The organism is Pseudoduganella sp. GW821-FHT12E03 (assembly GCF_058807115.1).
Genome location: NZ_JBXAQJ010000010.1, coordinates 112,018 through 169,688, shown reverse-complemented (window position 1 = coordinate 169,688; position 57,671 = coordinate 112,018). Strand labels below are relative to the sequence as shown.

Below are 57,671 nucleotides of genomic sequence, written 5' to 3'. Positions count from 1 at the left end.
CGGCTTGCCAAACCGGCGCCTGCTGATGGACCGCATCGACAAGCTGCTGGCCAGTTCGGAGCGTGACAATACGTTCAGCGCCGTGATGTTCATCGACCTCGATAACTTCAAGACCATCAACGATGCGCGCGGCCACGCGATTGGCGACGCGCTGCTGAAAAACGCCGCCACGCGGCTGGCGCAACTGATCCGCAAGGCCGACACCGTGGCGCGCATCGGCGGCGATGAATTTGTCGTGCTGCTGGCGCACCTGGGCGGCGCGCATTCGGCGGCGGCCCACGCGGCGCTGGCCGTGGCGGAAAAAATCCGGCAAGCGATTGCGCACGACTTCACGATCGAAGGCCAGACTTACAGTTCGTCAGCCAGCATCGGCGTGACGCTGTTGCCGAAAGGTGGCGAGAACCCGCAAGACTTGCTGCGCGAAGCCGATATCGCGATGTACCGCGCCAAGGCGGACGGCCGCAATGGGATTGCCTTCTTTGAAGCGGGCATGCAGGCCGAAGTCGAACAGCGGCTGGACATGGAGCGGGAACTGGCGGCCGCCATTGATAACAGGCAGCTGGCGCTGTACGCGCAGCAGCAGGTCGATTGCGCCGGCCATCCGGTGGGCGCCGAACTGTTGATGCGCTGGCAGCGCGCCGATGGCAGCTGGGTGCCGCCATCGTTGTTCATCCCGCTGGCGGAAGGCACCGGCCAGATCCTGCAACTGGGCGCCTGGGCGCTGCGCCAGGCCTGCCTGTACGCGGTGGAGCTGACCAATGCGGGCCACAGCCTGCCCTTGTCGGTCAATGTCAGCCCCAGCCAGTTCCGCCATGCCGACTTTGTCGAACAGGTGCGCGCCGTGCTGGCGGAAACCGGGGCCCCCGCGTCGCAACTGATCTTCGAAGTGACGGAAGGACTGCTGGTCGAAAAATGGGAAGAAACCGTGCAGCGCATGCACGCGCTGGCGGCGCTGGGCATCCGCTTCTCGATCGATGATTTCGGTACCGGCTATTCCAGCCTGGCCTACCTGAAGCGCATGCCGCTGTACGAATTGAAAATCGACCGCAGCTTCATCATGGACACCCCGGCCGACGCCAGCGGCACCGCCATCGTGCAAACCATCCTGGCGATGGCGCACCACCTGGGCTTGCGCGTAGTGGCCGAAGGCGTGGAAACCACGGCGCAAGCGACCTTCCTGATCGACAGCAATTGCCACAGCATGCAGGGTTACCTGTATGCGCGGCCGGCACCGTTCGCGCAGCTGCTGGAAGCGCTGTCGCCGCAGGTGACGGCGGCTTGAGCCGCAGGCCACTCAGCGCATCGGCTGTTCCAGTTCGACCTGGCCAAAGTCCGCCAGCTGCGCATGCGACTTGCCGAAGTATCCGCTCCAGAAATCGCGCAGCAACTGCATGGCGCGCCGGTCGCTTTCCGGCTTGACCTTGCCGCCATCCGGCAGCACGCCGGCCGCCAGCACATAGACGCGGGCGCCGCCAAAGTCGCCAAACAGGTGGCGGCTGTCCGCCATGCGCAATTCCTGTACCGGATCGACGCGGCGCACGGTGCGGCGATGGTCCGCGTAAAAATCGCCGGCCTCGGAATGTTCCAGCATGTCCGACACCACCAGCACCACCTTGTTGCGGGCAGTGGAGGCTTGCACGGCCTGCGACAGCGCCCGCATGCTGCCCATCACTTCAGTCTGGCCGGTACTGCCGGTGGCCGTATCGAACAGCCGCTTCAACGCCTGCGCCGTGTATTGGCGCGCCATTTGCTTTTGCGTCAACAAGCACTGGTCGAAGCGGGCCAGCAGGGATTTGGACAGCGTGCCGCGCGCGGCGCTGTCGAGCGGCGTATCAAGCCGCCCGGACAGGACCAGGTCTGGCTGCGGGGTTTTCTCCGCCGATGGGAATACCGCCATGGCGATGGTGTTGCCGGCAACCAGGAACGGCTTGATGTAATCCATGACCTGGTGGCGTAAGTCCGCGTCGAGTGGCGTGGTGGCGTCGATGGCGACGAACAGCGCCGTGTCCGGCGGCCCCGCCTGGGGAATCGCGCCGCCCCGGCACTGGGGCAAGATATCGGCGCCCTGCGCCACCGCTGCCGCACAGGCCAGCACCATGGACAGAATCAGTCGCGAGTTCACGGCACACCCCTCTTATGTTGATCGACCTCATAAGTTGTCCATACAATTCTCTCACATTTCCATGTGGAAACAATTATTTTTAAAGAGAATTTTTTGTGCGGGATGGCACAGGCAAGTCAGGGCAAACCAGTACTGCTTCCGCAGCCGGTGGCGCAAGAGGCGGCACTGCCTGTGCCGCCCGCGTTTTCCATTTAGCGTGCGGTCACTGGCGTGGTTTCCGCCACCGTGCCTTCAACGAACGGGTTGCCTGCCGCGACAGGCGTGACAGGCTTGGCCGATGCCTGCTGGCGTGGCGCCACCGGCGCCATATTGGCCGCCTGCGGCGTGGCAGCCGCCGGTGCGGCTTGTGGTGCGGCTTGTGGTGCGGCTTGTGGTGCGGTTTGCGGTGCGGCGGCGGCGGCCGGCACGGCCTGTGGCGCGGGCTGCACCGATTGCGCGGAATCGATCTGGCGCAGCATGATGGTGACATTGGTCGGGTAATTGAACCCGGCGCCGGTCTGTCGGTCCACCACATAGCCAATCACGCCGCCCACCAGGATATTGCCCCACGCGCCGATATTGGCTTTCGATACCACCGTGGCATTGCCAGCCATGCTTTCTTTCCTGCAATCGATGGCCAGGTCGCCCGTGCTCTTGTGCACCGTGACGCTGCCAGGCGACGACAGGGACCAGCTGCCCGCGTCATTCGACAGCGTGCAGCCGATGCCGGCCACTTCCTTGTTGTCGAATACCGTGACGACGGACAATGGCTGGATTTTCTCGCCCGTGATCGAGGCGCATCCCGTCAGCGCCAGCATGGCGGCCAGTGCGGCGTATTTGGTCATTGAAGAACTCCCCTGTCTGGTTATTTTTTTGCAGGCCGCAGCATACAGCATCGTTGCCCTATTAAAACTAACCAATATTCACTGGAAGTAAAACGCCCGCGGGGCAGCGGGCGTTCGGGGAGTGGCGAAGGCTTATTTCTTCAAGTGCTGGTCCAGCCAGCCCAGCACCGTGCGGTGCCACAGGATCGAGTTGGCTGGTTTCAAGACCCAGTGGTTTTCATCCGGGAACACCAGCAGCTTGCTGTCGATGCCCTGGCGCTGCAGCGCCGTGAAGGTCGACAAGGCTTGCGCGGTCGGGATGCGGAAGTCCAGGTCGCCCTGCACCACCAGCATCGGCGTCTTCCACTTGGCCACATGGTGGACCGGGTTGAACTTTTCGTGGCCTTCCGGATTCTTGAAGTACGAACCGCCATATTCCCACTCGGTGAACCAGATTTCCTCGGTCGAGTACGCCATGCCCCGGGTATCGAACACGCCGTCGTGGTTGACGATGCACTTGAAGCCGTCGGACCAGTTGCCTTCGATCCAGTTCATCATGTAGCCGCCGTACGATGCGCCCAGCGCGCAACTCTTTTCGCGGTCCAGCCACGGGTACTTCGCCGCTGCCGCCGCCAGGCCCAGTTTCAAGTCTTCCAGCGGCTTGCCGCCCCAGTCGTTACTGATGGAATCGGTGAAGGCCTGGCCATAGCCGGTTGAACCGTGGAAGTCGATGAACACGGTCGCATAGCCTGCGCCCGCATACACTTGCGGATTCCAGCGATAACTCCACGAATTGCCAAAGCTGCCCTGCGGGCCACCGTGCACCAGGAACGCCACCGGATACTTCTTGCCCGCTTCGGCATTCCATGGCTTCATCACGTGGCCATACACGGTGTCGCCATTGGCGCCCTTGAACGAGAATTGCTCGTACTCGCCGTAACGCACGTCCGCCAGTTTAACTTCATTGTTGGTGGTCAGCTTGTCCGCCTTCGCATTGGCCTGGCCCAGCTTCATCTTGTACAGCTGCGCGCCGGACGCCAGGTTCGCTTGCGCCATCACCAGCGTGTCGCGCGCCATCGTGAAGGCCGACACATAGCCGGGGCCGGACAGCGGCGTGGCCTTGCCGCTGGCCGCATCAATCGCGAACAGGCGGTGCTGCCCCACGTCGTCCGCCGTTGCCAGCAGCGACTTGCCATCCGGGGCCCAGTGGAATTCCGACACGGAACGGTCCCACGCATCGGTTAGCGCGCGCTTCTGGCCCGTCGCCACATCCATCAGCACCAGGTGGAAACGGTCCGCTTCAAAGGTCGGACGCTTCATCGCGGCATAGGCCAAGGTGCGGCCATCCGGCGAGAACTGGGCCTTGGTGTCCCATGCCGGATTATCGGCCGTCAGGTTGCGCGGCGCGGCGCCACCGGCGGCCGGCACCGTGTAGATGTCAAAGTTGGTGGACCAGGCTTCCGTCTTGCCGGCGATACGGGCATTGAACACGACCGTTTTGCCGTCCGGGCTGAACTGGTATTCCTCGTGGTCGCCAAACGGCTTCGACGGCACATCGCCATCGAGCGAGCCGGACAGGCTGACCGGATTGGACGCTTTGCCGTCGGCGCCGATGGCGGCGCTGTACAGTACGGCATTGCGGCCATCGTTCCACGTATCCCAATGGCGCACGAACAGGCGGTCATAGACTTTGCCGGTGGCCTTGTTTTTAGCCTGCTCATCCACGCGCTTTTTCGTGCATGCCAGGTCGGCGCAATCGCGGAACACCGCCAGGCTGAACGCCAGGCGGTCACCTGTCGGCGACAGGCGGAAATTGTCGACATCCAGCGGGAAGTCGGTCACCCGTACGGCTTCGCCGCCGCCCAGCGGCAAACGCCAGACCTGGTTGCTGCCGGAGCGGGTCGACAGGAAATAAATCGCATCGCCGTTCGGCGACCATTCAGGATCCATGCTGCTGGCGTCGGCCTGGGTCAGGCGCTGCGGCGCTGGTTTTGCCGCGCGCAAATCTATCATCCACAGTTGGGTATTGCCGCGGTTTTTCTCCAGGTTGGTGCTGCGCACCGTGTACACGACTTTGGAAGCATCAGGCGACAAGACTGGGCTGCCCACGCGCTCCATGGTGGCCAAGTCTTCAATGGTCAGACCGCGTGGCGCGGCCTGGGCGTGCTGTGCACCGGACGCAATTAATGCGGCCGCGACAACCAGCAGACGTAATTTCATTCGGGTATCTCCGAGTGGTATTTATAAAAAATGCCAGCTTTTGGCCGGCAGCCGAATATCATACCATCGGAACAAGATGAGATGCCCGGCCTGAAGACCCGGCACCCAAGAGAGAAAATACCAGAAGGCAAAAGAGAGCCGCCGGACCTTACGGGCCGGCGGCAAAGGGAGACTACGCGGGTGACGGACTCACCCGCGCGCTGCTACAAGTTATCGTACGTCCGCGTTACCGCAGCGCGATGCGTACGTATTCCATCGGCTGGCCTGCTACCGAAGGCGACCTGGCAATCAACATTTCGCCACCGACTTCGCCATCTGCCTTCCGTTCCAGCGTGATCTTCAGCGACATATCCTTGGCCACAAACTTGCCATAACCAGTGGCGGCCAGCTCATGCCGGTTGCCATCGTCCAGCTGCGCATACATGGTGGCTCCGCTGTTCATCAGCGACAGCACCTGGCCGTTCGACAAGTCATACGCGCCGCGATAGCTGTCGAAACCGGCAGAGGTTTTGCCAACGGTTCTTTCTGGCGCTGAGATGCTGTAGGCAGGAACCTTCACCGTCGGGGATGATGCGGACTGTGCCAGGACGACCGGGGCGGCAAAGGCCAGCAAAACAATCAGGCTGATTTTTTTCATGATGGCTGCTCCATAATTTGAACGGGTTTAACTACGTGGCAGCAGGGTCTTTTGTTATATTCAGGCCCTGCTTAAAATTCATCATAGACAGCTTTGCGGGGCTTGTAAGGGCTTGCACCATAGTATTTTTCTCGTCAAATCTAACGTGACATAGGCGGCATGCATCTTGATACAGAATGCTGCGCTACAATCGAAAATATGAATATTTCCTTTGAAACTCCGAACCAGCCAGACGTGGTGGCGCTGATTGCAGAACTGGATGCTTGCCTGTATGCGCTGTACCCTGCCGACAGCGTGTATGCCCTCGATATTGCGACCCTGGACCAGCCCAACATTTTGTTCGCTGTCGCGCGCGACGGCGCCGGCGCGGCGCTCGGTTGCGGCGCCATCGTGCTGACGCCGGAATACGGCGAAATCAAACGCATGTATGTGCGGCCGGCCGGACGTGGCCTGGGCTTGTCGCACCAGTTGCTGGACTTGCTGGAAGGCGAAGCCGTTAAACGCGGCTGTGCACGGTTCACGCTGGAAACCGGTCCGGCCTCGACGGAAGCGCTGGCGCTGTACACAAAGCGCGACTATTCGGTCTGCGGGCCTTACGGCGACTATCCCGATGATCCCTACAGCGTGTTCATGGCAAAGGCCGCGCCGTGACTGAACAGGACAGCCTGGCACATTTGCGCGACCTGACGCGCGCCTTTGCGCGCGAACGCGACTGGGAACAATTCCATACGCCCAAGAACCTGGCGATGGCGCTGACGGTGGAAACGGCGGAACTGGCCGAGCACTTCCAGTGGCTGCCGACCGGCGCCGCGCATGAGCTCGATGAAGCCAAACGCGAAGGCATTCGCCATGAACTGGCCGATGTGCTGCTGTACCTGGTGCAACTGGCCGACAAGACCGGGGTGGACTTGCATGCGGCCGCGCTGGAAAAAATCGCCCTCAATGCCGCCAAGTATCCGGCGGAACGGGTGCAGGGCGATTCGCGCAAATACGACCAGTACGATTAATACGATTAATATAATTAATACAATTAACGCCGGTTAATCCATTCGCAGCGCCTTGCGGATCTGCGGATAAATCAGCCGCCACGCAGGCGACGTGGCTGCCACTTCGTCGTAGTGGCTGGCGTTCGGCAGCACGATCACCTCGGCCGCGTCGCCTTGCGCCTGCGCCCGGCGCGCATAATCCTGCGCCACCCGCACCGGCGAAATGTCATCGAGCGCCCCTGTGATCAGGGTCGTGCGCACGCCGGACGGCAGCATTTCCGCCGGCGAGGTGTCGGCAAAGATGTCCGGCCGCGCCGCGCTCGCGGCGCCCGCCAGTTGCCACATATCGCGTTCGCAACTGGACTTGATCAGGCTTTCCTCGTGGCGTAAATCAGCCAGCCCGCCCAGGCTGATCACATGGGGAATCGCCAGCGGATCGGCGCGCCATGCCGGACTGGCCGGCGGCAAACGATGGCGCGATGCGGCCCATTGCGCCAGGTGGCCGCCGGCTGAATGGCCCATGGCCGCGACGCGGGCCATGTCAAGGTTGTGCGCGGCCGCTTCGGTTTTCAGCCGGTCCACCGCCGTGGCCACGTCCTGGTACATGCCGGGATAGCCGCCACCTTCTTCATCGACGCGGCGGTATTCGACATTCCACACCGCGATCCCTTGCCGGGCCAGCTCACCGGCCATGTTGCGCATCTGATTGATGCCGCCGAAATGCACGGTCCAGCAACCGCCGTGGATCAGCACCAGCACCGGGAACGGTCCCTGGCCGGCGGGTTTGAACAGTTCGACGAATTGCGACGGCGCCGCGCCATACGCGATGTGCGCGTCGGGCTGCGGGCCGCTCAAGGCCAGGTAATCCTGCAAGGTCATCGGTGCGGCGGTGGCGCCACCGCCGGCGCTGCCCGCCACGGCAGCGGCCATCAAGAGTTTTTTGAACTGCATGCGCGCGTCCTTTCAATCGGGGTAAGCGCGCAGCATACCGTTATCAAAACTATCGCGCCAGCGCCGCCACCATTTTCTCAAACGCCACGCTGTGCACCGGCTCCGCATACTGGCGCTGTTGCTGCGCCCGCAGCAAGGACAACTCCATCGATGACAGGCGGCGGTGTCCGCTGCTGCCGTCGGCCAGGTGGCAGGCGTGGAAGTGCATCGGTGCGCGCGGATCGAGCAGGTAGACCATGTCCAGGCTGGCGGGATCGTATGCGACCTTCACCGGCCACTGGCCATGCTTGGCGGCGCGGTCGAACCATTGTTCATCGAGGGCGCGCACGCATTCATAATGACTGCCCTGTACGCGGATACCCTGCGCCGTCACCATGGCTTCCGTCACGGGCAGCAGGCAGCAGCGCACCAGGTCTTCCGGGAACTGGCGCAACGCGGCGCCGCGCTGGACCGCGCCCCAGGCCCACAATTGCTGCGGCGTCGCGCCGCCTTGCGGGTTGCTGTGGTTATAGTGCAGCACACTGTCGATGACCAGGCGCGTGAATTGTTCCAGGTCCAGTACGCCATCCATGCGCGCGCAGCGCAGGGTTTCGCCATCGTCGCCGCTATCGCTTTCTGCGCGGGCCGCGCCATCGAGCAGGGGAATGCGACGCGCCAGTTCCGCCTGCAGGCCGGGTACATGGCTTTCGTGCGGCGGCGCCACCAGGCAACGCGTATGGAACTGGTTCAGCAAGACATCATGTTCCAGGTCGACGCCCGCCGCCAGTTCCGAGCCGGCAAACACCAGGCCCGGCACGTGCTGCGCGGGCCACGACGCGGCGCCGATATCGCGGCCGAAGCGCAGGCAATAGCGCTGCTTGTCGGCGGCGGCATTGGCCAGCGCCAGCAGCGCGTGCCGCCAGTTCGGGCGCTCCATGCCGACATAAATGCCGGCCACCATGCCGCTGAAGACATCGGTGGCGGTGTAGATCACCGGGCGGCCCAGCACCTGGCCACGGTCCGCGCGCGACACCAGGCGCACATCGGCCAGGGTCGCTTCCAGGCGAAATGCGGCGCCCGGCCTGCCGGGACGGCCCGGGTCCGTCGCGACGGGCAAGGGCGGCAATGACTGCGGCCTTGCCAGCAAACGGTCCTGGTCCAGCCAGTAGCTGAACTGGCCATAGGTGGGCAGCGCGCTTTCCTGCGCGCCGGGCTGCACGCGCATGGTGTCGGTTTCAATGGTGCGCTGATGGAAAAAGTCCCGCAGCATCTGGTCAAACACGGCGCGGCGCGCGAATGGCGCGGCGCTGTCCGGCACCCGCGTGGCGGCCACCCGGAAGATGCGGCGCATGGCGGCATCGGCATTCACACCGGGCGGCGCACCGGCCTTGCGCGGACGGCCACGCTGCACGCCCTCGGACACCGCGCGGATCTTGCCGCGCGCACCGGAATTGGCATAGTCGGGCAATAGCGCATCGGCGCTCAGCCCGCGCTGCCAATAGCGCCGCAGGTAGCGGTAGACCGTGGGATGCGATACCGCGTGCTGCGCCATGCACGCCATCACCAGTTGGCCACGCCGGCGCGGTTCATAAATCGCCGGTTCCATCGCCACCAGGTCGCGCACCACTTGCCACGCGCGGTCGCGGATTTGCAGGTGCTTGGGGGGACGGCGCGACGGTTGCTCCGGCAGCGGCCACGGATCGTCCGCCAGGCGGCGGGCACGGCCGGCAGCCAGGTCCGCTTCCAGCATGGCCACACGCGCCAGCTGCGCTTCGGCCGTTTTCGGCAATACGTTGAAAATATATGCAGCCGCACCGGCGTCATCGACCCACAGCACGCGGAAGACTTTGCGCTGTGGACCGGCATATTCAATCAGGTCGTTACGGGTAATCACTGGCGCCTCGCAAGACAGGAAAAATAAACCTGTCTATGCAATTTTTGGGCCAGCCTTGTTTTTACACCAAATCCCGCGCTCAAGACCCGATTTCGGGACTTTTCTGGTGCGATGCAACATTTTATTGCACCAATATGGTGCGACATTGCTCCTGACTCGACATTACAGGGCCTGGCCCCTTTTTATTCTTGGAATCCAGGCGCCTGGCGTCTTTTGGAAAATCAGAATGTTGCTCAGGGTGCAGCGTGGGTTGCGCGGGTACGGTATTGGGCAGGGCTGCGGGCCACTTCACGTTTCAGCAGCGCCCCCATGTGCGATTGCTGTGCGAAGCCGCAGGCGGCGGCAATCTCGGCCAGCGGGACATTGGTGCTGCGCAACATGCGGCGTGCGTGCTGCAGGCGGCGTTCCGTGATCCAGGCGTGCGGCGTCATGCCGGTGGCATGGGTAAAGCTGCGCAGGAAACGCAGCAAGGGCATCCCGGCCAGCGCGGCCAGCGCCTCCAGCGGCCACGGCGACGCCAGGTCCTGCTCGATGGCGTCCAGCACGCGCGCATGCACTGGCCGGTCGGCGTCATACGCGGCGGTACGCCCGGATGCGCCCTCGGTTGTCCCCTCGGTTGTCCCCTCGGTTGCCCCCTCGGTTGCCCCATCGAGCAACATTGCGCCATGCGCCAACAGCGCGGCCGCCAGCTGTGCCGCGTGCTGCACATCGGGCTGCGGCGACAGCAGCACGCGCCGCAAGCGCCGCGCCAGCGCCACGGCATTCTTTTGCCCTCGGAACAGGCGGCGCGGCGCACCGGAAACAACCGGCGCCACGGCCGCATCGACGGCCACCAGCAAGTATTCGCCGCCCCGCGCGGATTCGGAAAACATGGGCACACCGGGCGCCGCCAGCGCAAACTCCCCCGGCCACGCATCGAAGTCGCGGCGCATCTCCCCCGCCACCGCATGCACGCCCCGCTGCCGCTCCAGCGCCACCCCCATCACGCACGCGGGCGACGCGCCATCGGCTGAATAAGGCGCGGACGGCAACAGCGCTATGCGCGCCCATCCGGCGTCCAGTTCCACCATGCCCATCGCTGCGCCCTCCCTGAAATTTTTTGATAGACCGGGTTTGCCGGCCCGGCCTATTCTAGCCTCACCTCAAGGAGCGCAACATGAAAACCATCGGCCTGATCGGCGGCATGAGCTGGGAATCCACCGTGCCGTACTACCGCCACATCAATGAAACCATCCGCGCCCGGCTGGGCGGCCTGCATTCCGCGCGCGCCGTGCTGGTCAGCGTGGATTTCCACGAGATCGAACAATTACAGCGCGCCGGCGACTGGGACGCGGCAGGCCGGGTACTGGCCGAGGCGGCGCTGCGGCTGCGGGCGGCGGGCGCCGACTGCATCGTCCTGTGCACCAACACCATGCACAAGGTGGCGCCGGCCATCGAGGCGGCCTGCGCGCTGCCCCTGCTGCACATTGCCGATCCCACCGCGCACGCCATCCGCGCGGCGGGCTTGCAGACCATCGGCTTGCTGGGCACGCGGTTTACCATGGAACAGGATTTTTACCGTGAACGGCTGGAACAGCGCCACGGATTGACGGTGCTGGTGCCCGATGAGGACGAGCGCGCCATCGTTCACCGCATCATTTACGACGAATTGTGCGTGGGGATCGTGTCGGAGTCGTCGCGTGCGGAATACCGGCGCATCATCGGCCGGCTGGGGCAACGGGGCGCCCGGGGGGTGATCCTCGGGTGTACCGAGATTGGCTTGCTGGTGGAGGTGCGGGATACGGCGTTGCCGCTGTTTGATACGACGGTGCTGCATGCTTGCAGCGCCGCTGAATGGGCGCTGGACTGACAGCCACGCTGCCGGGGGGCTTGCATGGTGGCTTCCGCTTCGCGGAAACCACCCTACCGGATTACGCCGCACGGCAAACAACGCCGCCACAGCGTATGCAGGCCGTGGCGGTGCCTGGCTACAGGCTTAGCGGGCCTTGAAGCTCTTGCCGGCTTTGGCGCCGCCCTTGGCCGGCTTGACCGGTTCCTTCGGCGGCGTGTGCTTGCCCGACATCGGCGGCATGTTGTTCGCATGGCTGATGCGCAGTTGCTGGCCGCCCACCCACACTTTGCCCAGGTGCTGGAAGATATCGTCCGGCATGCCGTCCGGCAGTTCGATCATCGTGTGGTCATCGAACATTTCAATGCGGCCGATGTACTTCGCTTCCAGCCCCGCTTCGTTGGCGATCGCGCCGACGATGTTCGACGGCGTCGCATTGTGCTTCACCCCTACTTCGAGGCGGAACGCGGTCATCGGCAAGTTGACCTTGTGCTTGTCCTTCTTTTTCTTCTTGGCGGCAGCGTCATCATCGAAGGCCGGTTCATCGTCATCGGCGCGCTGGCTCAGTTCCGGTTCGGGCCGGGCCGCCTTCTTCGGTGCGCGTTCTTCCATCGCCTTCTTCGGCGCACGTTCTTCCGCCGCCTTGCGCGGGGCCGGGGCCGCGGCAACTGGGGGCGCCGGCACCGGGTCGCCATCGCGGCTGATGCGCATCGCCTGGCCCGCCACGCGGATGCTGCCCAGGTGTTCGATCAGGTCGGGCGGCAAATCATCCGGCATGTCGAGGACCGAGAAATCGTCATAGATTTCAATCCGGCCGATGTACTTCGACTCGACGCCACCCTCGTTGGCAATCGCGCCCACGATATTGCCCGGCTTGACGCCATGCTGGTAACCGACTTCGATACGGTAGGTTTGCATGCCCGGCTCGGACGTGCGCGGCAAACGCTCCTTCTTCGGACCACGCTCTGGACGGTCGGGACGATCGCCACGGTCACCACGATCGGCGCGTGCCGGACGCTCAGGACGTTCAGGACGCGGCTGCCCGTCTTCGTGCCAGCCGGTCTCGCGCTTTTTATCGAGCAGCAGCGGCTTGCCGCCGCGCGCCATCAGCGCCAGTGCGGCGGCGATTTCCAGCGCCGGCACATTGTGTTCGTTTTCGTATTCCTCGATCAGGCCCTGGTAGTGTTCCAGTCCGCCCTGTGCCAGGATGTCCGTGATCTCATCCTTGAACTTCGCGATCCGCACGTCATTGACGGCGTCCAGGGTCGGCAAATCCATGCGGCCGATTTCCTGGCGCGTGGCGCGCTCGATGGTTTTCAGCAGGTTGCGTTCGCGCGGCGTGATGAACAGGATCGCTTCGCCGCTGCGGCCGGCGCGGCCGGTGCGGCCGATGCGGTGGGTATAGCTTTCCGCGTCATACGGCACGTCGTAATTGACCACGTGGCTGATGCGCTCCACGTCCAGGCCGCGCGCCGCCACGTCAGTGGCCACCAGGATGTCGATCTTGCCATCCTTCAATTGGGCAATCGTGCGTTCACGCGCCGCCTGCTGCATGTCGCCATTGATGGCGGCGGCTGAAAAACCGCGCGCCTGCAGGCGTTCGGCCAGTTCTTCCGTGCCCAGCTTGGTGCGCGAGAAAATGATCATGCCGTCAAACGGCTCCGCTTCCAGGATGCGGGTCAGCGCGTCCAGCTTGTGCATGCCGGACACCAGCCAGTAGCGCTGGCGGATGTTTTCCGAGGTGGTGGTCTTGGCGGCCACCAGCACTTCATGCGGATTGTTCAGGTAGGTGGTGGCGATGCGCTTGATCGGCGCCGGCATGGTGGCCGAGAACAGCGCGGTCTGGCGCGATTCCGGCGTTTCCCGCAGGATGCGCTCGACATCGTCGATAAAGCCCATGCGCAGCATTTCATCGGCCTCATCGAGCACCAGGGTTTTCAACGCGGACAGGTCCAGCGAACCTTTGTCGAGGTGGTCGATCACGCGGCCCGGAGTGCCCACCACCACGTGCACGCCACGGCGCAACGCGGCCAGTTGCGGGCCATAGCTCTGGCCGCCGTAAATCGGCAGCACGTGGAATTTCGGGATGTGCGCGGCATAGCGCTGGAAGGCTTCGGCCACCTGGATCGCCAGCTCGCGCGTCGGCGCCAGCACCAGCGCCTGCGGCGTCATCTGCTTGAGGTCGATGCGCGACAGGATCGGCAGCGCGAACGCGGCGGTCTTGCCGGTGCCGGTCTGCGCCTGGCCCAGGACGTCGCGGTTATCAAGCAGATAAGGAATGGTGGCAGCCTGGATCGGCGAGGGGCTTTCATAGCCCACTTCTTTCAGCGATTTCAGGATGGGGGCCGACAAATTCAGGTCGGCAAAGAGAATTTCAGGTGTTCCAGACATGGCGTCACTCACAGTTAATGATCGAATCGCCCAATGCGAAACAAAGGTGCCAGTTTACCCTTTTACCGCCCCTTCCGTGCAAAAAGGGGCGAATTGCACGCTTTTTGAGCATAGAAAACCGCATATACCGGGTATCGCATCCATGCTGCAGCCAACTTGCCGGATGCGGGGCATGATGGGGCTCCACCAAGGAGCCAGCCATGTCCCTGTCTATGAATACCATTTTCCGTCCCCAGTTCACCGAAGAGCAAGCCGCGGTGATGGACCCGGTCAAACAATACATTGAAGGCCACGCGCGCAACGACGCATCCTTCATGCGCAAAGCTTTCCTGCCAACCGCGCACATCGAATCGATGCGCGACGGCGAGTTCACGTCGTGGCCGCTGGATGTGTATTGCCAGCGCTTCAATGGCGTCCCGGCCGCCGACGAATCCGAGCGCCAGCGCATTGTCGACTGGATCGACGTGCACGGCACTGCGGCATCCGTGCGCCTGCGCCTGATCCACGGCGCCACCACCTTTACCGATTACTTCGTGCTGCTGAAAACCGCAGATGGCTGGAAGATCGCCAACAAGGCGTTCCACGGCGAACCGACCGCCGCGTAATTCCAGGACGTTACGAGTGCGGCCGGTGTTCTTCGCTGACCGCCTTTAACGCCATGTTCTCCACCATCCCCGGGGCGAGCAGTTTCATCCACCGCCCCAGCTTGCCCTTGGCCGACATCACCACTTCGCGCTTGCGGCGCTCCATGCCGTCGATGATCAAGAGCGCGCACTCGGCCACCGGCATCGCGCCATCTTCCTTCAGGCTGCTCGAACCCAGTTCGCCGCCGGCCGCGTTGTAGCCCCGGTAGCGGATGCGCGTATCGACCACGCCCGGATACGCGGTGGTGACGGACACGCCCGCCGCCTTGACTTCCGCCCGCAGCGCTTCAAAAAAGCCCGACATCGCGAATTTGCTGGCGCTGTACGCCGTGCGTCCCGGCACGCCGACCAGCCCGGCCAGCGACGCCACCGCCACCACGCTGCCGCGCGATTGCTTCAGGTAAGGCAGTGCAGCGTGGGTGCACCACACGCTGCCCCACAAATTAATCCGCATCATGTCTTCATACCAGCCCAGGTCTTGCACATCTTCGAACAGCGCGTGGCCGGAGCGGCCCGCATTGTTGACCAGCGCATCGATGCGGCCAAACGCTTCCACCGTGGCCTGCACCAGATGGCGGCACTGCGCCTGGTCGGACACGTCGGTCGGCACGGCCAGCGTGCGCACGCCGTAGGTCGCGCATTCGGCCGCCACCGCGTCGAGCATGGCGCCATTGCGCGCGGCCAGCACCAGCGCCAGTTGCCCTGCCGGACCGGAAGCCGCGCGCTGCGCCAGCTGGCGCGCCATTTCCGCGCCGATGCCATCGGACGCGCCCGTGATGATGATGACCCGCATAGTCTCTCCTGATTGTCGATCCGGCAAAGGCTAACATGTTCGCGGCGGCCAGAGTAAGATAGCCACTCCGCGCCGCCAGCTTCGAGCGGTGCGGCCATCGAACCTGTCACCTTTTCACTACGGAGCACCCATGCGCCTTCGCACCCTGGCAGCCGCAGCCGGCATTGCCACCATCGCCCTCGGCCCCCTCCCCGCCAACGCCCAGCAAGCCCCCACCGTGACGGAAGGACCGCTGCGCGCCCACCTGTCCTTCCTGGCCGACGACCTGCTCGAAGGACGGGGCACGGGACAGCGTGGCGGCGACCTGGCGGTGCGCTACCTGGAGACCCAGGCCGCGCTGATGGGTTTGAAACCGCTGCCCGATGGCGGCTACCGCCAGCCGGTGCGCTTCCGTGGCACCAAGCTGTTGCCGGGCAGTTCCATCACGTTCCAGGCCAAGGTTGGACCAACGTCGGCGCGGCTGTCGCCGGTTGTCGGCGAAGGGGTGCTGATCGGCACCGGCAGCGGCAAGGCCAGCCTGAGTTTCGATGCGCCGCTGGTGTTTGTCGGCTATGGCGCCAGCGCGCCGGAAGAAAAATGGGATGACTACAAGGATGCCGATGTCAAAGGCAAAATCCTGGTCATGATGGTCAACGACCCGCAGCCGACCGCGGACGAACCCAACCGCTTTGCCGGCAAGGCGTATACCTATTACGGGCGCTGGCTGTACAAATTCGAAGAAGCGGTGCGCCGTGGCGCGGCCGGTGCGCTGCTGATCCACACCACGCCCTCGGCCTCGTATCCATGGAGCGTGCCGGCCAACGGCTTTGGCCACGAACGGTTCCACCTGAACAAAGAAGGCAACCAGGTGGAAGGCTGGCTGCATGAAGACATGGCGCGCGACCTGTTCAAATCCGCCGGGTTCGACCTCGATGACTTGCGCGCCAAGGCCGAATCGCGCGATTTCCGCCCGGTCGACCTGAAAACCACGGCCCACGTGGAATTGCGCAGCGCCGTGCGCCAGGTCGAGCAATTCAACGTGGCCGGCATCGTGCCAGGCACTGATCCGAAACTGAAGGAACAGGCGGTGGTGTATTCCGCGCACTGGGACCACCTGGGCGTGGATGAAGGCGGGCGCCGCGACGGCAAGACCGACCACACCTATAACGGCGCGATCGACAATGCCTCCGGCGCGGCCGCCCTGCTGGCGATGGCGGCCGAAGCCGTCAAAAAACCGGCGAAACGCACGCAAATCTTCCTGTGGCCGGCGGCCGAGGAACAGGGGCTGCTGGGCAGCGCGGCGTATGTCGCCAACCCGGTCTGGCCACTGAATAAAACCAGCGCCGACCTGAACCTGGACAGCATGAATTTCGTCGGCCGCACCAGGGACATTGGCGTCGCCGGTGCCGAACGCAGCTCGCTGTATGAATCGGCCGGCCTGGTGGCAAAGAAAATGGGCCTGAAGCTGGCGCCCCTGATCCCGGACATTTCCGGCGCTTATTTCCGCGCCGACCACTTCAACTTCGCCAAGGCCGGCATCCCGGCGTTCAACGTGGGTTCCGCCGTGTTTTCCGGCGACGGCCACTTTGAGTTCGAGCACAACCAGCAGGCATCGAGCGCCAAGCTGGTGGCCTTCAAGAAGGATTACCACCAGGTGACCGACGAATACCGCGCGGACTGGGATTTGTCGGGCATGGTGCAGCAGGCGCAATTCACCCTGAACCTGGGCTATGCGGTGGCCAACGATCCGAAAATGGCCAGTTTCAAGCAGGGTGACCCGTTCGCCAACGTCAAGCGTTGATCGTCCATGCTGGCGCGGGGAGGATGACTCCGGTATGTGGCCATCCTCCCACACTTGCTTGCCGGGAAACGCGGATCAGTCTACCCTAGGCTATTCCCCTTTCTTTCCGACATCATGACGACTCGGCGGCCCGCAGCGTGCATGGCGATCGCGTTGGCGGCCATCCTGGCGTCGGCGCCGGCCCATGCCCAAGCCGACGAGCAACGTTTCGACATTGCCCGCTTCGACGTGGTTGGCAACACCCTGTTGCCCGATGCCAAGGTGCAAGCGCTGCTGGCGCCGTTTACCGGCAGCCGCCGCAATTTCGGCGACGTGCAGCGCGCGCTCGATGCGCTGGAAAACGCGTACCGGGCCGCCGGCTATGGCGCCGTGCAAGTGGCGCTGCCGGAGCAGGAAGCTACTTCCGGCGCAGTGCGCCTCGAGGTATTGGAAGCGAAAATCGGCAAGGTCAGCGTGACCGACAACCGCTATTACAGCGCCGACAACGTGCGGCGCGGCTTGCCCGCGCTGCAGCCGGGCACCTCGCCGAATTTGCGCCAGTTGTCGGAAAACGTGCAACTGTCGAATGAAAATGGCGCGAAACAAGTGGAAGTCTCGCTGGCGGCCGGCGACACCGATTACCTGGTCGACGCCAATGTCCGAGTCACGGACCGCAGCCCCCACCAGGGCGGTCTCTCCGCCGACAATACCGGGACCGACGCCACCGGCAACTGGCGCACCGGCGTGTTTTACCAGTACGCCAACCTGTTTGACCGCGACCACGCCGTCAGCCTGGCCTACACCACGTCGCCCGACAGCCCCGGTGGGGTCAAGATCCATAACTACAGCATCGGCTACCGCCTGCCGCTGTACGACTGGGGCGACAGCATCGACGTCATTTACGGCAAATCCAGCTCGAACACCCCCAGTTCCACCCCGACCCTGGGCGGTTCGCTGAACATCGTCGGCAAGGGCGATGTGGTCAGCGTGCGCCTGAACCACAACTTCCCCCGCGCCGGCGAAACCACCCGCAAGCTGGTGGCGGCGATCGACTATAAAGCCATCGACGCGCGCTGCACGGCGGTCGACGGCACGCCCGTCAGCACGGCGCCGCCCACGCCGCCGCTGGCCAGTTGCGTGCCCTACACCGTGATGCCGCTGTCGGCGCAATATGTCACCTCGACCCGCAGCGGCCTGGCGCAACTCGACGCCAGCGCGGGACTGGCCGTCAACTTTCCGCGCGGCGTGCGCTATACGAATATCACCGGGCGCACCGACCGTTATTCCTACCTGACCAGCGGCAACCGCGACACGCGCGACCGCCTCGTCATCTTGCGCGGCGCCGCCAGCTGGCTGCGCGGTTTTGGCAACGACTGGCAAGCCCGGGTGGCTGGCAATGTCCAGTACGCGCTGCAGCCGGTGGTGTCGGCGGAAAGCTTCGGCCTGACCGGGGCCAGCACGGTGCGCGGCTTCGATGAACGGGTGCTGTCCGCCGACAGCGGCGTGACCGCCAACGCTGAACTGTATGCGCCGGACCTGGCGGCGGTATTGGGCTGGGATGGCAGTCTGCGGTTGCTGGCCTTCGTCGATGCGTCGTATGGCCACAACCGCGCGGCGCAAGTCCCTGTCGCCGGCAGCCTTTCCGCCGCCAGCGCCGGCATCGGATTGCGCGCGGCGTTGGGAAAAAGCGTTACTATCAGGGTGGACGTGGCGCGCGTCCTCGATGCGGGCCACGCCCTTGGCGTTGCGCGGGGCGACCACCGCGCCCATATTTTCCTGACTGTGGGGTACTGATATGGCTACCCTGAGCAAATTTGCCGTCCTGCTGTGCGGTTTCAGCACGGCCTGCGCCTGGGCGGCGCCCGGTGACACGGTGGCGCAAATCACGCATTTGTCCGGGGTGCTGACCGCCAAACAGGCCGATGGCAACACCAAAATGCTGTCCGTGAAATCCCCGGTGCGCGAAGGCGATGTCCTGAGCACGGAAGCCGAAGCCTATGCCCGCCTGAAATTCATCGACCACTCGGAAATGGTGTTGCGGCCTAATTCCGTGCTGAAAATCTCCGAATTCACGTTCCGCGAACCGGATCCGAAAGGCGACAAGGTGCGGCTGGAAATGCTGAAGGGGGGCTTCCGCGCGGTGTCCGGCATGGTGGGCAAGCGCAGCCGCGAGTCCGTCAGCTTCAGCCTGCCCACCGCCACCATCGGCATCAGGGGCACGCATTTGGGCGCGTTGTTTTGCCAGAACGATTGCGGCGGCGTGCCGACACCGAACGGCCAGACGCCAGCCAATGGCCTTCACCTCGATGTGGCGGTCGGCGGCATTTCAGTGACACCGGTGACGCCGCCGGGCGCCCCGCCCCTGCCGCCGGCGCTGCTGTCGGCCGGCCAGTTCGGTTACCTGGCGCCGGCACACAACGGCGTGCAGCCGCCAATGATCCAGGTCCCAGCCAACCAGGCACCACAGGTACGAATGCCGGCGTCGATCAGCCAGAACGCGCCGGCGCAAGGCGTATCGGGAAAAAACTCCGAACCCGAGTGCGTCATTCAGTAGAGCGGTTTCCGCAAAGCGGAAGCCGCCATGCACGCGTCACGAAGGCACATCACGGATTCAACGCCAACAACTGTTCCCGCACTTCCTTCTCCCACCGTTCTTCCGGCGGTTCATAAATATACGATGACGGCGCCGGCGGCAAGTCCGCCAGTTCGCCCGTGCGTTCATACAAGAACACCGTGGTCCACGCCACCGTCCCCGACTGGAATTGCGCCACTTCGCGGAAGCCTGGATGCTTCAAGGGGAAGGTGGTGGTGCTGACCAGGCAGCCCTGCGGCACATCGCGCGCCAGCTTGTCGCCAATGCGGTCCATCAATGGCGCGAAGCAGGTGCTGTACATAAACACCAGCCCTGCCTGGCTGACATCGGCGTCAAACAAATCGCCATTGATAAAGTGGACCCGCTGGCGCAAGTCCAGCACATGGCGCGCATCCACCACGGCGCCATACGGCAAGGCCAGCGCTTCCTCCGGCGCCGGCGGCATTGGCAGCGCGGCCAGCGCCGCATCGCCGGCCGCCAGCAAAGCGTCAAAACGCTGCCGCGCCATCACATGGCGGTAGGGCAGCAATTCCACCCCGGTGCAGGTGGCAAACGGCAGCGCCAGCGCGGCCGACAACACGACCTTGCCGAGACCGCTGCCGAGGTCGATCATCGCGCTGCCCGGTTTCACGTACGGGGCAATGACCGTAAAGTAATTGTGCAATTCCTGCGGCTTGAATTCGCCGTATATCAGGCGGCCGTCATCGATCAGCCACTGTTCCAGCTCACTGTCCGGAATATCGTCGAGGCGCCGGTGCCCCATGCCGGCGCGCTGCTGCGGCGACAATGGGGGCAGCAAGCCATGGCGCTGCACACCGGCCGGCAGGTTGCCGATGATCATGCGGCGATAGGGTTTCAGACGGCGGATAAAGGTCTCATGCAATTCGCGCCGCTCGAACGCTTCGCGCAGCGCCAGGCCGATTTCCACATAGCGGCCAAACTGCGATCCCATTTCCGCTTCGATCTGCTGGCGCACATGGTGTTCGCCATCTTCGATACCGCGCCGCAGCGTTTCCAGTACACCGGAGATTCCTGCTTTGCCTGCCATGCCTTCCATGCCCGTCTCCCCGCTGTGTCGTTATGCGGCCGCCGTGCGCGCCGCGTCTTCCTGCAAGATCGATTCAATCGCATTGGCCGGCGCTGGCCGGCTGAAGTAATAGCCCTGCATTTGCCGGCACCCGTGCTGGCGCAGGAATTCCAGTTGCTCCGCCGTTTCCACACCTTCGGAAATCACTTCCAGCCCGAGGTTGGTGGCCAGCGCGATGATGGTGATGACAATGGCGGCATCGTCAGGATCCACCGTCAGATCGCGCACGAAGGTCTGGTCGATTTTCAGTACGTCGATTTCAAAGCGCTTTAAATGCGCCAGGCTGGAATAGCCGGTGCCGAAGTCGTCGATCGCCAGCAGCACACCCAGCTTTTTCAATTCGTGCATGACCGCGACCGCGTGTTCGACATCGTTCATCACCAGGCTTTCCGTCAGCTCCAGCTCCAGGCACGATGGCGGCAATCCGGTATCGGCCAGCACTTGCGCCACCGATTGCACGAAGTCCTTTTCCGCCATCTGGCGCGCCGACACGTTGACCGCCATGCGCAAGCCATGCAGCCCGGCGCGGCGCCATGCGACCAGTTGTTCGCACGCCGTGCGCAGCACCCACGCGCCGACTTGCAGGATCAGGCCGGTCTCTTCCGCCAATGGAATGAAGCGGTTCGGCGCCACCATGCCCAGCTCCGGATGCTGCCAGCGGATCAGCGCCTCCATGCCGACGATGCGGCCGGCCACAATATCTGCCTGCGGCTGGTAATGCAGCACGAATTCATCGCGCTCCAATGCCGAGCGCAGCGCGCCTTCGATCAGCATGCGCTCGCCCAGCCGGTCATTCATCGCGGCGGTATAGAACTGCACATCGTCGCCGCCCATTTCCTTGGCGCGGAACATGGCGATATCGGCGCGCTCCATCAGCACGCCAGGGTCCAGTCCATCATCGGGATAAACCGCAATGCCGGCGCTGCAGGTCAGGAACAATTCCTGGCCATCGATGTGCAGTGGCGCGGCCAGGCAATCGAGCACGCGCTGCAACTGGTCGGCGCGGGGACCGGGTGCGCCCTGCTCCGGCAACAGCATCAGCGCAAATTCATCGCCGCCCATGCGCGCCACCGTGTCGACCGGGCGCACCGCCAGTTGCAGCCGCTCCGCCACGGCTTGCAGCAGGCGGTCGCCGCCCTTGTGGCCGAGGCGGCTGTTGGTGAATTTGAAGCGGTCCAGGTCGATCGACACCAGCCACAGCACATGCCCCTTGCGCTCGGAATGGTGCATGGTTTGCAGCAGCCGGTCCGCCAGCAGCGCGCGGTTTGGCAAACCGGTCAGCGCATCGTGCGTGGCCTGGTGGCGCAGTTCCGATTCATACGTTTTCAGTGCGGTGATATCGTGCTGGAACGAGACGTAATGCGTGACCACGCCTTGTTCGTCGCGCACCGGCGAAATCGACAGTTCGTTCCAGAACAGCGCGCCATCCTTGCGATAGCAGCGCACCACCGTGTGCGCGTCGCGCTGTTCACGGATGGCGGTGCGCACTTCTTCCACGCCCGGCTGGTCCAGGTCGTCGCCATACAGCAAACGCGGACTCTGGCCCAGCATGTCGGCGCGGCTGTAGCCCGTGATCCGCTCAAAGGCCGGGTTGACGTAGACCGTCGGGTTGCCCGGTGTGGCGGCCGTGATGGCGATGGCATTGACGCTGGCTTCGATGGCGCGTTCGCGCAAATGGCTGGTGCGGTACAGCTCGCGTAATTCCGCCGTGCGCTCGTCCACCAGCCGGCGCACTTCGCGGCTGCGCGACGCCAGCGCATGCACCCAGGCCGCGCCCAGCACGCTGACCAGCGCGCCTAGCGCCAGGACGAACAGCGACGCCAGGTGGTCGGCGGCGTAGACCGCGCGCGGCGTGGCCGCCGTCATCAGCCACGTTTTACCGGCCACCTCGAAGCGGCTGTGCAATGGGAGCGGCCGCTGTGGATACAGCCACGCCAGCCAGGACGGCAATTCCGCGCGGCCGCTGGCCGTGGCCGGCGCGGACTGATACACCAGGCTGGCGGCGTCTTCGGCCGGGGCTGCATACACGCGCAGCGCCAGGCTATCGGCTTTGCTGCCATCGCCGTCCAGGATACGCGCCACCATATCGGCGGGCCGCAGCACGGCAGCGGTCTCGCCCTGCAGCGCCGCCAGGCGGCTCGCTTCATCGTCAAGCGGCGCGCCAAAGCGGTACACCGGCATGGAAATGATGACGCCCTGCCGTGCCGCCGCCGGGCCGTCCGCATGTTGCGCCAAGGTCACCAGCGGGCCGGCCATCGGCTTGCCCGTGGCATAGGCGATGCGGCGCGCATCGCCATCCTGTGGCGGGTACGCCGTGTCGAGCCCCAGCGCCGCCGCGTTGGCCTGTTGCGGTTCGATGTAATCGACCACGCGGTAGTGCTCGCGCACACCGGCCGGCACCGGTTTGCCATCACGCATTTCCGTCATCACGGCGCCGGGGCGTACTTGCGCCAGCGCCTGCTCATAGGCGCCCCGTCCCTCGTGCGGCAATACGCGCAGGTAACTGATGGCTTGCAGGTAGGGATAGCGCTCCAGCAGCGGCCGGGTAAATAACTGGAATTCGTGGCGGCTGACCGCCGCGCGGCTGGCAAACAGGCGGTTGACGGAGGCGAGGCTGCCCATCGTGTTGGCCACGCCTTGCTGCAGCAGGAAGAGCCGCGCATGGGCGCGCTGCTCCACGGCCAGGGCCGCCTTGTCGTTTTCCAGGCGGCTGGCGCCGGCAAACAGCAGCGCCGTCACACCGAAGCCGGACAACAGCGCCAGCGCCATGGAGCGCAAGCGTGCAGGAGCGGACGGAACTGAAGGAACAGCGCTAATCGAACTCACCCGCGTGGCAGCTATGGAAAAATGCAAGGTTAGCATGGAAACCACAGCAACCGGTATCGGCCCCGCCCGCACGTTACCATTCGTGCAACGCCGCCGCATCATCTGCGGTAGCATGGCGTCCTTCCCACCCACCCAAGGACGTCCTCATGAACGGCACTTCCAAATGGATCGAAATCGACGGCGATGATGGCGCCTTTGGCGCTTACCTGGCATTGCCGCGCAGCGGCAGCGGCCCCGGCATCGTCTTGCTGCAGGAAATCTTCGGCGTCAACGCGCATATCCGCAGCGTGGCGGACCAGTACGCGGCGGACGGCTACGTGGTGCTGGCGCCCGACCTGTTCTGGCGCCAGGGGCAACGCATCGAGCTGGGCTATGACGACGCCGACTGGCAGCGCGCGGTCGAGCTGAAAGGGACCATCAGCATGAACCAGGCGCAGGCGGACGTCCGCGCCGCCGCCAAGGCATTGCGCGCCCTGCCCGGTGTCGGCACGAAAATCGCGTCATTGGGTTATTGCTGGGGTGGCCTGCTGTCCTATCACGCGGCGGCGGACGGGCTGGTCGATGCGGCCATCGCGTATTACGGCGGCGGCATCCAGAATGCACTGAACCGCGCCGACGACCTCCGCAAACCGCTGATGCTGCATTACGGCGGCAAGGACAAGCACATCCCGCGCGACGCCATCGACAAGGTGGTGGAACGCTTCCGCGAACAGGACAATGTGGAAATCCACTTGTATGCGGAAGCCGAACACGGCTTCAATTGTTCGCACCGGGCCAGCTATCACCAGCAGTCGGCGGCGCTGGCGCATGGGTATACGCTGCTGTTCCTGAGCCAAATGCTGTAAAAACCTGTGGGCGGGCAATCCAACGGATGGCGGCTTCCGCGGTGCGGAAACCACCCTACCGGAATAATTCCCGTAATTCTTCCAGCGACAGGGGCGGAGCGCCTTTCCCCCGTGCTTTCACGGTGGCCAGGATCGCGGCAATATCTTCCGGCGTGCGTGCGGGACTGAAATACCAGCCCTGCACGCAATGCGATCCCCGCTCCGCCAGCCAGGCGCGGTCTTCTTCGAGCTCCAGCCCTTCGCACACCAGTTCCACATCGAACACTTCGGCGATGCCCTGGATCAGCCGGAACAGGCCGGCAATGCGCTTGCTGCTGGCCACCCCATGGACGAACTGGCGGTCCACTTTCAGGCGGTCGAACGGGAAACTGTTGATGGCGTCGAGGTTGGAATAACCGGTGCCAAAATCGTCGATGGCGATGCGGATGCCCATGGCGCGGAATTCCGCCACGCGCGGCGACAGCAATTCCGGCGTTTCCACCAGCAAGCTTTCCGTGACTTCAAATTCCAGCAAGCGGCCGGGAATGGCGTACTGCGCCAGCAAGCGCCGCAAGTCGGCAATCACGTCCGGGTGCAACAGCGAGCGGCGGGAGAAATTCAGCGACACCGGCACATCCGGCAAACCGGCGTCGAGCCACGCGCGCATGTCGCGGCACACGTGTTCCAGCACTTGCAAGTCGACCTGGTAAATCTTGTCGGAACTCTCCGCCACGGCAACAAAGCTGCCTGGCGACACCAACCCGCGCGAAGGGTGTTGCCAGCGCACCAGCGCTTCCATCCCGATCAGCCGCCCTTCCGCATAATTGACTTGCGGCTGGTAATGGGCGACCAGTGCGCCATAGCGGGCATCGCCCGCCAGTGCCCCCTGCAATTCATAGACCAGGCGCGATTTGGCCAGCAATTCAAAACCGTATTCCTTGATCGAGGTACGCATGTGCGCGGAGCTGATCGAAGAGGCCGCTGTATCCGCCGCATCGAGCAAGGTGGCCGCCGCACCCCGGTAAGGTAAATCATGGTGTTCGACGCCGATACGCGCATGCATGGCATGGGTACCGCCGCGCACCAGGGTAACCGGCGCCCCGAGTTCATTCTTCAAGCGTTCCAGCAAATCGGATTGCACCTCGTGTTCGCCAAACAGGGCAAACGCAAACTTGTCGCCGCCGAGATGGGCCACCAGGTTGTCCGGTCCGGCCCATGCCGTCAGGCGCTCTCCCGCCAGCCGCAACACGACGTTGCCCGCCTCGCGGCCAAACACATCATTGAACTGGCGGAACCCGATTAAATCCACATACCCGACCATCACATGGGGATGCGGATTGCGCTCCAGTCCCAGTTGCAAATGGTGCAGGAACACCTTGCGGTTGGACATGCCCGTTACTTCGTTGCAGTAACGCATTTCCAACGTTTCCATCACCATTTTCGCCATGCCCAGCAACAGCATTTTCTTTTCCGGGGCACAGACGCCGGGTTCGCGCCACATCATCCAGAACGTGCCGAGGATATAGCCTTGCGCGCCCTTCAGGGTGGCGGCGGCATAGTGGCGGTAATGGGGCGCGTGGGCGACCAGGGCATTGTCCCGGAAGCGCGCGTCGTGCAGCGCATCGTCGACTTCAAACCAGTCGCCGTCGGACGCCACCGCCCAGGTGCACAGCGAACCGGCGCGCGGCACGTGCAGCGGCGCCAGCCCCACCCGCGACGGCAGCCAGATTTGCGACTGGTACACAATGCTGATGCCACCGATATCAGCGCCCACGAACTTGATGGCCAGTTCCGTCACCAAGTCCAGGCTGGGGTCGCTATGGTCTTGCGTCATCGCGTAACGCGACAATTCAGCCAGGCGACGCTGTTCCGTTGCCTCGTCCTGGCATCCCGGCAGGCTGCATGCATCCATAAGCGCCCCCTTCCTGAAACCTTCAGTACCAACAAACCATTATTGCATCTTACAAGCGGGTTTGCGGAACGTTTCGGGAGGCAGGAAACTCAGGGGATCAGGCCGCCTGGTAGCGCGGCGCGGCCACGCTGCGCGACAAATTCGGTTGCAGCGCCAGACGGGCCGCCGTGAAGGCGTTCCAGTCCGCCATGTCGGGCAATGCCGGCAAGGTGATGGTTTCACCCTGGTCGAAACCGGTCAGCGCGGCGTCCACCATGGCATCGACGCCCATCACCATTTCCTGCGGAAAAGCATTGATATCAATACCGGCGCGCTCCCAGATTTCCGTGCGGGTCGCCCCCGGCAATACCGCTTGCACACGCACACCCTGGGGCGCCAGTTCCACCTGCATCGCCTGCGTCAGGTTCAGCATGTACGCCTTGGTGCCGCTGTAGGTGCCGGAAAAAGCTTCCGCCATCATGGCCGTCACGGAACCGATATTGATGATGGCGCCCCGGCCTTCCTGCGCCATGCGGGTGGCGGCCGCCTTGGCCAGCCGGGTCGGTGCGATCACGTTCAGCGTGATCATGCCTTCCACCTTGTCGATATCCGAACTGACGAAACTGCCTTCGACGGTATTGCCGGCATTGTTCAGCAACAGGGTGATGGCGCTGTCCGTGGCCAGCCGCTGCTCCACCTGCGCCAGCGCGGCCCGGTCGGTCAAGTCCGCCGGCAGGACGTCCACCTGCACGCCATACTGGCTGCGCAGGCGGTCCGCCACGCTGTCGAGCCGCTGGCGGTCGCGCGCCACCAGCACCAGGTTGTAGCCGCGCTGCGCCAGGCGGTCCGCATAGGTGGCGCCGATGCCGGTGGAAGCGCCCGTGATCAGTGCCGTGCCTTGCGCCGCGTCTTGCGTGGTGTTCGAGGTTGCCATGGTGAAGTTCCTTTGTGTTGGGTTGTCCATGGCTTCCAATGTAACTTCAATTTTTGAATCTGTAAATCACCCGCATCGATTGAAAAGTAATAAGTTCAAAATTTGTAGTTATTTTTCCGTATTTGGACTACGATGCGGTCATCGATAGAATCGCGCGGAGAATCACATGAGCTGGTCTGAAAGCGGGGAATCGCAGTGCCCTATTGCACGCTGCCTGGCCGTGGTGGGTGACCGCTGGACCATGCTGATCATGCGTGAATTGTTTTTCGGCAATAGCCGCTTCGATGGCTTGCAGGCGCAAACCGGCATGTCGCCGCACCTGCTGTCGACCCGCCTGAAACGGCTGGAAGCCGATGGCGTGCTGGCGCGCCGCGCTTACCAGCAAAAGCCGCCCCGCCATGAATATGTGCTGACCGACAGCGGCCAGGACTTGTATCCGATCCTGATGACCCTGGCCGGCTGGGGCCGCAAATGGGGCGGACTGGGCGACAGCACGCCGGCGCTGAACATCACGCACCGCGACTGTGGCCATGAAGTGGAAACCGGACTGGCTTGCCTGGCTTGCGGCGAACCGTTTACCCGGGCCGATGTCGAGACCACCTTCAGCGACAGCTTTGTGGCGGAACGCCGTGAGCGCATGGAAGCATTCCAGGCCGCGAAAAAGCAGGCGGCGGCGGGCGATGCCTGAACGCCCCCTCGGCTACAATGCAGGTCATGCCATTGAGGAAACTAAAGGCCCTGCTCGCCACTTTGCTCACCACACTGGGCGCCACCCTGCCCCTGGCCGCGCCGGCGGCGCCGTTGAAAGTGGGCGGCTTCGTGGTGGCGCCACTGATCATGGGACACGCGACGGCGCCGCTGCACGGCGCCTTGCGCGACTATGTGGAACAGGAAGTGGTGAAACGGGCCGGGATCGAACTGGTGTGGACACCGCCCACATCGGTGCCGCGCGCCATGGAAAACCTGCGCACCGGCGTGATCGACATCCTGCTGCTGACCAGCGGCCGGATTGAAACCCCCGGGGTGATTCCCACCACCTGGCATTACCTGCGCACGCAGCCCCACTTGGCCGTACTGAAAGCCTCGCCACTGCAAACAGTGCAATCGCTGCAGCAACTGGCGGGGATGGAAATCGGCTGGGCCGGCGGCACGCTGGTGCCGCCTGCCCTGGCGGACATCCCGATCCAGTGGCAAATGCTGACGGTGCCGGACTGGCAAACCGCGAATTTGCGCAAGCTGAAAATGGGCCGCATCCAGGCCGTGTTTTTTGAAAATGAATACTCGCCCCGCTATTACGCGACCGAGGAAAACATGGATATCCACCTGGTCAAGTTGCCCATGTCCGAACGCCAATTCACGATGGCGTATTCGCCCAAGGCCGACAAGGACGCGGTGGCGCAGTTCGACAAGGCCGCCGCCACGGCATTTGCCAACGAACAGTTCAAAGCGTTCCTCGAGCAGTACATCAAGCGCTGAGTGGCGCGCCGGGCTGCGCTGCGCCATGCGCGCGGCCGGCTGGCTACAATCAGGCGGACACCTTGACGGAGGCTGACATAGCGCCGACCGCTTTGCCCCGCACCGCACTCCCGCTACTTTCGCTACTTTCACTACCGATACTGCTGGCCGCCTGCGGCGGCGGTGGTGGCGGCAGTGCGCCCACGCCGGCCAATCCCGGGACCAATACGCCAACCCCACCAGTCACCCCGTTCGCGCTGGCCCTGCAAACCGTGGCAAGCGGACTGACCGAACCGCTCTACCTGACCGCACCAGGCGGCGATGCGCGCCTGTTCATCGTCGAGCGCCCGGGCCGCGTGCGGATCGTCGCCAACGGCGTCTTGCTGGCGCAACCCTTCGTGGATATCGGCGCGAAAACCACCATCAGCGGCGAGCGCGGGTTGCTGTCGATCGCGTTCGATCCGAACTATGCGCAAAACGGCCGCTTTTACCTGTATTACACCGACCTCGATGGCGCCATCGCGATCGACCGCATGACGGTGTCCGGCGACGCGAATGTGGCCAGCGCCACGTCCGCCGTGCGCCTGCTGACCATTCCCCATCCGGGCGCCAGCAATCACAATGGCGGTCAACTGGCATTCGGGCCGGATGGCTATTTATACCTCGGTACCGGCGATGGCGGCGGCTCGGGCGATCCGTCCGGCAATGCGCAAAACCTCAATGTTTTATTGGGCAAGATCTTGCGGCTGGACGTCAGCGGCGCGGCGTACGCCATTCCGGCAGGCAATCCGTATGCCGGCCAGGCCGGACGGCGCGCGGAAATCTGGGCCAGCGGGGTGCGCAACCCATGGCGCTTTTCGTTCGACCGCACCGACCGCCTGCTGTATATCGCCGATGTCGGCCAGGGCGAACGCGAAGAAGTCGATATCGCGGCCACGACGCAGGCGGGCAACAATTACGGCTGGCGCACCATGGAAGGCACGGCCTGCTATAACGCCGCCACCTGCGACAAGACCGGCTTGTTTATCCCGCAATTCGAATACCTGCACGGTGCCAATGACGTCAATGGCTGTTCCATCACCGGCGGTTACGTGTACCGGGGCGCGGCGCTGCCGGAACTGGCGGGCCAGTACCTGTATTCCGACTATTGCAAGGGCTTCCTGAAAAGCTTTACTTACCGCAATGGCGTGGCGGGCAGTGTCACCACCTGGGACGTGGGCGCGATTGGCAATGTGCTGTCGTTTGGCGAAGATGCGGCCGGTGAGCTGTATATGCTGTCAAGCAACGGGCGGGTCTACCGCATTACTAAGCGATAGCATTGCAGTAGTACAATATTCGCGCCCCCACCCTGTCATCGAATACTATGGCTCGCCTGCAACTCGAATTCCCTGAAGACCAGTTTTATTTTTCCACGCAATTGACGGTCCGCGTCACGGACATCAATGCCGCCAATCACCTGGCGAACGATTCCATGATTTCCATGATTTCCGAAGCGCGCGCCCGCTTCCTGTACGACTTCGGCGTACGGGAAACCGGGATCGACGGCACCGGCATCATCGTCACGGACCTGGCCACCGCCTACAAGGCGGAAGCCCATGCCCGCGACCAGTTGCTGTTTGAAGTGGGCGTGATGGACTTCAATAAATATGGCGGCGACATCACGTTCCGCATCACCCGCCCGCACGACCAGAAACTGGTCGCGATGGCGAAATCCGGCTTCGTTTTCTTCAACTACAAGCGCAGCCAGGTGGTGCCGATGCCGGAAGATTTCCTCGCCAAGTTCCCCAAGGTGAACTGGATCGACTGAGGCCGCGCTGCCACGCTTAACCGCGCCGCTTGACCTCGACGTTGAACGTCTTGCCGAACCAGGCATCGATCATTTGCTTTTCATGGCGCAAGGATTCACTGCTGCCATAGCGGTTCATTTCTTGCAAATAGTTCATGCTGGCCAAATCCGCCTCGCCGCTGTTGATGACTTTGCCATCTTGGGTGAGGCTGTAGCGCACGTGCATGCGCGGCCAGTCGGCGCCGCCGGTCAGCAGGCGGATTTCATTGCCGGTGCGGCGCGTCGGTTCGATGCGGCCCGCCAGGTCCAGTTCCGTCACTTCGACTTTTAAATCCTGACCCGCCGGCAACTGCTTGCCCAGCCGGGTGAAATGGTCCGTCAATTCCTTCAGCACCCGTTCCCGGTCGATCGGGGAAAACGGCACGTCGATGAATTTATCGGGTTCGATATAGGTGACGGTGGCGCCGGCATGTGCGGCGCCCGCCGTCAGCGCAGCTCCCAGGGCCAACGCCGCGGCGGCCAGGGAGTGGTTTAGTGTACGCATGATGGATTCCTTTCACGGGCAGGTTACAACCACAAATGACTATACGCCGATTTGACGTATTGCCCATGAAAGGAAATGTTTGCTTACGATTAGTTAAATCGCAGGCAGATTAACTACCGATGCGGCCGCCGTCATTCTTGGTAATGACGATGGTGGCAGAACGCGGACGCTTGCCGGCGCCATAGCCAATGCTGGAAGGCCACTGGCTGGTGTACTTCGATGGATCGGCAAGGTTGGCCTGGTTGGTGCCTTCACCCGGGTGCTGAATGTTGACGAACAGGGCTTTGCCATCCGGCGTTTCCGTGATGCCGGTCAGTTCGCAATCGACCGGGCCGACCAGGAAGCGTTTCAGCGTATCGGCCGTCGGTTTCTTGCCAACGAAGGTGTCCACGTTCAGGGTGCCGCCACCGGTGGTCGGGTAGCTCAGCGACACTTTGCCGCCATCGCCCACCTGGCCTGGCAGGGCCGCCAGCATCATGCAATTGGTGACGTCGGTGTAGGCGCCATCATCGGTCTGGATCCAGCAAATGCCGGTTGCCTGGCTGAATGCCAATCCGTCCGGGCTGGAGTGGTCCTGGTCCGAGGTCAGGTTCGACAGGTTGACCTTGCTGACATCGGCGCCCGCTTCGGCGGCAAACAGGTAAACGTCCCACGTGAAGTTGGCGGCCGACGAACCTGCCGCACCTTCCTTGACGCGCAGGATGTGGCCATTCGGGTTGCCGTTTTGCGCGGTGGTCCCCTTCATGTCGGTGTAGGCGCGCGGGTTGGCGGCGTCCGGAGCCAGTTGCGACGAACCGCTCGGGTTGACGTTACGGTTGCTGTTGTTGGTCAGCGAAAAGTAGATTTCGCCGTTGGCCGGGTTGACCGAGCACCATTCCGGACGGTCCATCTTGGTCGCGCCCACGGCATCGCCTGCCAGGCGGGCATTGACCAGCACGTCGGCCTGGTCGGCGAATTTGTAGCCGGCGTAGCCGGCGATGGCGGCGTTCGCAATGCTCAGCTCGATCCAGGCGCCGGTGCCATCGGCATTGAACTTGGCAACGAACAATTTGCCGCTGTCCAGGTATTTGTCGCCGATGGCCAGCATGTCGGTCGGGGTCGCGTCCGCTGGATTCCAGGTCGCGGTCGACACGAATTTGAAGATGTATTCGTTGCGCGAGTCGTCGCCCATGTACACGGCCAGTGGCTGACCAGCCACCTGCTTGCCGAAGGCGGCGGATTCGTGCGCATAGCGGCCCAGTGCGGTGCGCTTTTTGACGGCCTTGGTTTTGTTGTACGGATCGGCTTCGACGATATAGCCCATGCCGTTCATTTCGTTGCGGTAGTCATCGCTGCCATCAAGCGAGGCGCCCAGCTTGCTGTTGTTCCAGCGCGCGTATTTGTCATCGGTGCCGCCCGATTCCCAGCCGTGGCGCGATGCGGCGCCCTGGCTGCGGCCATAGCGGTTCAGCGATGCCACGCTCTTGTCGTTGCCGCGCGCGGCATTGTCTTGCGCGCCACGCACGAAGTAGCCGGACCAGTTTTCTTCACCGGACACGAACGAGCCCCATGGGGTACGGCCGGTGCCGCAGTTGTTCAGGGTGCCACGGGTCTTGGAGCCGTCTTTCGAATACTTGGTCACCACCAGCGCATTGCCGCGCACCGGGCCGGACAGTTCGCACTCGGTCAGGCAGGTGACACGGCGGTTGAAGGCGGAATCCTTCACGTATTCCCACTTGCCGCCGGCTTTGCGTACTTCCACCATCGACAAACCGTGCAGCGCGGTTTCACGGTCGATTTCCGCCGCTGGACGCGGCAGCGTGTTGGTGCCGCCATTGGCGTGGATAAAGAACGACGACAGTTGCTGGTTGGTGGTGGCTTCGTGGTTCATGGCCAGGATGCCGCGGTCCACTGCGGTGGACGATGCTTTGCCGTCGGCGGTCAGGCCGAAGAATTCCATGCCGTCATGGTGATCGCCGGCACGGCTTTCAAAGTCCGCGTCGGTGCCATCGTTCTTGAAGGCGGTGGCCGATGCGGTCAGCGGATCGCCCAGTGCGTACAGCACGGTGGCGGTATAGCCGGCCGGCACGGTCACCAGGTCGGCCAGGCTTTTCGGCACGGCCGTGAAGCCCAGCAGTTTTTCCGTTGGCGGCGTGACCGGCGGGTTCACTGGCGCCACCGGCGTGGCCGGCGCTTCGCTGCTGCCACAACCGGACAACCCGGCGGTCAGTCCCATTGCGCCCATCACGGCGGTGGCGGCGCTGGCGGCACTGCCGCGCAACAGGTTACGGCGGCTGATGCGCTGGTCCAGGATGACACTGAAGTGGTCATTCCGGGTATTGTTGTAGCCGACGGTGTCATCCATGTCGATGCGGGCTGGGGCGCGGTCTTTAGTCATGTTTCGCAATCTGTGTGGTGGGGAAGGGTCAAAACGCCGCCATTCTAGAGTGGAAAAATGACAACATTGTGACGTACAAAAAACAATGCAGGGTCACGGAAAGCGTTGAAATATTGGCAAAACAGTTACAAAATTCAGCCAAACGCTTGAGTTTGTTGTTTGGTGTCCGCGCAAAGAGTGTTGCCAGTTGTTAATTCGGCGAAGCTGAGTCTACAATCGAAAAAGTGCGCCCGGAAAATGCGCATAAGTCCTTGTTGCAACGCCACATTTGCGGAAATTCGTCCCTATGTCTTTTTTGTCTTCTGCGTCGCCAAAACTCGCACCCTGGAAGGTACTGTTAGTTGACGACGAACCGGATATCCATGACGTTACCAAGCTGACGCTGACCCGATTCCGCCTGGACGGCCGCGCGCTGACCTTCCTGCACGCGTATAGCGGCGCGGAAGCCAAAGAAGTCCTGGCGCGTGAAAAAGACATCGCGCTGGTGTTCCTCGATGTGGTGATGGAGCAGGAAGACAGCGGCCTGGAAGTGGCGCGCTGGATGCGCCAGGAATTGAACAACCAATTCACCCGCATCGTGCTGCGCACCGGCCAGCCGGGCCAGGCGCCGGAAGAACGCGTGATCGTCAATTACGACATCAACGATTACAAGGAAAAGACGGAGCTGGACCGCACCAAGCTGTTCACCACCACCTTTGCCGCGCTGCGCGCTTACCGCGACATCATGAAGGTCGAAGAAGCGCGCATTGCCCAGGCCAATTACCGCGAAGGGCTGGAGCGCGTGATCGAAGCGTCGGCTCATATTTTCCAGCAGCGCAACCTGAAAGATTTCGCCAACGGCTTGCTGCAGCAAGTGGTGGCCCTGCTGCGCCTGGAAAACAGCATGCTGCTGCGCCTGCGCGCAGCCACCGCCATCAGTGGCGAAAACGAATACGAAGTACTGGCGCAAATCGGCGATGAAGGCACATCCATCCTGACGCCGGACTTGCTGAACCAGTTGCATGCGGCGCAGAGTAACCGCATCTCCAAGCTGGAAGGCGATACCTATGTCGGCTACTTCCCCAATGCCAGCGGCAAGGTGTCGCTGCTGGTGCTCAAAGGGGTGGACGAAATTTCGGAAATCGACGCCAAGCTGCTGGAAGTGTTTTGCTCCGGCGTGGCCATCGCGTTCGACAATATCCTGCTGACCCAGGAAATCACGGATACCCAGGCCGAGCTGATCCTGCGCCTCGGCGACGTGGTGGAATCGCGCTCGAATGAAGCGGGCAACCACGTGCGCCGCATGTCGGAAATCTGCCAGCTGCTGGCGCTCGAATCGGGCATGCCGGAAGAAGAAACCGCCATCCTGAAACACGCGGCGCCAATGCACGACATCGGCAAGATCGCCACCCCGGACGCGGTGCTACTGAAACCGGGCAAGCTCGATGCGGCCGAATGGGAAATCATGAAGCAGCACCCGGCGGTCGGCCTGTCGATCCTCGACGGTTCGCAGCGCCCGATCCTCAAGGCGGCCGCCGTGATCGCGCACCAGCACCACGAAAAATATGACGGCAGCGGCTACCCGCAGGGACTGCAAGGCGAAAACATTCACCTGTACGCGCGGATCGTGGCGGTGGCCGACGTGTTTGACGCCCTGATGCACAAGCGCTGCTACAAGGATGCGTGGCCGGTGCAGGAAGTGGTCAATCACTTGCGCGAAGTGGCGGGCAAACACCTCGATCCAACGTATGTGGAAGTGCTGGTCAATAACATCGACAAGGCGCTGGCGATCAACGACCGCTTCCCCGATTAAACAACTATGTAACAGACTGTTGCGGCGGTGTTTTGTAGACACATTGCCGCGCAGGAAATACGCTACACTCGTCGGCTTTCAACCTGTGAAAGTACCGACCATGCGCCCGACCCTGATTTACGCCAGCCTCCTCACTGCATTCGTGTTGACGGGTTGTGGGGATGGGACTTCGGTTGCCGGCCAGGACCGCGCCCGCCAGGGCGCCGCAGTCACGGCAACGGCCATGGCGGCGCAAACCGTCCAGCCGATTATCTTCAGCGGCGTGATCGCCAACTACACCGTCACCAAGACCGACGCCGGTTATGTCATTGCCGACACCACCGGCGCGGAAGCGCCGCGCACCGTGGCCGCCACGGCGCGCCTGCGCTTTGCCGACATGTCGATGGCGTTCGACGCCGAAGGCAATCCCGGCCAGGCTTACCGTTTATACCGCGCCGCGTTTGCACGCGAACCGGATGCGGCCGGCCTCGGTTACTGGCTCGGCGTGCTGGACCAGGGCATTTACCTGCTGGGCATGGCGGAAGGCTTTACCGCCTCAAGCGAATTCAAAGCCTTGTACGCGAACGCCGCCACCAACCGCGACATCGTCGCGCAATACTATGTGAATGTGCTCAAGCGCCCGGGCGAAGCCGCGGGCCTCGATTACTGGAGCGGCATCCTCGACACCAAACAGGATACGCTGGCCGGCGTGCTGCGCAACTTCAGCGAAGGCCCGGAAAACAAGACCGGCACGGCCGCCGCCATTGCCGCCGGCATCCGCTACATTGAATACGGCGTGCGCTACCCGGCCACCGCGTATCCGGTGCGCGCGGCCTACCAGCAAAGCATCGCGACGGAACACACGGACTTCATGACGGTGACCGGCACCTGCCCTGGCAATGCCGCGATCACCAGTGCCGCGCCGATCGCCGCCACCTTCGAAGGCCAGGCCGCAACCGCGCAATCGACCAGCGTCGATGTCGGCCTGACCTATTGCAACACCAGCCGCCTGGCATGGACCCAGACCGACTACTACGACAGCAACCAGACCTTGCTGGGTTTCCTCCGCACGAACGCGGAATATGACGTTGGCGGCGGCACCCTGCCCGCCACCATCAAGGTCGGCGACAAGGGCGTCTACGCCACGCAAACCGCGTATGCCGACAACACCAAGAAAACCAATATCGGCAAGCGCACACTCGGCTATGCGCTGGACGCCGATGGCGAATCGGCCAATACCGCGATCCTGACCCTGACGGCGACGCACACGACCACCGCCAACCTCAACGACCTGATCCGCACCAGCCGCTACCGCGTCGGCACCGATGGTTCGTTAAAACTGCTGACGGTCGATGAACGTTTCGGCAACGGCTCGTACCTGACCTATGCGCAAGACCCGACCATCGTCCAGCCGGCCAAGCTGACCATCACCGATACCGTGGTGGGCACGGGCGCCGTGGCGCAAAACGGCAAAACCGTCACCGCCAATTACACGGGCTGGCTGTATGACCCGAAAGCGCCAGGCTTCAAGGGCCAACAATTCGACTCGTCCGCCGGCCGCTCGCCGTTTGCCTTTACGCTGGGCGCTGGCCAGGTGATCGCCGGCTGGGACCAGGGCATACTGAACATGCGGGTGGGCGGCAAGCGCACCTTGCTGATTCCAAGCCAGCTGGGCTATGGCGCTTCCGGCTCGGGCAGCATCATCAAGGGGAATGCGGCGTTGGTGTTTGAGGTGGAGTTGGTGAGTGTGAAGTGATGCGCGGGCGCCCCATTGCTGCCGGTCGTCATTCCCGCGAATGCGGGAATCTATAGACAGCTTGCCGTCGGGTAATTCAGCCTTGGGGACGTAGCGGAAACTCAAGCCTTCCGTCAAGCGGCGAGACCGGCGCGTGGCGTAAGGCTTGCGGATTAGTTGTAGGTCTTTGGCAATGCGCTGAAATTCGCGATCTGCCCCACCGAGACCGGCCAGACGGTGGACCGCTTCACGTCCACTCGGTTGGTTGCGGCGCTGGCACGGACTTCCGCGAAGAGATCGACTCGCATACCCTCGAATTGGGCGGATAGCTGTTTTATGTGGCTAATGACGTCGATCAGCAGCCATTTTTGACAAGTCGGGCAAATTTGCGCATCAACCCAAAATTTGATCTGGAAATTATCGTCTGAGAAATTCTCACGGCTGGCATTCACTCTTGCCCGCAAATTATTCACCGTGTCCCTCCCCCAAGCCTCAGCCCAAGCCAGGCGTTCCGCATGGTTATTGAGTGCGTTGGTCGCGCCACCACCACCGCCACCCATATTGGCAGTTCCCGTGCCCATCAAGCCCCACGCTCCGGCGCCCCTGTTACCATCCCCCTGACTGCTCCATTTGCAATAGACTTCTGCAGTTACCATTGCGGCCTCCTGGTGAGTTGAGAAGGACTAATCTTATCTCGGTAAGCCGGAATAATGTCTCTCAGATTCTCACAATCGATGGCCTCAACGTAGCCCCGGATCATCATGGCTAGTTGGACGATGGTTTGAGCTCATCACCGCGATGAGTCGGCTCTGTTCACTTATGTGGCATCCTCGGCCGCCTTGCTCCGCTTCTTCGCCATGATCGGATGAAGCGTCTCTTGCCGAGCTAGCATGGCTGCATACTCCTGTGCCTTGCGCACCTTGGTCTCAGGCTTTATTGCTGTCTGCACCCGGAACAACACTGCATAGCGGTTTTGTGAATTGAGGGTAGCGAAAAATTCGGCTGCCCCGGGGTGGTCGACGAACGCGGCCTGAAGTTCCGGCGGCACGCTCGCCATGCTGGACGAGTCGTACGCTGCATCCCACCGACCATCCTTTTTCGCTCGCTCGATTTCAGCCAGGCCACTCGGCTGCATCTTACCCTCTTCAATATACCTGAGCGCCTTCTCACGATTGACCTTGGACCATAGACTGCGTGGGCGACGCGGTGTCCAGCGCTGCAAATAATGATGCTGGTCGAGCGAACGTTTTTGGCCGTCGATCCAGCCGAAGCACAACGCAACTTCCAATGCCTCTTGATAGCTTACGCTAGGGATTGGAGCCCCTTTCTTCGCGTGCTGCAGCCACACCCCGTCAGAGCCATCGTGGTGGACTGCGAGCCACTGCGCAAATGCCCCCTGGCAGGGGAACAACATCGTCTCAACATCTGCTGCCATCGAATCACTCCGAATTTGTTCTCGCAAAGGCTTCCGCGTCTGCCGGATCTGGCGGGCCGCTTCTGGCCTATAGCATCCCTTCAACACCTGCCAAGCGGCTACAAGATCAAGGTTGATCCGCCGTCCACACCAAATTCCAAAGGTGCCCATCCAAATCCTCAAACCCCTGGTCATACATAAACCCATGATCTTCCGGCGGATGCGGCGTGGTCCCGCCGGCGGCAAGGGCTCTGCTGATCAGGCTATCGACTTCTTCCCGGCTCTCGCAACTGAGGCAAATCACCACTTCATTGGCGTCCTTCGCCTGCACCACCGGTTTGTTGATCAGCGACTGGAAGAACGGTTCCGTCGACAGCACCGCATGGATGCTGCCGTCCACGATGTTCATGTACGCGGCCTGCTCGTTACTGAATTGCGGGTTGAAGCTGAAGCCGAGGGCGGTAAAAAAGGCTTTGGATTTCTCCAGGTCCTTGACGGGCAAGTTGAAAATGATCTGCTTGTTCATGACGTCTCCAAGTGGATAAAGAATCAGGGTGCTTCATCCATCACGACGGATGGCGGCACCTGAATTCGACACGCATGAAAAAAATCGCGGTCCCGCTTACGCCGCAATTTTCCCGTGCTGCACCTTCGGAAACTTCAAGCTGTAATGCAGCCCCATCCCCGGCGCGCTGACCACTTTCACCGTGCCGCCCAGCGCGCCCGTCACCAGGTTGTACAGGATATGCGCCCCCAGGCCGCTGCCGCCTGAGCCGCGCTTCGTGGTGAAGAACGGGTCGAACAATTGCGCCAAGGTGGTCTGGTCCATGCCGATACCGTCGTCACTGTAATCGAACAGCACGTGCTCGCCGTCGATGCGGCCCTTGATTTTGATAATGCCATCCTGCCCGTCGCCGTACCCGTGCACCAGCGAATTGACCACCATGTTGGTGATGATTTGCGACACGGCGCCGGGGAAGCTTTCCATCTGGATCTCGGTCGGAACGTCCACCTCCACCTTGATCGGCTTGCCTTTCAATTTCGGCTGCAGCGACAGCAGCACTTCATCGAGGTATTTGCGCAAATTGAAGGAGCGCACGCTGTCGGACGACTGGTCCACCGCCACCTGTTTAAAACTGCGCACCAGCGCGGCGGCGCGCTGGGTGTTGGTGGTCATGATGCGCAGCGACTGGTCGATGATGTCGAAGAACTGGTTCAAGCCTTCTTCGTCCAGGGCGCCGGCCGCCAGGTCTTCGCGCGTGAGTTTCAGCTCTTGCACCAGGTGGCTGGTGGCGGTCACGCAAATGCCCAGCGGGGTGTTGATTTCATGCGCCACGCCGGCCACCAGGCGGCCCAGCGACGCGAGTTTTTCCTGGCGCACCAGTTCCGACTGCGCTTCCTGCAACTGGTGCAGCGCGTTGTTCAGCGAGACATTTTGTTCTTCCAGCGTTTCCTTGGCCAGGCGGATCGCGCGCTCGTTTTGCAGGCGCGAGATCGCCACCGCCACGTGGTTCGCCATGAAGGCCAGGATGTCGAGGTCCGACTGGCCGTACACCACGCTGTCGTCATAGCTTTGCACGATCAGCACGCCATAGGCGTAATCGTTGAGCATCATGGGCGCGCCCATCCAGCTGGCGATTTCCTCGTTGCCCAGCGGGTGGTCGATTTCGCCCTTTTCCAGCAGCTCGCGGTAACTGTCGCGGTCCAGCAGACACGGCTTGCGCTGCTTGAGGATGTACGAACTCATGCCGATGCCGTATTCGAAGCGCTTGACCGGCGCGTCCGAGTCTTTTTCATCGACAAAATACGGGATCGTGATTTCGTTGCTGCTGGGCTGGTACAACGCAATCAGGAAATTGCGCGCGGTGACGACTTCACTGATGGCTTCGTGCAGCTGGCCCCAGATGGTTTCCGTATCCCAGGCGCCGGCCGACAGGCTGGCGATTTCATACAGGGCGCGCTGCAGGCTTTCCGCGCGGCGGCGTTCCGCCACTTCGAATTCCAGCGCGGCCGTGCGTTCGTGCACGGCGCGCTCCAGCCGGTCCATGCTCTGCAAACCCTGCAGGGCGCTGGACACATAATTGGCGATCAGCGAAAACAGCGCTTCGTCTTCCGTGCTGAACGTATGTTCCTTGTCGTAACTCTGGATCACGATGGCGCCCAGCGCCTGATGGTTCTGGTCCAGCAGCGGGAAGCCCATCCAGTGCTCGGCCGTGGTGCCCCAGCCCCATTTGTTGCCGTCGAGTTCGTGCTGGTTGTGTTCTTCCGCCGTCATGATCAGCGGCTGGCGGTTCAGGATCACCCAGGCGGTCGGCGACTGGTCGGGCGAAGCCAGGGTCACCAGGTCACCGCGCCCCGGCGCTTCGTCGAGTTCGTCCACGAAATACACGAAGCGCACGGCATTTGGCTTACCGTCGAGGTCGCTCAGCGCGACATAGAAATTGGCCGCATACATGATGCGGCCCAGCGCCGCATGGACGGCTTGCAGGAATTCCGCAATGTCGGTGCAAGTGCTCGATTTTTGCCCGATTTCGAGCAACATGCTTTGTACGGCTTCCAGGCGGCTGAGGCGGCTTTCCATCTATGTTTTCCTATTGGGCAATATGCGCATAGGAAATACTAGCAGGCGGCACCTGTCGAGGCCAGAGAATTGCACCCGGATGCAACACCCGGGCCGCACAGGTCACCGCTTACGGCTTGCGGTAACCGGATTCCATCCAGGCCGTGGCGCTTGCCACCGATAACTTGAAGTTCGGCGCGACCCGCACCTGCGCCTGTTCTTCGCCATAAGGATCAAAGGCCGTCAGGGTTGCATACGGATCATCTTCATCGGCGGTAATGTCGAGATTGACCGTGATGTACGCCGCCCCCACCGTGTGCACCCGCACGCTCTTGTGCAATTGCGCGTGCAATTGCTGTTCGTGGCGGCGGATCACTTCGCTGGCGGTTTTCACCAGGGTATTGAAGGCGTTGATATCGAGCGGTTTCGGGTTTTTCTTGTCGCGGCCCATGGTCCATGGCCCCACCAGCGCAGGCTCCGGCTCGCCATCCTTGATCATGGCGACGGCCCAGCCTTCATCTTCTTCATTCTTAATGACGAGGGCGGTCCAGCCATTGCCCTGCCAGACACGGTCTTCCTGTACCAGCGCTGGTTCATCTGCGAATTCCATCAAATCATCAGTCATAGCGGTCCCGTCGTGAATGCATCGAAAATACTGTGATTATATACAGTTATTTTTATCCGGCAAACTCTCAAAACAAAAAGCCCGCTAAAAAGCGGGCTTTTCAATTTGCTAGCCAGAACCGGCCGGCGCTTACATCAGAGACGGCATGCTGGCCGGGGCGGCGGCGCTATAGGCGGCCCCAGCGGCGTGCGGCGCGGATCAATCGCCGGCTCCGGCATATGGTAGGTGTACGGGTTGATGATAATCGGCGGGATGCTGGGCGGTGCGGACGGCGGTCCCTTGGGTCCTCCTGAGCACTGTGCGCTGCGCTGGCGCATTTCACTGCCGAATCCCGAGGATATCGATTGACCCTCGCTAATTTCAAGCCATGCCATATTGCCCTCCATGTGCAGGATAGGTAGTCAGTATAGTTAAGCATGCCTTTATTTCAAGGAAAAACTGCCTATATTTTCAGCAAGCTGCACTGTGGGAACAGTCTGTCGGGGACTGCGCCCCATTTATCCTGCCAATTCCACCGTTTATCGCACGCTTGTGGTGACGCAAAGGGGTGAAGCGTACAGTTTCACCATACCAAACGGAAACACCACCTGAACCACTACCTACCACTACCGCACGAGGGAACCAAAATGAAAAAGCTCTTTGCCATCGCCATCATCGCCATCCTGGCCCTGTGCGCATGGAATTCAATCGACACCAACGACATGATTGTCAACATCGATGGCGAAGAAGTGGATGGTCCGCTGGGCGCCTTGCTGGGCCTGGTCTTCGGCGGCCTGGGCATGGTGATCGCCGCGATTGCCGTCACTTGCGCCGCGGTCTTCGTCGGTTTCGTGTTTGCCGGCCTGGGCGTGCTGCTGGTGGTGGGCCTGGCGCTGGTGGGCATCATCCTGGCGGCCGTGATCGCACCGTTCATGCTGCCACTGCTGATTCCTGCCGCGATCATCTGGTTCATCATGTCGCGCAACCGCAAGCACCGCGAAAAAGCAGCGTTCGAACACGCCGTCTGAACCAACTGATGCAGCTAAATGATGCAGCTGAACTAATTTAGCTACACTGCCGGGGGCGCCACCGCCTCCGGCTTTTCTTCGATGGCCGGCTCACTTCCCTCGCCGGCCAGCTCGACCCGGTTCCGCCCTCCCCGTTTTGCCCGGTACAGCGCCTTGTCGGCGCGGATCAAAGCCGCATCGCCACCCTGGTCACGCGCATGCATCGCGGCAATGCCGATACTGACAGTCACGGCCAGCACATGGCCATCGATTGCCAAAGGCGTGCTGCCGATACGCTGGCGCAACCGTTCGGCAAACGCCATCGCGGCGGGAATGTCCGCCCCGGGCAATAGCACGGCAAATTCTTCCCCGCCGACACGGCCCAGCATGTCGATCTTGCGCTGGCAATCGCGCATCAATGCGGCCAGGTGGCGCAGCACCGCGTCGCCCGCCGCATGGCCATATTCATCGTTGACCCGCTTGAAGTGGTCGATGTCGAGCATCAGCACGGCGGCGCGGCCACCCCGCACGCCGACGTCGCGCTGCAGGCGGGCCTGCTCATCTTCCAGGCGTGCCATGAATTCACGCCGGTTCGGCAAGCCGGTCAGAAAATCCGTGGTGGCCAGCATCAGCAATTCATCATTCATGCGCTTGCGTTCCGTGATATCGACCGTGGACACGATGACGAAATCGAGGTTGTGTGTATGGCCGGGCATCACCAGCAAGGTCAGTTCATTCTGGCGGGTGGCGCCATCGAGCCGCTGGAACGTGCTTTCACAGGAAAACAAATGCGCGCCCTGCAGCAGCGCAGCGAGCGCATGGGCAAAGGCGGGCATGGCGGAAACGTGGAAATTCTGCGCCAGCGACAGCACCGACAAATCCTTGTTGCCCGGCGCCGCCCCCACCTGCGCCAGCGCCGCCGCGTTGACGTCGACGATGCGCACCATGGCGGCCATGCGCGCCAGCTGGCTGGGATTATTTTGCAGGAACAGCGGGATGTCTTCCACGCCGGACTCCTGCAATTCCTGCAGCGCGCCATGCACGGCCGACCAGTCCTGTTCCCACAGCGCCACCGGCGCGTTGTCATACAGGCTGCGGAAGCGCGCTTCACCGGCGCGCAGCGCCACACCGGCCTGCGCCTGTTCGATGGCAATGCCGGCCAGCCGCGACGCCTGTTCGATCAGCGCCAGGTGCGCGAGGCTGGGCCGCTGTGCTTCGCGGTGGAAGATGGCAAAGGTGCCGAGGATCTTGCCGGTGGCGCCTCGGATCGGCTCGGACCAGCAGGATTTCAGGCCGGCGCGCACCGACAGGTCGCGGTATTGCCGCCACAGGGGATCGGTGACCATGTTTTCCACGATCACCCGTTCTCCCGTCATGATCGCCTGGCCGCAGCAGCCTTCTCCCATATCCACATAATGGCCATGCAGCGCCGCGTTGAAAAACGCGGGCAGGCTGGGCGCCGCGCCGACCAGCAGGCGGCGCCCATCCTCATCGAGCAGCAGCAAGGCGCACAGCATGCCCGGATGGTCCGCCTCGACGCCCTGCACCACGCTTTGCAGCACGGATTCCAGCGGCGCGCCGGTGGCCAGCAATTCCAGCACATGGCGGCGCATCTGCTCGCGCCGTTCACCGTGGGTGCGCTCGGTGATGTCGCGGAATGACCAGAGCCGCACCGATTCATTGCCGACGCAAATGCCGCGTATATATTGTTCCAGCACGCGGCCATCCTTCAGGTGCAACTGCGCGCGCTGTTCTTCATTCGAGTCCAGCATGCGCTGCACGGCAGCGTCAAACACAGGCGGATACACCAATTGCGCCGATACGTGCCGCATCAGGGTCGCGCCGTCGGCCTGCCAGTCCAGCTGTTCCGGCACGTTCCACAATTCGCGGAAGCGGCGGTTGGAATTGAGGATGACGCCACGGAAGTTGTCGACCAAAATGCCGTCCACCGTGGAATCGAGAATGCTGCGCAACACTTCCTGGCTGCGCTGCGCGCTTTCCGCCATGGCCACGATGTTGGCCTGGCCTTCGGCCAGTTCATCCGCCAGCTGGCGCGCCTGGTCCAGCGCCGCGCGCGACTTGCGCCGGCTGTGCGCCAGCATCCAGGCCAGCGCCGCCAGCACCGCGCTCAACACCACGCCCGACACGCCGATCAGCCGCACCCGGTCATTGCGCTCGATGCCATCGCCGCTGCCCGGCAAGCCGCCGATGCGTACCGTCCAGCGGTGGCCCGCGATACTGATCTTCTGCACCGTGCGCCGCACCCGCGTGCCGGCGACATCGGCCACGCTGTCATACATGCGGTTCGCCACGTCAACCACATCGCCATCATAGATTTCAACATCCAGGGCGGCGGCCCGGTCGCCGCCAATGCCGGCCATCACATCGCCGATGCGGAACGGCGAATACACCCAGCCCGCGATGGCGGCACGGCGCTGTTGCAAGGTGGTGTGCGGCTTGCCGTTGCGGTACACCGGCAGCACGATCAGGAAGCCGGACTGGCCTTGCGTGGAAGTTTCCTGCACCAGCGTGATTTTGCCCGACATGGCGGGCATGCCGGTGTCGCGCGCCAGTTCCAGCGCGGCGCGGCGCACGGGTTCGAACAGCGCGTCATAGCCGAATGCCCGCAAATTGGCGCCGGTGAACGGCTCCAGGTAAATGACGGGGGCGTACTGGGGGCGTTCGCCCGCCGGGCGGACGGAATAATCGGGAAAGCCTTCGCTGCGGATGCCCGCGACATGGACATCCCGCTGGCTGCCCTCGACCAGGCGCATATAACCGATCCCCTGGATCCCGGGAAAGTGGTCGTTCAGTCCCTGCCCGGTGACATAACTGCGGAATTCCGCGCGGTCCACATATTCGGAACTCGCATATAAACCCTGCGCGCCATACAGAACCTGCACATAGGTCTGCATCCGCTGCGCAATGTTGTTGACCAGCTCGTGGACGCGGTAATTGAAGTCGGTCTGGTTATCCCGTTCAGCGTCAACGCTGGCGTTGTTCCACAGCCACCACGTCGAGCCCAGGCAAACCGCCAGCACCAGCCCCGACGTACACGCCGGGCTGAGCAGATATTGCGGCAGCCATCGTTCGCTGGGCCGGCGTGGTTGGGGCCGGGGGGTAGGCTCGTCCATGGATTCCACACATCGGGAGGGGGCAGGCATCAGCTTGATAGTACGTGAGGCCGCCGGTGCAGGCAACGACAGATTGTGACATATCGGCAATATGCGCCACGGAATTGGCAATGACAATCGGGCGCCGTGTCCCGATTGTCAGGCTCAGTCTGACAACGGCTGCAAAGCGCTTACAGGGTGCCCTTACCGGCGGCAAATTGCGTATAACCGCGCGCGCGCAGTTCGCACGCCGGGCAAGTACCGCAACCGTAACCCCAGTCATGCAGCGCGCCCCGTTCGCCGAGGTAGCAGGTGTGCGTATCGGCGCGGATCAAGTCCACCAGGCCCTGGCCGCCCAGCTGGTGCGCCAGGGTCCAGGTCTGCGCCTTGTCCAGCCACATCAGCGGCGTTTCCAGTTTCAGCCGGGTCGCCATCCCCAGGTTCAACGCCACTTGCAGCGCTTTCATTGTATCGTCGCGGCAATCCGGATAACCGGAGAAGTCGGTTTCGCACATGCCGCCCACCAGCACGTTCAAGCCACGGCGATACGCCAGGGTGGCGGCCGTCATCATGAACATCAGGTTACGGCCCGGGACGAAGGTGTTCGGCAAGCCGTTTTCCTGCATGACGATTTCAATGTCTTCGGTCATGGCGGTGTGCGACAGCTGGGAAATCAGCCCCAGGTCGATCATGTGGTCGTCGCCCAGGCGCGCGGCCCATTCCGGCTTGTGGCTGCGCATTTGCGCCAGCAATTGCGGACGCACTTGCAGTTCGATGGCATGGCGCTGGCCATAATCGAAACCGATGGTTTCCACGCGCCCGTAGCGCTCCAGCGCCCAGGCCAGGCAAGTGGTGGAATCCTGGCCGCCGCTGAATAACACCAGCGCCGCGTCAGTAGCAGTCATAATTGATCCTTGTTTGCAAACTCATAAACTTAGTCGAACGCCATCGCGGCGGGCGATCCGGTAACATGACCGGCGACCCTTCGAGGCAGGATCACGAATTTTGGCACAACTCTCCATGACGGGCCATCGCGCCCCCGCTATATTGATGGCGCTGGCCGCCACGGCCGCCGCCTGCGCGCCCCTGCACGCCATCGCCGCGGACACCTTCCGCTACACCGTCCGCATTACCGCCCCCGGCAAGCTGGACAACCTGCTGCGGGACAATCTCGACCTGGAACGCTTCCGCGGCAATCCGCGCATGGACCGCGAACAATTGCAGCGCATGGTGCGCGCGGCGCCGGAACAGGTGAAAACCCTGGTGGCGACGGAAGGCTATTTTTCCCCCGTGGTCAGCGCCCGCATCGACGAGGGCAACGACCCGGTGGCCGTGATCGAGGTGCAGCCGGGCGAGCCGGTGCGGGTGGAGGGTGTGGAGATCGTGCTGGAGGGCTTCAAGCCGAATCCGCAATCGCCGTTCGACACGGCCGCCCTGACCGCATCGTGGACCTTGCCCAAGGGGGACATCTTCCGCCAGGAAGACTGGGAAAAAGCCAAGCGCGCCTTGCTGCGGCAAGTGGTGCAAACCCGCTATCCGCGCGCCGTGCTGACGGAAACCGAAGCGGCCGTCGATCCGGAGCGCCATACGGCCACCTTGCGGCTGGTGCTCGACAGCGGACCGGAATTGCGCTTCGGCGCGCTGCGCATCGAGGGACTGAAACGCTATCCGGCGTCCATCGTCGCCAACCTGAACCAGATCAAGCCGGGCGACTATTACAGTGAAGCGGCGCTGCAGGCGTATCAGTCGCGCCTGCAGGACACCGGCTATTTCTCCACCGTCGAAGTCAGCGCCGACATGTCCGCCGTGCTCGATGAACAGATCGAAGCGGGCAAGGAACAGCAAGCCGGCGCTTCCAAGACAGTCCCTGCGCTGGACGCGGCGCCAACGCCGGTCTTGCCGCTGCTGGTGCGGGTCGCGGAAAACAAGCGCCGTAATGTCAGCGCCGGACTCGGTTACAGCACGAATACCGGCAACCGCGCCCAGCTCAATTACGACGACCTGGTAATACGCGGCTTGAAAATGAAGTCCGCGCTGACCCTGGAAACCAAGAAACAGACCGCCAAGGCGGACTTTTATTTCCCCACCTCGGCCGATGGCGATAACGACAGCTTTGGCGCGGCGTATGTGCGCAGCGATATCGAGGGCGAAGAAACCAATACCTTTTCCCTTACCGCGCGCCGCGCCTGGGGTACGCCGTTGCTTGAGCGCAGCATTGGGCTGGAACTCTTGACGGAGCGGAAGGACGTGGCTGGGTCCAAGGGCCAGCGCAGCACCAGCTTGCCGGTCACCTATGCCGTCACGCGCCGCAAGGTCGACAACCTGCTGTTCCCCACCAAGGGCCATGTGCTGAACTGGCAGCTGGGCGGCGCCCTGCTGGCCGAGGAACCGTTTGCGCGCGCCAGCGTCAAGGGTTTGTTCTATCTTCCGCTCGATCCGAAAAACCTGGTGCTGTTGCGCGGCGAGGCGGGCGTGGTGGTATCGAAGCAAAAAGATGGCATCCCGGCGACGTATTTGTTCCGTGCGGGCGGCGACCAGTCGGTGCGGGGGTATGCGTACCAGGAACTGGGTGTCGGCGAAGGAACGGCAACAGTCGGCGGCCGCTACCTGGCCACGGCCAGCGCGGAATACCAGTACTGGCTGCGGCCCGCCTGGGGCGCCGCCGTGTTTTATGACGCGGGCAACGCGGCGGACCAGTTGTCCGGCCTGCACCCGAAATCCGGCTATGGCGTGGGCGTGCGCTGGAAAAGCCCGGTCGGGCCGCTCAATGTCGATGCCGCCTATGGCCATTCCGTGAAAAAAGTGCGGCTGCACTTCTCGCTGGGGATTTCGTTCTGATGGCCGAGTTGACGACACCTTCCCCCGCGCCGGCCCCGGCTCCCCTGCGCCGCCGCTGGCCGCGCATCGCGCTGGCCGTGCTGGCGCTGCTGGCCGTGCTGCTGGGCGGCGCGCTGTGGCTGCTGGGCCGCGAATCGACCTTGCAGCAAATCGTGCAGCGGGTGGCCAATGCCAGCGGCGGACAAATCGCCGTCACCGGTGTCACCGGTTCCCTGTATGGCCGCATGCACGTGGACCGCATCATCCATAAAACACCGGAATCCGTGCTGACCGTGCTGGACGTGACGATCGACTGGTCGCCATGGCAGTATTTTTCCGAAGGCATCGCCATCAGTACCTTGCACGCGGCATCGGCCGTGCAGCAAACCCTGAAGGAAAGCCCGCCCGCCACCTTACCGGCAAGCCTGGCGCCGCCGTTCCGCCTGGCGCTGGCCGATGCACGGCTCGACAAGCTGACCCTGGTCGCGATTGACGGCGGCAAGGTGCAGGTCGATGCGATCCGCTTCAAGCTGGAAGGCAATGCCGAGGCATGGCAGCTCAGCGACGCCAGTGCGCTGACGCCGCTCGGGCGCGCCGATGCCGGCGGCACGATTGGCGCGCGGCGGCCGTTCGCGGTCAATGCAAAAATCAGCCTGGCGCAGTCGGCAACCGTGGCGGCAACCCCGCCGGCCGGCACGCCTGCGCTGTCGCCCAACGGCGCCACAGCGGCAACCGGCGGCCAGGGCGCGGCTCAGGAGCGGGCGGCGGCGGCGGCATCGCAGGCCGCACGGGCGGCAGCCACCACGCCCAAGGCGCCGCAACAGGCCCGCCTCGCGCTCGACGTGCGCGGCAACTTATCGCTGCTGGACATCACGGCCAAAGGCACGTCCAGTAACGCCAATGGCGGCGGCACGTTATCCCTGGCGCCATTCGATCCCGTCATGCTGCGCGCGCTCGATGTGCAGGCGCAAGGGGTCAATCCCGCCCGCTTCAATCCCGCGTGGCCGCAGGCGGACCTGGCGCTGCGCCTGCAGGCGAAGATCGCCGCCAACCGGGCCATCAGCGGCTTGCTGGCGCTGGAAAACCGTGGCGCCAGCGGCCCGCTGGACCAGCACCGCATTCCATTGCGCAGCGCGGGCGCGAAGATCGGCGGCACGCTGACAGCGACGACGCTTGACGATGTCACACTGGACCTGGGCGCGGCTGGCCGCTTTGACGGCAATGGCCGCATCCAGCGCGCCGACATCGCGGCAGGCATCGATGCCGCCACCCTGGCGCTGACCACGTCGAAGCTGGATTTACACGGACTGCATGGCGCCGTCCATCCGACCAAAGCGGCGGGCACGATCACCATGGGCAGTACCGGCGCACGCCAGACGGTCACCATCCACCTGGCCGACGCCAACCTGAAAATCGATGCCCAAGCCGTCACCGATGGCGCGCAATTGCTGGTGAAACAAGCCCGGCTGTCCGCCGGCAAGGGCAGCGTGGAAGCCACCCTGTCGGCCAGCCTCAAGGACAAGCAGGCGTTTACCGCCAGCGCCGCCATCCACCGTTTCGATCCATCCTTGTTGGTGGCCGCTCCCAGGGCGGAATTGAACGGCAGCCTGCAAGCGGCTGGCGCACTGGCGCCGGCATGGCAAGTGGACGCCGCCTTCAAGCTCGACAACAGCCGCTTGCTGGGCCAGCCGCTGTCCGGCAGCGGCAAGCTGCACGCGGATGCGCGCCATATCAGCAATATCGATGTGCAGCTGGCGCTGGCCCGCAATACGGCGGAATTGCGCGGCGCCTTTGGTTTGCCGGATGAACAGTTACTGTGGAAAGCCGAGGCGCGCCAATTGTCCGCCTTCGCGCCGGACCTGGCGGGCGCCGTGGCCGCCCATGGCGCCGTGACGGGCAGTTATGCGGCGCCCCGCTCCACCTTTACGGTCGAAGCCAAAGGTCTGGCGCTGCCATCGGCGCGCCACCCGGCGCAAGACAGCCTGCTGCGCGCCAGCGGCGATGTGGCGCTGGTGCACGGCGGCGTGCAGGTGAAAGCGTCCGGCGTGGTGCAAAAACTCGATCCGGCCGCATTCGGCCCCTATGGCCTGGGCAATATCAATGGCAATTTCACCGCCAGCTATGGCGGCGGCGCTACAGGCGGCACGGCCAGCGGCGGCAACCGCGCGGACTTCGACCTGGTCTTGCAACCGTCCACTTACAGCGGCGCACCGCTGGCCGGCTATGCGAAGGGCAGCGTGGAGCCGGGCGCGGCGCCGCGCCTGGCGGGCATCGATGTGGACTTGAAACTGGGAGCGAACAGCGCCCGCGCGCAGGGTGCGTTTGGCGCGGCGCGGGACCGCCTGGACTGGAATATCGATGCACCCAGGCTTGCCGTGCTGGGACCGGATTTCAGCGGCGTGATGCGCGGCGCCGGTGTCCTGACGGGCACCCTGGCGCAACCGGCGGCGAATTTCAGCCTCGAGGGTGCGGACTTGCGGCTGTTTGCACGGCACCACCTGAAATCCATCAAGGCGTCGGCGGCGGTCGGCGCGGGCCAGGGCGGCAATGATCCCATGACCAGCAACGTCACATTGACGGGCTACGCGTCGCCGGGCCTGACCCTGCACCAGGCCGCGTTTTCATCGGCCGGCACGCGCGCCGCGCACGTACTGCAATTGTCCGCGGCGAATGCGGACTTCGATGCGCAGCTGAAAGTGCGGGGCGGCTCGCAGGAAGGCGTGTGGAATGGCGTGATTGAAACGCTGCAAAACAAGGGGCGTTTTGCGCTGGCGCTGCAAGGGCCAGCCGCGCTGCGTTTGGCCGCGCCGGCAGGCAGCGGCGCCGCCGGCCTCGCCCACCCGGAGCAGATCGCACTGAGCGGCGCGGCGCTGCGCTTGCCGGAGGGTGGTGTCAGCATCGATTTGCTGGAAAAGAATGGCACACGCTGGACCAGCCGTGGCGCCGCCACCGGCGTGCCCGCCAGCTACCTGGCGCAACTCTCCAGCGCGTGGCGGGACAACATCGTCAGCGACCTATCGTTGGGTGCGTCGTGGTCGCTGGATTTGCAACGCCCGCCCGGCGCCGCGCCGGCGCTGGAAGGCGAAGCGCGGATTTACCGTGAAAAGGGTGACCTGGTGGTGGTCGGCGCGGCCGATAAGCCGGTCACGCTGGGCTTGCGCAAGCTGGAAGCGCGCGCCAACGTGTCCGGCGGCGCGCTGCGCATGGCGGTCGAGCTGGACGGCATGCGCGCCGGCCAGGCACGGATCAACGCCACCACGCAACTGCTCGATGGCCGCATTGCCGGCGCCAGCCCGCTGGCGTTCGACGGCAATGTCAACCTGGCGTCGATCGCGTGGCTGGCGCCGCTGGCCGGCATGCCGGGGCTGGAACTCGATGGCGCGCTGAAGGTCATCGCCACCGGCAGCGGCACAGTGGCCGATCCGGTCGTGCAGGGCGATGCGGTGGGCGAGCGGCTGGTGGTGAACTGGGCCGACCAGGGCATCAAGCTGCGCAATGGCCATTTGCAAGCGAATTTCACCGGCGACAAGCTGAACTTGCAGCGCCTGGCGTTTGATGGCGACCGGGGCAATGCCAAGGCCGAAGGCTGGGTGCGTTTCGCCGGTGGCGATGCGACCATGCAGCTGGCGTTGACGGCGGACCAGTTGCAAGTCTTGTCCCGTCCGGACCGCATCCTGGTGCTGAGCGGCCAGGCCGCGCTGGTCCGCGATCAAAAACACTTCCAGCTGGACGGCAAGCTGAAAGCCGACCGCGCCAATATCGAACTGGCGGCGGACAATGCCCCCACCATCAGCGACGACGTGGTGATCGTGGGCCGCAACAAGCCGGTTCAACTGGCTGCGGCGGCGGCCCAGAAGTCGCTGCCGCTGAATGTCGATATGGAAGCGGACCTGGGCGACGATTTCCGCCTGAAGGGCAATGGTATCGATGCGCAACTGGCGGGAACGGTGCGGGTGCGCATCCAGGACCGCCGGCCACCGCGCGCCACCGGCAGCATCCGCGTGGTCAGCGGCACTTATGCGGCATATGGCCAAAAACTGACCATCGACCGGGGCGTGCTGAATTTCACGGGAGCGTATGACAACCCGGGCTTGAATATCCTTGCCGTGCGCAAGCGGCCTGAAGGCGAACAACTGACGGAAACCAATGTCGAAGCCGGGGTCGAAGTCCGGGGCACGGCGCTGGCGCCGCAAGCCAAACTGGTCTCCACCCCATCGGTGCCGGACAGTGAAAAACTCGCGTGGCTGGTGCTGGGCCATGGCCTGGCCGATGCGGGGGGCAATGAAATGGCGCTGCTGGGAACAGCGGCCGGCGCCTTGTTTGGCGGCAGCGGCAGCGGGATCGCCGGCAAACTGGGGCTCGATGAGCTGGGCTTTTCACAGGCGCAAAATGGCAGCAATGCCAAGGGGCTGGAAAACACGGTGGTGACAGTCGGCAAGCGCCTGTCATCACGTGCCTACCTGAGCTTTGAACAGGGCGCGGGCAACGCCACCAGCCTGGTGAAATTGCGCTACAAGCTGAACCCGCGCATCACTCTGCAACTGCAAACCGGCACCAACAACGCGCTCGACGTGCTGTACACCTGGGCGTTCGATTAACTCGGGTTATGGTCCGGCACCGGCTCATCCTGCGGCACCGGTGGTTCGGGATGGTGGTGGGGCTGGCCCGGCTGTGGGTCCAGGTCCGGCTCATCCGCAGGCGCGGGGTCCGGTGCGCGGTGGGCGCGGATCGCAGGCGATGACAGTTCAGGTTCCATTGCGGCGCTCCTAAGCAAATCATAATGACAACATACCACACCCCCGTGGGGTCAGGCGTGCGTTCGTGCATAAAACCACTGGGGTCAGGCGTGCATTGATGCATTCATTTTTCACGCTACGGCTTTACCTGCGGGAGAAATGAGTCGAGCTGAAGCAATCGCAGCCCGAGATTTCTGCGCATTATCGCCACTGCATCCACGGCATGCCACCGCAATGCCGCGCTGCTGCCGAGGCCAGGAACGGGAACGCACGATTGCACGCCTGACCCCACAAAAGAAACGCATCAATGCACGCCTGACCCCACTGTGGTACCCTTTGCGGCGTTTTGGAACGGGCTAGCGACTCACATGAAAAAGATCGCCGTGGTCGGCGCGGGCATTACCGGGGTAACGACGGCGTATGCGTTGTCGAAACGGGGATTCGAGGTCACGCTGTATGACCGCCAGCGCTATGCGGCGATGGAAACGTCGTATGCGAATGGCGGCCAGCTGTCCGCCTCCAATGCCGAGGTGTGGAACCACTGGGCCACCGTCGCCAAAGGCTTGAAATGGATGTTCACCCAGCAAGCCCCGTTCCTGGTCCACCCCGCCCCCACGTGGCACAAGCTGTCCTGGTTCGCACAATTTCTAGCCGGCATTCCCCGCTACCGCGACAACACGGTCGCCACCGTGCGCATGGCGATTGCCGCGCGCGAGCACCTGTATGCGTGGGCCGAAGAAGAAGGCATTGCCTTTGATTTGCGGCGCCAGGGCATCTTGCATATCTACCGCGACCAGCGCGGTTTCGAGCGGGCCCGCGCCGTCACGCAAGTGCTGGCCCAAGGCGGCCTGGAACGCCGCCCCGTGACGCCGGATGAAATGCGCGCCATCGAACCGACCCTGCACGGCCAGTACTATGGCGGCTTTTACACGCAAACCGACGCCACCGGCGATATCCACAAATTCGCCACCGGCCTGGCCGCCGCCGCGCTGCGCCATGGCGCGGTGACGCGCTATGGCGCGCATGTGGCCGATGTGCGGGCCGACCATGGCGGCGCCACCGTGACCTGCAGCATCGATGGCCAGACCACGCAAGAGCGCCACGACGGCGTCGTCATTTGCGCCGGCTCGTTCAGCCGCGCCCTGGCGGCCCGCCTCGGCGACCAGGTCAACGTGTATCCCGTCAAAGGCTATTCCGTCACCGTGCAACTGGACAATGCCGCCAGCCAGGCCGCCGCACCAAACGCCAGCCTGCTGGACGACGCCACGAAAATTGTGTGCAGCCGCCTGGGACCGGACCGTTTCCGCGTGGCCGGCACGGCGGAATTCGCCGGCTATAACCGCGATATCCGCGCCGAGCGTATCGCGCCGTTGATGGACTGGATCCACCAGTGTTTCCCGCAAGTGGAGACCCGGCGCGTGATTCCGTGGGCGGGTTTGCGGCCCGTGATGCCGGACATGATGCCGAAAGTCGGTCAGGGCCGTTCGCCCCGCGTGTTTTACAACACCGGCCATGGCCACCTGGGCTGGACCCTGTCCGCCGCCACCGCCGACATGGTGGCGCAGTCCGTGATACAGGCGACACGCGGCGTCTGAAGTAAAATCACGGCTTTCCTTCACAACCGCCCGACCTAATGGATATCACGACCCTCGCCCTGCTCATGCTGATCCCGCTGCTGATGTGGCGTATTTATGCGCGGGTCAAGCAAATGCTGGCGCGGCAACAGTCGCTGATCTGGCGCCACTGGATGTCCGCCGTGTTCTTCCCGCTGTTCCTGGCCTGGATGGCGTTGACGATGGCGGACAATATCCTGGCCGTGTCCTGCCTGGGCGCCGGTGCGCTGGCGGGCGCCTGGGGTGGCTATTTCTCGCTGAAAGGCACGCGCTTCGAATGGTATGGCCCGCGCGTGTACTTCACGCCGAACATGCGCATTGCGCTGGTGGTGTTCCTGCTGTTTGCCGGCCGCGTGGTCTACCGTGGCGTGGAAATTTACCTGGGCAACCACATGAGCGCCCAGGAATTGATGTCGCAAAAAGACTTCGTGCAAAGCCCGGCGACCGTGGCAACCCTGGGGCTGGTGCTGGGTTACTGCGCCGCGTTTTCGATGGGTATGATCCGCTGGCGCAAAGCCCATCCGCCCAAGGGCGCCGATACCGGGCCGGACCTGGCGTAATCACATCACGCTGGCCAGCGCTTCCCGCATGGCCGGATAGCGGAAGGCAAAACCGCTGGCCAGCAAGCGCCGCGGCGCCACGGCCTGCCCTTCCAGCAATAAATCCGCCTGTTCCCCCAGCAGCAGCCGCACCGGCCAGCCCGGCGTCGGCATGACGCTGGGCCGATGGGCGACACCGGCCGCGATGCGGCTGAATTCCCGCTGCGAGACCACCTGTGGCGCCGTGAAATTCCAGCCACCGGCCACGTCAACACCTGCGCTGTTCATTTGCCACAGGTGCGCCATGCCGCGCACGATATCGTCCACGTGGATCCATGACAATGCCTGCCTGCCACCGCCCAGCGGCCCGCCGAAGCCCAGCCTGATCGGCATCAGCATCATCGGCAGCGCCCCCTGCCGGCCCACGACCAGCCCGAAACGCATGCAAGCCACCGGCACGCCATATTGCTCCGCCTGGCGCGCGGCGGCCTCCCACTCCTGGCACAGTTGCGACATGAAGATGGCTTGCGGTGGCGCGGCTTCATCCAGCTGCGTGGCATCGCCCTGTGGCTGGACACCGTAGTAGCCGATGGCGGAGGCATTCAACAGCAGTTTCGGCTTGACCTTTGCCCGTGCGATCCATGCCACCAGCCGCGCTGTCAGCGCCACGCGGCTGGCGCGCAATGCCGCCTTGCGCTTTTCACTCCAGCGCCAGCCGAGGATGCGCGCGCCGGCCAGGTTGATGACCACGTCGATACGCTCCGTGTCCGCCAGCTCATCCATGCTACCGACACAGCGCACCTTGCCCTCAAAGCCCCATGCCGCCTGCCTGATATGGCGCGTCAAGACCGTCACGGCATGGCCGTTGCGCAACAGCGCCGCCACCACATGGCCGCCGACAAAACCGGTGGCGCCCGTCACCAGCACATGCGCGGGCGGCAAATCGAAGACCGGTGGCACGGCATCGCGCACGATGCCGGCCAGCGCACGGGACGCCAGCGCATCGCGCACGCCGGACAATCCGACACCGATGCCGCACACCGCCAGGAAGGCGCTGAGCCAGCCATGGGTTTGCCACACCAGCGCGGTCGGCTGCGCAAACCATGCCGGCGTATTCAAGGCCAGCAGCGTAATGAATGCCCCGCCGTTGATCGCCAGCACCGTATGCGTGATCCGCTCCGTGGCCGGCAATAACCGGGTCTGGTCTTCCGTGACAAAATCCCACAAGGTCAGCACGATCTCGATGCCAAACACCGCCAGCAACGCCACCGCCCACCAGCCATGCCACGCAAAACACGCCAGGCCGATAAACAGCACGCTGTAAAACAGTGCACGGATGGCATGGATCGCCAATTCCTTGCTGGCGCCGGGCTGCTGCGGCAGCGCTTCCGTCAGTTCATGGTGATAGATGGTGTCGAACGCGCCCAGCAGTCCTTGGGCAGCCATCAGTTGCAGTGCCAGTACATGTGTATTCATGCTGTTTCCCCGGTTGCCGCGGTGCGTTCATGGAAGACGCCGGCCTGCACAAACGCCAGGCCAAACAGCGGGTGGCGGATTTCTATGCGGATGTCGAACTGGTTCGGTGCATTATTGCGGTGACACAGAAATGTCTTGCCCGGCGTGAGGAAGTCCGGCAGCGGGATACGCCAACCCAGCACATCCCAGAAATAGCCGTCGCTGGTGAAATGCAGGTTGCCATCCTGGACGTACAGCGTGAGTTTCATACCCAGTCCCATGCCCACATATTCCAGCACTTCGCCCTGTTCACTTTCCGCCATATACGACGTGAAACGGACCGGTTTGCGGCCCAGCAGGCTGTAGATGCGCTGCTTGAAAATGTGCGGGCAATCCGGTTTCGAATACACCTGGATATCGACCGGCACATCCACCGCATCATAGGGAATCAATGCGCCCTGGATCAGGGGCCGCGTCAGGTAGCCCAGCAACTTGCCAAAACGCGATGCGCGCAATTCGTTGAGCGAGCCGTAATACAGCAGCGGTTTGCCGGGCGCCGGGTTCTTGTCAAAGCGGCGCTGGATATCAGGGTGCAGCCGGGTCCACTCGCTGCCCAGGATTTTCTTGAACAGTTCCCCTTCGGACGGCGTCATACCGGCCCCCGGTCCATCCGCCACAGCCACACCATTGGCGGCAGCATGGTGACAACGGCAACTACATCCAGCCACACATTGGCCATCACACCGGCACGCTGGGACAGCAACATGTCTTGCGGCGCCCACAGCACGATGCCGGCCATCAGCCATGCCCATACCGTGGCGCTGCGCTGGCGGTGGCCGATTTGCACCAGTGCGAACATCCACAAGCCGACGCTTTGCATGGTGGGGCCGAACAGCGCCATCCACCAGGCCTGCTGCGCATGCGCCGCTGCCGGCGCCGCGCCCTGCCAGAACCCGGCGGCAATACTGCGGTGGTAATCGTCC

General features: G+C 63.3%; 46 protein-coding genes (2 of these 46 only partly in view). 20 read left to right on the top strand and 26 right to left on the bottom strand.

Annotated features, from left to right (window positions below):
* A protein-coding gene (locus tag AC1RRC_RS24550) for a putative bifunctional diguanylate cyclase/phosphodiesterase (RefSeq protein WP_493058170.1) crosses the window boundary here: on the top strand, positions 1–1,282 show its 3' portion. Its footprint begins 1,007 nt before the window's first position; 1,282 of the gene's 2,289 nt are visible here — the last part of the coding sequence; its start codon lies beyond the left edge, outside the window; it ends in the stop codon at positions 1,280–1,282.
* Positions 1,283–1,294: 12 nt separating this feature from the next.
* Here AC1RRC_RS24550 and AC1RRC_RS24545 read toward each other — a convergent pair whose 3' ends face one another.
* The 4 genes from AC1RRC_RS24545 to AC1RRC_RS24530 form a co-directional block, all read right to left on the bottom strand.
* The gene (locus tag AC1RRC_RS24545; protein WP_493058169.1) at positions 1,295–2,122 is read right to left on the bottom strand and encodes a hypothetical protein; all 828 of its coding nucleotides are present in this window, start codon (positions 2,120–2,122) and stop codon (positions 1,295–1,297) included.
* Positions 2,123–2,313: 191 nt separating this feature from the next.
* Entirely contained in the window at positions 2,314–2,946 is a 633-nt protein-coding gene (locus tag AC1RRC_RS24540) for a hypothetical protein (RefSeq protein WP_493058168.1), read from the bottom strand.
* 132 nt (positions 2,947–3,078) lie between these two features.
* Entirely contained in the window at positions 3,079–5,145 is a 2,067-nt protein-coding gene (locus AC1RRC_RS24535) for a S9 family peptidase (protein ID WP_493058167.1), read from the bottom strand.
* Between the two features lie 226 nt (positions 5,146–5,371).
* Entirely contained in the window at positions 5,372–5,782 is a 411-nt protein-coding gene (locus tag AC1RRC_RS24530; RefSeq protein WP_493058166.1) for a hypothetical protein, read from the bottom strand.
* 198 nt (positions 5,783–5,980) lie between these two features.
* Here AC1RRC_RS24530 and AC1RRC_RS24525 point away from each other — a divergent pair, with 198 nt between their 5' ends.
* Both AC1RRC_RS24525 and AC1RRC_RS24520 read left to right on the top strand, forming a co-directional pair.
* Positions 5,981–6,433, top strand: a complete 453-nt coding sequence (locus AC1RRC_RS24525; RefSeq protein WP_493058165.1) for a GNAT family N-acetyltransferase — start codon at positions 5,981–5,983, stop codon at positions 6,431–6,433.
* Positions 6,430–6,789, top strand: coding sequence for a nucleotide pyrophosphohydrolase (locus AC1RRC_RS24520; RefSeq protein ID WP_493058164.1), 360 nt, complete (start codon positions 6,430–6,432; stop codon positions 6,787–6,789). The genes AC1RRC_RS24525 and AC1RRC_RS24520 overlap by 4 nt, the downstream gene beginning before the upstream one ends.
* Positions 6,790–6,822: 33 nt before the next feature.
* Here AC1RRC_RS24520 and AC1RRC_RS24515 read toward each other — a convergent pair whose 3' ends face one another.
* From AC1RRC_RS24515 to AC1RRC_RS24505, 3 genes are all read right to left on the bottom strand, one after another.
* Positions 6,823–7,719 carry an alpha/beta hydrolase gene (locus AC1RRC_RS24515; RefSeq protein ID WP_493058163.1) on the bottom strand — a complete coding sequence of 299 codons (897 nt, stop codon included), beginning with the start codon at positions 7,717–7,719 and terminating at the stop codon, positions 6,823–6,825.
* A 49-nt stretch (positions 7,720–7,768) separates the two neighbouring features.
* On the bottom strand, positions 7,769–9,592 hold the full coding sequence (locus AC1RRC_RS24510; RefSeq protein ID WP_493058162.1) for a TnsB C-terminal domain-containing protein: 1,824 nt from the start codon (positions 9,590–9,592) through the stop codon (positions 7,769–7,771).
* Between the two features lie 233 nt (positions 9,593–9,825).
* Positions 9,826–10,668: an AraC family transcriptional regulator gene (locus AC1RRC_RS24505; protein ID WP_493058161.1), complete on the bottom strand. Its 843-nt coding sequence runs from the start codon at positions 10,666–10,668 to the stop codon at positions 9,826–9,828.
* Positions 10,669–10,748: 80 nt separating this feature from the next.
* Here AC1RRC_RS24505 and AC1RRC_RS24500 point away from each other — a divergent pair, with 80 nt between their 5' ends.
* The gene (locus AC1RRC_RS24500; RefSeq protein WP_493058160.1) at positions 10,749–11,441 is read left to right on the top strand and encodes an aspartate/glutamate racemase family protein; all 693 of its coding nucleotides are present in this window, start codon (positions 10,749–10,751) and stop codon (positions 11,439–11,441) included.
* Between the two features lie 126 nt (positions 11,442–11,567).
* On the opposite strand, the gene AC1RRC_RS24495 is transcribed toward AC1RRC_RS24500, so the two are convergent.
* Complete coding sequence (locus tag AC1RRC_RS24495; protein WP_493058159.1) at positions 11,568–13,811, bottom strand: DEAD/DEAH box helicase; 2,244 nt, start codon at positions 13,809–13,811, stop codon at positions 11,568–11,570.
* Between the two features lie 200 nt (positions 13,812–14,011).
* Here AC1RRC_RS24495 and AC1RRC_RS24490 point away from each other — a divergent pair, with 200 nt between their 5' ends.
* Entirely contained in the window at positions 14,012–14,416 is a 405-nt protein-coding gene (locus tag AC1RRC_RS24490; RefSeq protein WP_493058158.1) for a nuclear transport factor 2 family protein, read from the top strand.
* Between the two features lie 10 nt (positions 14,417–14,426).
* Here AC1RRC_RS24490 and AC1RRC_RS24485 read toward each other — a convergent pair whose 3' ends face one another.
* Positions 14,427–15,248: an SDR family oxidoreductase gene (locus AC1RRC_RS24485; RefSeq protein ID WP_493058157.1), complete on the bottom strand. Its 822-nt coding sequence runs from the start codon at positions 15,246–15,248 to the stop codon at positions 14,427–14,429.
* A 130-nt stretch (positions 15,249–15,378) separates the two neighbouring features.
* On the opposite strand from AC1RRC_RS24485, the gene AC1RRC_RS24480 reads away from it, so the two are divergent.
* The 3 genes from AC1RRC_RS24480 (at position 15,379) to AC1RRC_RS24470 (ending at position 19,561) form a co-directional block, all read left to right on the top strand.
* On the top strand, positions 15,379–17,028 hold the full coding sequence (locus AC1RRC_RS24480; RefSeq protein WP_493058156.1) for a M28 family peptidase: 1,650 nt from the start codon (positions 15,379–15,381) through the stop codon (positions 17,026–17,028).
* Between the two features lie 141 nt (positions 17,029–17,169).
* A complete protein-coding gene (locus AC1RRC_RS24475; RefSeq protein WP_493058155.1) occupies positions 17,170–18,801 on the top strand; it encodes a ShlB/FhaC/HecB family hemolysin secretion/activation protein in 1,632 nt (543 codons plus the stop codon).
* Position 18,802: 1 nt separating this feature from the next.
* Positions 18,803–19,561: a FecR family protein gene (locus AC1RRC_RS24470; RefSeq protein ID WP_493058154.1), complete on the top strand. Its 759-nt coding sequence runs from the start codon at positions 18,803–18,805 to the stop codon at positions 19,559–19,561.
* A gap of 49 nt (positions 19,562–19,610) precedes the next feature.
* Here AC1RRC_RS24470 and AC1RRC_RS24465 read toward each other — a convergent pair whose 3' ends face one another.
* The gene (locus AC1RRC_RS24465) at positions 19,611–20,657 is read right to left on the bottom strand and encodes a histone methylation protein DOT1-like protein (protein WP_493058153.1); all 1,047 of its coding nucleotides are present in this window, start codon (positions 20,655–20,657) and stop codon (positions 19,611–19,613) included.
* 21 nt (positions 20,658–20,678) lie between these two features.
* Complete coding sequence (locus AC1RRC_RS24460; protein WP_493058152.1) at positions 20,679–23,456, bottom strand: bifunctional diguanylate cyclase/phosphodiesterase; 2,778 nt, start codon at positions 23,454–23,456, stop codon at positions 20,679–20,681.
* 203 nt (positions 23,457–23,659) lie between these two features.
* Between AC1RRC_RS24460 and AC1RRC_RS24455 the strand changes: the two genes are divergently transcribed.
* Positions 23,660–24,358, top strand: coding sequence for a dienelactone hydrolase family protein (locus AC1RRC_RS24455; protein ID WP_493058150.1), 699 nt, complete (start codon positions 23,660–23,662; stop codon positions 24,356–24,358).
* 55 nt (positions 24,359–24,413) lie between these two features.
* Here the strand turns inward: AC1RRC_RS24455 and AC1RRC_RS24450 are convergent, their stop codons facing one another.
* Entirely contained in the window at positions 24,414–26,249 is a 1,836-nt protein-coding gene (locus AC1RRC_RS24450) for a putative bifunctional diguanylate cyclase/phosphodiesterase (RefSeq protein WP_493058149.1), read from the bottom strand.
* A gap of 97 nt (positions 26,250–26,346) precedes the next feature.
* Positions 26,347–27,162 (bottom strand): SDR family NAD(P)-dependent oxidoreductase, encoded by an 816-nt coding sequence (locus tag AC1RRC_RS24445; protein WP_493058148.1) that lies wholly within the window; start codon positions 27,160–27,162, stop codon positions 26,347–26,349.
* Positions 27,163–27,328: 166 nt separating this feature from the next.
* On the opposite strand from AC1RRC_RS24445, the gene AC1RRC_RS24440 reads away from it, so the two are divergent.
* From AC1RRC_RS24440 to AC1RRC_RS24425, 4 genes are all read left to right on the top strand, one after another.
* A complete protein-coding gene (locus AC1RRC_RS24440; RefSeq protein ID WP_493058147.1) occupies positions 27,329–27,850 on the top strand; it encodes a winged helix-turn-helix transcriptional regulator in 522 nt (173 codons plus the stop codon).
* 32 nt (positions 27,851–27,882) lie between these two features.
* Positions 27,883–28,638, top strand: coding sequence for a substrate-binding periplasmic protein (locus AC1RRC_RS24435; RefSeq protein ID WP_493058145.1), 756 nt, complete (start codon positions 27,883–27,885; stop codon positions 28,636–28,638).
* A gap of 62 nt (positions 28,639–28,700) precedes the next feature.
* Positions 28,701–29,933, top strand: coding sequence for a PQQ-dependent sugar dehydrogenase (locus tag AC1RRC_RS24430; RefSeq protein WP_493058144.1), 1,233 nt, complete (start codon positions 28,701–28,703; stop codon positions 29,931–29,933).
* Between the two features lie 47 nt (positions 29,934–29,980).
* The gene (locus tag AC1RRC_RS24425) at positions 29,981–30,424 is read left to right on the top strand and encodes a thioesterase family protein (RefSeq protein WP_493058143.1); all 444 of its coding nucleotides are present in this window, start codon (positions 29,981–29,983) and stop codon (positions 30,422–30,424) included.
* 16 nt (positions 30,425–30,440) lie between these two features.
* Here AC1RRC_RS24425 and AC1RRC_RS24420 read toward each other — a convergent pair whose 3' ends face one another.
* Both AC1RRC_RS24420 and AC1RRC_RS24415 read right to left on the bottom strand, forming a co-directional pair.
* The gene (locus AC1RRC_RS24420) at positions 30,441–30,947 is read right to left on the bottom strand and encodes a DUF3016 domain-containing protein (protein WP_493058142.1); all 507 of its coding nucleotides are present in this window, start codon (positions 30,945–30,947) and stop codon (positions 30,441–30,443) included.
* Positions 30,948–31,056: 109 nt separating this feature from the next.
* The gene (locus AC1RRC_RS24415; RefSeq protein ID WP_493058141.1) at positions 31,057–33,324 is read right to left on the bottom strand and encodes a PhoX family protein; all 2,268 of its coding nucleotides are present in this window, start codon (positions 33,322–33,324) and stop codon (positions 31,057–31,059) included.
* A gap of 286 nt (positions 33,325–33,610) precedes the next feature.
* Here AC1RRC_RS24415 and AC1RRC_RS24410 point away from each other — a divergent pair, with 286 nt between their 5' ends.
* A complete protein-coding gene (locus tag AC1RRC_RS24410) occupies positions 33,611–35,116 on the top strand; it encodes an HD domain-containing phosphohydrolase (RefSeq protein WP_493058140.1) in 1,506 nt (501 codons plus the stop codon).
* An 85-nt stretch (positions 35,117–35,201) separates the two neighbouring features.
* Positions 35,202–36,851: an FKBP-type peptidyl-prolyl cis-trans isomerase gene (locus AC1RRC_RS24405; protein ID WP_493058139.1), complete on the top strand. Its 1,650-nt coding sequence runs from the start codon at positions 35,202–35,204 to the stop codon at positions 36,849–36,851.
* Positions 36,852–37,003: 152 nt separating this feature from the next.
* On the opposite strand, the gene AC1RRC_RS24400 is transcribed toward AC1RRC_RS24405, so the two are convergent.
* The 5 genes from AC1RRC_RS24400 to AC1RRC_RS24380 all read right to left on the bottom strand — a co-directional run bounded on the left by AC1RRC_RS24400 (position 37,004) and on the right by AC1RRC_RS24380 (position 41,429).
* Positions 37,004–37,486 carry a hypothetical protein gene (locus AC1RRC_RS24400; protein ID WP_493058138.1) on the bottom strand — a complete coding sequence of 161 codons (483 nt, stop codon included), beginning with the start codon at positions 37,484–37,486 and terminating at the stop codon, positions 37,004–37,006.
* A gap of 161 nt (positions 37,487–37,647) precedes the next feature.
* Positions 37,648–38,265 carry a YdeI/OmpD-associated family protein gene (locus AC1RRC_RS24395; RefSeq protein WP_493058137.1) on the bottom strand — a complete coding sequence of 206 codons (618 nt, stop codon included), beginning with the start codon at positions 38,263–38,265 and terminating at the stop codon, positions 37,648–37,650.
* 106 nt (positions 38,266–38,371) lie between these two features.
* Complete coding sequence (locus AC1RRC_RS24390) at positions 38,372–38,770, bottom strand: VOC family protein (RefSeq protein WP_493058136.1); 399 nt, start codon at positions 38,768–38,770, stop codon at positions 38,372–38,374.
* Positions 38,771–38,866: 96 nt separating this feature from the next.
* Positions 38,867–40,825, bottom strand: coding sequence for a GAF domain-containing protein (locus tag AC1RRC_RS24385; protein WP_493058135.1), 1,959 nt, complete (start codon positions 40,823–40,825; stop codon positions 38,867–38,869).
* A 109-nt stretch (positions 40,826–40,934) separates the two neighbouring features.
* Positions 40,935–41,429 (bottom strand): hypothetical protein, encoded by a 495-nt coding sequence (locus AC1RRC_RS24380; RefSeq protein WP_493058134.1) that lies wholly within the window; start codon positions 41,427–41,429, stop codon positions 40,935–40,937.
* 626 nt (positions 41,430–42,055) lie between these two features.
* Here AC1RRC_RS24380 and AC1RRC_RS24375 point away from each other — a divergent pair.
* Complete coding sequence (locus AC1RRC_RS24375) at positions 42,056–42,436, top strand: hypothetical protein (protein ID WP_493058133.1); 381 nt, start codon at positions 42,056–42,058, stop codon at positions 42,434–42,436.
* 41 nt (positions 42,437–42,477) lie between these two features.
* Here the strand turns inward: AC1RRC_RS24375 and AC1RRC_RS24370 are convergent, their stop codons facing one another.
* On the bottom strand, positions 42,478–45,549 hold the full coding sequence (locus tag AC1RRC_RS24370; RefSeq protein WP_493058132.1) for a CHASE domain-containing protein: 3,072 nt from the start codon (positions 45,547–45,549) through the stop codon (positions 42,478–42,480).
* A gap of 170 nt (positions 45,550–45,719) precedes the next feature.
* A complete protein-coding gene (gene queC / locus AC1RRC_RS24365) occupies positions 45,720–46,433 on the bottom strand; it encodes a 7-cyano-7-deazaguanine synthase QueC (RefSeq protein ID WP_493058131.1) in 714 nt (237 codons plus the stop codon).
* A 100-nt stretch (positions 46,434–46,533) separates the two neighbouring features.
* Between queC and AC1RRC_RS24360 the strand changes: the two genes are divergently transcribed.
* Positions 46,534–48,366 carry an autotransporter assembly complex protein TamA gene (locus AC1RRC_RS24360; RefSeq protein ID WP_493058130.1) on the top strand — a complete coding sequence of 611 codons (1,833 nt, stop codon included), beginning with the start codon at positions 46,534–46,536 and terminating at the stop codon, positions 48,364–48,366.
* Positions 48,366–52,943 carry a translocation/assembly module TamB domain-containing protein gene (locus AC1RRC_RS24355; RefSeq protein WP_493058129.1) on the top strand — a complete coding sequence of 1,526 codons (4,578 nt, stop codon included), beginning with the start codon at positions 48,366–48,368 and terminating at the stop codon, positions 52,941–52,943. Before AC1RRC_RS24360 ends, AC1RRC_RS24355 begins: the two co-directional genes overlap by 1 nt.
* Here AC1RRC_RS24355 and AC1RRC_RS24350 read toward each other — a convergent pair.
* Positions 52,940–53,101, bottom strand: a complete 162-nt coding sequence (locus AC1RRC_RS24350; RefSeq protein WP_493058128.1) for a hypothetical protein — start codon at positions 53,099–53,101, stop codon at positions 52,940–52,942. The two genes, AC1RRC_RS24355 and AC1RRC_RS24350, sit on opposite strands and share 4 nt — an antisense overlap.
* A 348-nt stretch (positions 53,102–53,449) precedes the next feature.
* On the opposite strand from AC1RRC_RS24350, the gene AC1RRC_RS24345 reads away from it, so the two are divergent.
* Positions 53,450–54,676: a D-amino acid dehydrogenase gene (locus AC1RRC_RS24345; RefSeq protein ID WP_493058127.1), complete on the top strand. Its 1,227-nt coding sequence runs from the start codon at positions 53,450–53,452 to the stop codon at positions 54,674–54,676.
* A 38-nt stretch (positions 54,677–54,714) separates the two neighbouring features.
* Complete coding sequence (locus AC1RRC_RS24340) at positions 54,715–55,254, top strand: CcdC protein domain-containing protein (protein WP_493058126.1); 540 nt, start codon at positions 54,715–54,717, stop codon at positions 55,252–55,254.
* Here AC1RRC_RS24340 and AC1RRC_RS24335 read toward each other — a convergent pair whose 3' ends face one another.
* The 3 genes in view from AC1RRC_RS24335 to AC1RRC_RS24325 are tightly spaced (each overlapping or abutting the next) and all read right to left on the bottom strand, a layout consistent with a single transcriptional unit that may run on beyond the window.
* Positions 55,255–56,709: a TIGR01777 family oxidoreductase gene (locus AC1RRC_RS24335; RefSeq protein ID WP_493058125.1), complete on the bottom strand. Its 1,455-nt coding sequence runs from the start codon at positions 56,707–56,709 to the stop codon at positions 55,255–55,257.
* Positions 56,706–57,341 carry a DUF4166 domain-containing protein gene (locus tag AC1RRC_RS24330; RefSeq protein ID WP_493058124.1) on the bottom strand — a complete coding sequence of 212 codons (636 nt, stop codon included), beginning with the start codon at positions 57,339–57,341 and terminating at the stop codon, positions 56,706–56,708. Before AC1RRC_RS24330 ends, AC1RRC_RS24335 begins: the two co-directional genes overlap by 4 nt.
* Positions 57,338–57,671 carry the 3' portion of a cell division protein gene (locus AC1RRC_RS24325; RefSeq protein WP_493058123.1) on the bottom strand. It continues 137 nt past the right edge of the window, so only the last 334 of its 471 coding nucleotides appear in the window; the start codon falls outside the window, past its right edge — the gene reads right to left on this strand; the stop codon is at positions 57,338–57,340. Before AC1RRC_RS24325 ends, AC1RRC_RS24330 begins: the two co-directional genes overlap by 4 nt.

Bases quoted from the DNA above. Each gene is read 5' to 3' on its own strand.
- AC1RRC_RS24345 (WP_493058127.1), top strand. From the start codon at position 53,450: ATGAAAAAGATCGCCGTGGTCGGCGCGGGCATTACCGGGGTAACGACG.
- queC (WP_493058131.1), bottom strand. From the start codon at position 46,433: ATGACTGCTACTGACGCGGCGCTGGTGTTATTCAGCGGCGGCCAGGAT.
- AC1RRC_RS24515 (WP_493058163.1), bottom strand. From the start codon at position 7,719: ATGCAGTTCAAAAAACTCTTGATGGCCGCTGCCGTGGCGGGCAGCGCC.
- AC1RRC_RS24465 (WP_493058153.1), bottom strand. From the start codon at position 20,657: ATGGAAGGCATGGCAGGCAAAGCAGGAATCTCCGGTGTACTGGAAACG.
- AC1RRC_RS24445 (WP_493058148.1), bottom strand. From the start codon at position 27,162: ATGGCAACCTCGAACACCACGCAAGACGCGGCGCAAGGCACGGCACTG.
- AC1RRC_RS24500 (WP_493058160.1), top strand. From the start codon at position 10,749: ATGAAAACCATCGGCCTGATCGGCGGCATGAGCTGGGAATCCACCGTG.
- AC1RRC_RS24490 (WP_493058158.1), top strand. From the start codon at position 14,012: ATGTCCCTGTCTATGAATACCATTTTCCGTCCCCAGTTCACCGAAGAG.
- AC1RRC_RS24335 (WP_493058125.1), bottom strand. From the start codon at position 56,709: ATGAATACACATGTACTGGCACTGCAACTGATGGCTGCCCAAGGACTG.
- AC1RRC_RS24420 (WP_493058142.1), bottom strand. From the start codon at position 30,947: ATGCGTACACTAAACCACTCCCTGGCCGCCGCGGCGTTGGCCCTGGGA.
- AC1RRC_RS24410 (WP_493058140.1), top strand. From the start codon at position 33,611: ATGTCTTTTTTGTCTTCTGCGTCGCCAAAACTCGCACCCTGGAAGGTA.
- AC1RRC_RS24370 (WP_493058132.1), bottom strand. From the start codon at position 45,549: ATGGACGAGCCTACCCCCCGGCCCCAACCACGCCGGCCCAGCGAACGA.
- AC1RRC_RS24330 (WP_493058124.1), bottom strand. From the start codon at position 57,341: ATGACGCCGTCCGAAGGGGAACTGTTCAAGAAAATCCTGGGCAGCGAG.
- AC1RRC_RS24395 (WP_493058137.1), bottom strand. From the start codon at position 38,265: ATGGCAGCAGATGTTGAGACGATGTTGTTCCCCTGCCAGGGGGCATTT.
- AC1RRC_RS24425 (WP_493058143.1), top strand. From the start codon at position 29,981: ATGGCTCGCCTGCAACTCGAATTCCCTGAAGACCAGTTTTATTTTTCC.
- AC1RRC_RS24535 (WP_493058167.1), bottom strand. From the start codon at position 5,145: ATGAAATTACGTCTGCTGGTTGTCGCGGCCGCATTAATTGCGTCCGGT.
- AC1RRC_RS24495 (WP_493058159.1), bottom strand. From the start codon at position 13,811: ATGTCTGGAACACCTGAAATTCTCTTTGCCGACCTGAATTTGTCGGCC.
- AC1RRC_RS24455 (WP_493058150.1), top strand. From the start codon at position 23,660: ATGAACGGCACTTCCAAATGGATCGAAATCGACGGCGATGATGGCGCC.
- AC1RRC_RS24355 (WP_493058129.1), top strand. From the start codon at position 48,366: ATGGCCGAGTTGACGACACCTTCCCCCGCGCCGGCCCCGGCTCCCCTG.
- AC1RRC_RS24530 (WP_493058166.1), bottom strand. From the start codon at position 5,782: ATGAAAAAAATCAGCCTGATTGTTTTGCTGGCCTTTGCCGCCCCGGTC.
- AC1RRC_RS24400 (WP_493058138.1), bottom strand. From the start codon at position 37,486: ATGGTAACTGCAGAAGTCTATTGCAAATGGAGCAGTCAGGGGGATGGT.
- AC1RRC_RS24470 (WP_493058154.1), top strand. From the start codon at position 18,803: ATGGCTACCCTGAGCAAATTTGCCGTCCTGCTGTGCGGTTTCAGCACG.
- AC1RRC_RS24385 (WP_493058135.1), bottom strand. From the start codon at position 40,825: ATGGAAAGCCGCCTCAGCCGCCTGGAAGCCGTACAAAGCATGTTGCTC.
- AC1RRC_RS24505 (WP_493058161.1), bottom strand. From the start codon at position 10,668: ATGGGCATGGTGGAACTGGACGCCGGATGGGCGCGCATAGCGCTGTTG.
- AC1RRC_RS24415 (WP_493058141.1), bottom strand. From the start codon at position 33,324: ATGACTAAAGACCGCGCCCCAGCCCGCATCGACATGGATGACACCGTC.
- AC1RRC_RS24480 (WP_493058156.1), top strand. From the start codon at position 15,379: ATGCGCCTTCGCACCCTGGCAGCCGCAGCCGGCATTGCCACCATCGCC.
- AC1RRC_RS24485 (WP_493058157.1), bottom strand. From the start codon at position 15,248: ATGCGGGTCATCATCATCACGGGCGCGTCCGATGGCATCGGCGCGGAA.
- AC1RRC_RS24460 (WP_493058152.1), bottom strand. From the start codon at position 23,456: ATGGCGCTGGCGCTGTTGTCCGGCTTCGGTGTGACGGCGCTGCTGTTT.
- AC1RRC_RS24440 (WP_493058147.1), top strand. From the start codon at position 27,329: ATGAGCTGGTCTGAAAGCGGGGAATCGCAGTGCCCTATTGCACGCTGC.
- AC1RRC_RS24380 (WP_493058134.1), bottom strand. From the start codon at position 41,429: ATGACTGATGATTTGATGGAATTCGCAGATGAACCAGCGCTGGTACAG.
- AC1RRC_RS24475 (WP_493058155.1), top strand. From the start codon at position 17,170: ATGGCGATCGCGTTGGCGGCCATCCTGGCGTCGGCGCCGGCCCATGCC.
- AC1RRC_RS24350 (WP_493058128.1), bottom strand. From the start codon at position 53,101: ATGGAACCTGAACTGTCATCGCCTGCGATCCGCGCCCACCGCGCACCG.
- AC1RRC_RS24450 (WP_493058149.1), bottom strand. From the start codon at position 26,249: ATGGATGCATGCAGCCTGCCGGGATGCCAGGACGAGGCAACGGAACAG.
- AC1RRC_RS24540 (WP_493058168.1), bottom strand. From the start codon at position 2,946: ATGACCAAATACGCCGCACTGGCCGCCATGCTGGCGCTGACGGGATGC.
- AC1RRC_RS24525 (WP_493058165.1), top strand. From the start codon at position 5,981: ATGAATATTTCCTTTGAAACTCCGAACCAGCCAGACGTGGTGGCGCTG.
- AC1RRC_RS24390 (WP_493058136.1), bottom strand. From the start codon at position 38,770: ATGAACAAGCAGATCATTTTCAACTTGCCCGTCAAGGACCTGGAGAAA.
- AC1RRC_RS24375 (WP_493058133.1), top strand. From the start codon at position 42,056: ATGAAAAAGCTCTTTGCCATCGCCATCATCGCCATCCTGGCCCTGTGC.
- AC1RRC_RS24340 (WP_493058126.1), top strand. From the start codon at position 54,715: ATGGATATCACGACCCTCGCCCTGCTCATGCTGATCCCGCTGCTGATG.